This window comes from Roseovarius marisflavi (genome assembly GCF_900142625.1).
Taxonomy (GTDB): Bacteria; Pseudomonadota; Alphaproteobacteria; order Rhodobacterales; family Rhodobacteraceae; genus Roseovarius; species Roseovarius marisflavi.
The window spans coordinates 1-54,470 of the sequence record NZ_FRBN01000018.1; the positions used below are offsets into that span (position 1 = coordinate 1).

Genomic DNA, 54,470 nt, shown 5'->3' on the forward strand with positions numbered 1-54,470 from the left:
TCAGGCGAATGGTTCTTTCGTTTCTTCATTGCGGATCACTTCTTTCTTCATGCGATCCATCTTAACGACTGGCCCAAATTTCCGCGACCACCTCTTGGTGCATTGGAGGGGGTCAACCCGCGCGACCTCGGCAACATCGGCTGGGTCGACGGGGTCAATCATCCCACCGACAGCTAACTTCTTCTTGGCATAAATACTCAAACAAGAAAATTCGGCGAATTTTCCTGGCCTGCCTCAGCTGCGGATTACACCGGCGAACTTGTCGAAGATCGCCTCGTTGGCACAGATCACCTCACCATCGGCAAGAATATCTCCGCCTTTGCGGAGCGGCTCGATGAATCCACCGGCCTCGCGCACGATCACGATGCCCGCCGCCATGTCCCAGGCATTCAGACGACGCTCCCAGAAGCCATCATACCGCCCGGCCGCAACATAGGCCATGTCGAGCGCCGCAGAGCCCCAGCGGCGCACGCCTGCACAGGTCGGCATGATCCGCGCCAGATCCTGAAGCGTTTCCGGAAGATCGGCGCGCCCGCCAAACGGCAGGCCCGTGGCAAAGATCGACTCGATCATCTTGGAGCGGCCCGAGACCCGCAGTCGGCTTTCATTCAACCAGGCACCGGCGCCTTTTTCGGCATAAAACGCCTCGTCCTTGGCCGCATCATAGATCACGCCGGCAACAATCTCGCCCTTGTGCTCAAGCGCGATCGAGACCGCCCAATGCGGCAGGCCATGCAGGAAGTTCGTGGTCCCATCCAGCGGGTCGACGATCCAGCGCCGCGTCGGGTCTGTGCCGTCTTCGCCACCGCCCTCTTCGGCCAGCCAGCCATAGGTCGGGCGCGCGCCCATCAGCTCGGTCTTGATGATCTTCTCGGCGGCAATATCGGCGCGGCTGACGAAGTCGCCGGCACCTTTCATCGACACCTGAAGGTTTTCGACCTCGCGGAAATCCTTGGCCAGTGCCCGCCCCGCTTTGCGCGCGGCTTTCAGCATGACGTTGAGATTGGCACTACCTACCATTGCGACGGCTCCTTTTGGGTCAGGCCGCGCGTATACGCCGCAAGAGCGTGCCACACAAGGGGGCGGCGGCCCAAACCGATCAAAGCGCGCGCCGTTTACTCTAATAGGGCATCGGGTGCTCTTTATGCGCGGTCTCGATCTCCTCAAGCACCTCACCGCTGAGCGTGATATCCCCTGCCCCAAGCGCGATCTCAAGCTGGTCCGGCGTGGTCGCTCCGAAGATCGCAGAGCACATGAACGGCCGCGTCAGACACCAGGCAAGCGCCATCTGCGAGGGATCAAGCCCGTGCTTTCGCGCAATGCCAAGATAGGCCTCGACCGCACCAAAGGCGCGCCCGGTCTTGCGCCCGCCCAGATCGCCGTTGATCGCCATCCGCGACCCACCGGGCACCGCGCCGCCCTGATACTTACCCGTGAGAAACCCCGCCGCCAGCGGCGAGAATGCCAAAAGCCCGACATCCTCATTAACGCTCAGCTCGGCCAGATCGGTATCATACAGCCGACACATCAGCGAATATTCGTTCTGGATCGTGGCCGCCCTCGGCCCATGTCCGGCCCCGGCCAGACGCAGCCATTGCGCCGTGCCCCAGGCGCTTTCGTTGGACAGGCCAAAATGCCGGATCGTGCCGCGCTCGACCTCGCTCTGCAACGCCTCAAGCGCCTCTTGCATATGTGCGAGGGTCTCTTCGCGGTTCTGCCCCGAGGGATCAAACCGCCAGTTCTTGCGAAACATATAGCTGCCCCGGTTGGGCCAGTGAAACTGGTAGAGATCAATGCAATCGGTCTTGAGCCGCCGCAACGACCCCTCAATCGCCTGCGGAATCGTCTTGGCCGAGATCGGCGCACCGTCACGGGCGTGCTTGAACCCCGCGCCGGAATGCTTGGTGGCAAGGATCACGTCATCGCGCCGCCCGGCTTTCGCAAACCAGTCGCCGATGATCTCTTCGGTCCGCCCGGTGGTTTCTCCCGAAATCGGGGTGGTCGGATACATCTCGGCGGTGTCGATGAAATTCACCCCCCGCTCCAGCGCGCGCTCGATCTGGGCATGCCCCTCTTGCAGGGTATTTTGCGTCCCCCAGGTCATCGAGCCAAGGCAAAGCGCGCTGACGTTAAGGCCGGTGCGGCCAAGCGGTTTCATCTTCATCACAGATCCCCTGTCCTTTGCCGCGCCACCCTAGCCACCCCGCCCACAAGTGCAATGCTTTCCCTTGCCTCGGGCGATCACACCGGGCAGGCTCAACCCATAAGAGTGAGGTATCGCGTGGGTCGCGACAAATCTGAACGCTCCCGGGTCTGGGTCTCAAACCCACTGAGCCTTGAAAAAGGTCATGCCTTGGCCTTGGCCTTGGCCGAGACCCTGATCATGACCGCCCTGGCGCCTTTCCTCTGGCACCGGGCTGGCTGGTGCCATTGCTACTCAGCAGCCTTGTCATGGCCGTGCTCACCATGCTGCGCAGCCCACGCTCGATCCGGTTGGGCCGGGTGATGTGATGGACCTATGAGAAGAACCGGATGTCTGATCGTCCGCTGACCGGCTGGCACGTGGCTCTGACAATGATCGTGGCGACGGCCCTCTGCGGTGGCCTCACCTACGTCTTGGCCAGCCATTGACTTGTCGGGTTAACGGGCTGGCCGCTGTTCTGGCGCAGCGCATTGCTCGGCCTGCTGGCTCTGAATTCATCTATCTCGGCAGCAGGAGCGGTCGCGGCACCCTGAATTGGCGGGTCGATGTGCGCGGGGTGGAGCATCCCGGGCATGTACGGCTCAAGTTGCTTTACGGTTTGGGCAAGCTGCGCAGCGCCTGCACCTATGCCACGATTGCGCTGATCCTTGTGGTGACGATGGGCCTGTTCCATGACACCTGTCGCCTGCCGCCCGCCCTGTCGGTCGGGATGGCGCATATCTTTGGCGCGGCCCCCACCTGCCCGCGCTCAGGATCGCGCCACGAAGGATTGAGAACAAATGACGAACATGCTAGTCTTGAGCCTATGACAACCGCCCTTCTCAACCGCCAATCCCATCGCCCACCCCCGGCCCTGACGGTGCTGGGCGACCTGACCCTGACACTGGCGCGGCTGCATGAGGGGTGTGGCCCGGCGCGGTATACCTTTGCGATGCTGGTGGCGGCGGCCAGCGAGGGGTTGGTCCTGTGGATCGCGCCCACATGGCAGGGTGATCAGCCAAACCCCGATGGCATGTGCCCGCTGGTCGGGCCAGAGCGGTTCTTGTTCGCGGCCCCGCAGCGGCGCGAGGATCTGTTGTGGTGCATGGAAGAGGCCCTGCGCAGCGGCGCGGTGCCGCTTGTGGTGGCCGACCTGCCGCAGCCCCCCGGCCTGACGGCAGTGCGCCGTCTGCACCTTGCCGCCGAGGCCGGAGCCGCGCGCGGCAACACCCGGCCGCTTGGCCTTATCCTGACGCCAGAGGACGGCGGCGCGCCGGGGGTGGAAACCCGCTGGTTCATGGCCCCGGCCCATAGCGCCAACAGCACCGCATGGCGGCTTGAACGGCGCCGCGCCCGCGCCGCGCCCCCCGCCAGTTGGCGGCTAACCGGGGCGCCGGGCGCATGGCAAGTGACGCAAACGTGACATCCATTGCATCTCCGCAGGCGTATACTTTTGAGGATGTATCGCATTGCCCTTTTATTGTGCCTGATTGCCGGTCTCGCAACAGCCGCCCCGCAAACCTATCGGCTGAACATCGCCCGCTCGACGGTGGGCTTTACCTATGGGTTTGGCGAAACCGTCAAGACAGGCCGGATGCCGGTCAAATCTGCCAATATGCAGATCGACCTCAAGAATGTTTCGGCCAGCCATATCGACGTCGACCTTGACGCCAGCGGCGCCACGGCCGGATTTTTCTTTGCCACGCTGGCGATGAAAGGCCCCGAAGTTCTCGACACGGCCCATTTTCCCACCATCCGGTTCAAATCGACCAGGATCACCGGCAGCCTGCTCAAGGCCACCATCACCGGCGATCTGACGGTGCGCGGGGTCACCCGGCCCGTGACACTCAACGCCGCCCTCTATCGACAACGCGGCACCGACCCTGATGACCTTGATAATCTGACCGTTTTTCTGACCGGATCAATTAGCCGCTCGGCCTTTGGCGCCAACGGGTTTTCAAACTATGTCGGCGACAAGATCGGATTGCGCATCATCGCGCGGATCGAAAAGTAACCCGGCTCGCCGAAAACGACGCCAAACTGTCGAAAAAGGCCGAGGCCCGCGCGAGGCGGGCTGACATGGTGAAGGCGTAATGCGCGTCATAATCTCCTTTGCGGCCCTCTTTTTGTCGGTCATCCTGCTTCAGCTGTCCACCGGGGGCGTTGGCCCGCTGGATGCGCTGTCGGGCCTCACGCTTGATTTCACCACCGCCCATATCGGCATGCTGGGATCGGCGCATTTTGTCGGCTTCTTCATCGGCTGCTGGTTCGCGCCGCGCCTGATGGGAAGCATCGGCCATTCGCGCGCCTTTGCCGCCTTTACCTCGGCCGGGGCAATCGGGCTTTTGGCGCATATGCTGGTGATTGATCCCTATGCCTGGGCGCTGATGCGGGTGGCTTCTGGGCTATGCGTGGCGGGGTGTTACACGGTGATTGAGGCCTGGCTTCAGGCCAAGGTCACAAACGAGACGCGCGGGCGCACCATGGGCATTTACCGGGTGGCCGATATGGGGGCGTCGCTGATGGCACAGCTGTTGATCAGCGTGCTCGCGCCCGCCTCTTACGTGTCCTACAATTTACTGGCGATGCTGTGTTGCGCGGCCCTCCTGCCCCTGACCCTCAGCCGTCTGCGCGAGCCCGAAACGCCAGACGCCCCGCGCCTGCGCCCGATGCTGTTGATCGCCTGTTCGCCGCTGGCCGCCGCCGGCGTGCTGGTCGCGGCGCTCTCAAGTGCGTCGTTCCGGATGATCGGCCCGCTTTACGGCCAGCAGGTCGGCCTTGCCGTGGATCAGATCGCGGGCTTTCTGGCGGTCTTCGTCCTGGGCGGGGCCGTGGCGCAATACCCGGTCGGCTGGCTGGCGGATCGCTATGACCGCCGCTGGGTTCTGATCGGCCTGTCGCTTGCCGCCATCCTCAGCAGCGTGATGACCGCCGCCACCCATGACCTTGACACCACCGGCATCCTGTTGACCGCCTTCTTCTTTGGCATGACCACCTTTCCGATCTATTCGGTGAGCGCCGCGCATGCCCATGATTTCGCCGAAGCCCATGAACGGGTCGAGCTTTCTGCCGCGCTGATGTTCTTTTTCGCCCTTGGGGCCATCGCAGCCCCGCTCATGGCCTCGACCCTGATTGATCATTATGGCCCGCCCGCGATGTTCGTCATGATTGCCGCAGGGCATGGTGGTCTGGTGGTCTTTGGCCTGATCCGGATGCGGATGCGCCCCGGCGCTGAAAGCCGCACGCCTTATATCTGGTCGCCGCGCACCTCTTTCCTGATTGGTCGCCTGACAGGGCGCAGCCGCGACAAACCTGCGAACCGGCGCTAGAACTGCCTGCAAAGACGCGCTAAAGGGGGCGCAAACCTTCAAAGGGCGAATAATATGGCACGGCATCTGATCACATCGGCGATTCCCTATATCAACGGGATCAAACACCTTGGCAATCTGGTCGGAAGCCAGCTTCCGGCCGATCTATTTGCCCGCTTTCAGCGCAGCCGCGGCAATGAGGTGCTGTTTCTCTGCGCCACCGACGAGCATGGCACCCCGGCCGAATTGGCCGCTGCCAAGGCGGGCAAGCCGGTGGCAGACTATTGCGCCGAAATGCATGCCGTTCAGGCCGAGATCGCCAAGGGCTTTGGCCTTAGCTTTGACCACTTTGGCCGCTCGTCCAGCCCGCAGAACCACGCCCTGACCCAGCATCTTGCCGGCAAACTCTACGAGGCGGGGTTGATCGAGGAGGTGACCGAAAAGCAGGTCTATTCCAACGCCGACAAACGCTTTTTGCCGGATCGCTATATCGAGGGCACCTGCCCCAATTGCGGGTACGACAAGGCGCGCGGCGATCAATGCGAGAATTGCACCAAACAGCTTGATCCGACCGACCTTATCGACCCGCGTTCGGCGATTTCCGGCTCGACCGATCTTGAGGTGCGCGAAACCAAGCACCTGTTCCTGCGCCAGAGCCAGATGCGCGAGCGCCTGAGCGCCTGGATCGACACCAAGACCGACTGGCCGATCCTGACCACCTCGATTGCGCGCAAATGGCTGAACGATGGCGACGGGCTTCAGGATCGCGGCATCACCCGCGATCTGGATTGGGGCATTCCGGTCAAACGCGGCACCGAGGACTGGCCGGGGATGGAGGGCAAGGTGTTCTACGTCTGGTTCGACGCGCCGATCGAATATATCGCCTGCGCCGGCGAATGGGCCGAGGCCAACGGCTTGGATGACGCCGCATGGGAACGCTGGTGGCGCACCGAGCGCGGCGCCGACGACGTGCGCTATACCCAGTTCATGGGCAAGGACAACGTGCCGTTCCACACCCTTGGGTTTCCCGCCACGATCATGGGCTCGGGCGAGGATTGGAAGCTTGTTGATTACATCAAGAGCTTCAACTATCTCAACTATGACGGCGGCCAGTTTTCGACCTCGCAGGGGCGCGGCGTGTTCATGGATCAGGCGCTTGAAATCCTGCCCGCCGATTACTGGCGCTGGTGGCTTTTGTCCCATGCGCCCGAAAGCTCGGACAGCGAATTCACCTGGGAAAACTTTCAGGCCTCGGTCAACAAGGACCTCGCCGATGTGCTTGGCAACTTCGTCAGTCGCGTCACCAAGTTCTGTCGCTCGAAGTTCGGCGAAGAGGTGCCCGCCGGGGGCGCCTATGGCCCTGATGAGGCCGCCCTGATCGAGCGGCTGAACACGCGGGTGCGCGAATACGAGGGCCATATGGACGCGATGGAGGTGCGCAAATCCGCCGCCGCCCTGCGTGCGATCTGGGTTGAGGGCAATGAGTATCTGCAAAACGCCGCGCCCTGGTCGACCTTCAAGGACAATCCCGAACAGGCGGCGATGCAAATCCGCCTCGCGCTCAACCTGATCCGGCTTTACGCGGTGCTGAGCGCGCCGTTCATTCCCGATGCCGCCGCCAGCATGCTGGGTGCGATGCACACCGAGGATGATCGCTGGCCCGACGACATCGGCGCGGCGCTTGAGACCTTTGCGCCGGGCCACGGCTTTAGCGTGCCCGAGGTTCTGTTTTCCAAGATCACCGACGAAGCGCGCGAAGACTGGCAAAGCCGGTTTTCCGGTCAGCGCACCTAAATGCAACAACCCTCAGAGGGCGGCAAGCACTCTCTGGCCGGTCATCTCCCCGGCTGAAAACGCGCCTTCGATCAGGCCGGGGCTTTGCTCGGCACTCTCGGACACGGCAAACCACAACCGCCCGTCCAGATGCCCGGCGCGCAGGGTCTCGGGGCCGACGTCGGGATGCTCTGGCGGCGTTGCGAGATCAAGCGCGCTGCAAATCAGCGGCTCTTGCGCCCAATCCTTGATCACAAGCTGTGTCGGCGTGCCCGCCTCTGGCCCAAAGCAGCGCGCAAGCTGATCCAGAATGGCGCAGCGAAGAGCCTCAGGGTCACTGGCGCGCTCCGTCACGCCAATCCCGACAAAGCCGAACAACGCCCCCGCGGAACAAGACGCAGGCGTATGGTCATGCACCTCGGCCAATGGCCCGCTGCGGCTGGCCACCCGCCCCGACAATCCCGCCTCGCGCCAGAAGGGGCGCGGATAAATCGCGACCGCCTTGGCCTGTTGCGCCATCCATGTCGGCGCGGCGCGCATCGCACGTTCAAGTGGCGGCGCGAGGCCCGCAATCGCAATCCTCTCAAGCGTGCCGCGCAATGGGGTGGCAAGCACCACCCGAGCCGCGCTCTGGCTCTGACCCGTGGCGGTGATCACCCGCAAAGCGCCATCGTCGGCCTCAACGCGCACCACCGTTGCACCGGTCTGAACGGTGCCCGGCCGCAGCTTTGCGGCCAATGCATCGACAATCGCAGAGGGCCCGCCCTCAATGCGCGAAATCCCGTCCTGCCCGATCAGCGGATGACGACGCGGCTCCCCGCCAAAGCCTTCAAGAATACCGTCGCCCGCGTCGTGCTGTGCGAAGGGCACAAGCGCCAGGCGATCCATCCAGCGCGCGACCACCGGCTGCCAGCGGGGCCAGACCCATGTCGGCCCGAGATCGCCAAGCACCGCGCCATCATCGCCGCGCATACCCTGAACGCGCCCGCCAATCCCGGCGCTGCCCTCAAGCACCATCACCCGTACGCCGCCCTCTTGCAGACAAAGCGCCGCCGTCAGCCCGGCAATGCCTGCGCCGATCACCAGAACGTCGATGTCACGATCCTTGGCCATGCTGCCTCTCCTGCCCCCATGCCCGTCACGGGCCTTTGGTTTAGACCGGGGCGGGGCGAAAATGACAAGCCATGACGCGCGGGCAATCGGCGGATGTAAAACGGTGAACAGCGCCGCCCGCGGCCTTGACACCGCAATGCGCCTTGTTTCTCTGACCGATCACCTTTCTCACGTGTCGCCTGACAAGGGCGTGAGCGGCGCCCTCAATCCATTGACTCAAGGCCGGGTTTTGCTCCCTAGTGAAGGGAGGGTTAAACGCGAGGCCGCACCATGAAACTCGACTCAAAAGCGTTTACTGCACCGTCGATTTCGGCACTGCTCATGGCGCTGTCCCTGCCCGCTGTTGCCGGTGACGTTAGCCGCGGCAAGACCCTGTTCAACGATTGCCGCGCCTGCCATTCAGTGATCGACGAAACCGAAAGCGTGATCATTCGCGGCGGACGCACCGGCCCGAATCTCTATGGGGTGATCGGGCGCCATGCCGGCAGCGTTCCGGGATTTTACTATTCCACGTCGATGGTGGCGGCGGGCCGGGAGGGGCTGCGCTGGAACGAAGAAGATTTCGTGGTTTACGTGAAGGACGCTACGGCGTTTCTGCGCGACTACCTCGACGATCCCACCGCCCGCGGAAAAATGGCGTATAAGCTGCGCGATACCAAAAAGGCCCGCGATGTCTGGGCTTATCTCGAAAGCGTCACCAAAGCCCACTGATAATCGCCGTTAAATCGCATCCCAATACCGATTGATCCGCCGCACCTCGTCATGCCAGAGCGCGATGAACGACTCGGCCAGTTTCGAGGGCGGGCGATGCGCCGGGGTAAGCGTGGCAAACGCCAGCGTGATCCCGGGACGGAAGGGCCGGAACACGACACGATCCTGATCCGCACCCCGATAATGCAGATAGCTTTCCGCGCTCAGCGTGTCGATGATCGCACAGGCCAGACCGTCTTCGACAAAGGTCAGAAGCGGCAGGTAATATTGCGTCTCGAAGCGCACATCCAAGTGGCACCCGGCCACTGAAAACGCCTTGTGAAGCTCCTTATGGCTGTGATGATCCGCATGCAGCGCCGCCAGCGGTCTGCCATCAAGATCGGCCGGCGTCAGCACCGGTTTTTGCGCAAGCGGATCACCGGCGGGCAGCGCGCAGATGCAATCGCTGGCAAAGGGTTCAGAGCGCACCAATTGGGTGTTCACCCCGAATTCGACCCCAAGATCGGCAATCCCGAGGTCATAGCTCTGGGTTGACATCAATTGATGCACCTGCGGCGAACTGCGCGTGAGCACGGTGACCTTGATCCCTGCATGAACCTCGGTGATGCGGCTTATCATCCGCGGCAACAGGAACACCGAGGGCCCCGGCATCGCCACGATCCGCAGGCTGCCGCTTTCAAGGTTGCGCAGGTTTTGCATGTTGCGCTGTGCCGAGGTCATCCGGTCAAGAATTTCCGTCGCCTCGGCCAAAAGGTAATGCGCCTCGGGCACCGGCGACAATCGCTTGCCCTTGCGTTCAAACAGGCAAAAGCCAAGCTCGCTTTCAAGCTGGGCAATCGTGCTTGAAATGGCCGGCTGGGTGCGGTGCAGATTGCGCGCCGCCTGGCTGACCGAGCCGGCGAGCATCACTTCGCGAAACACCGTGAGTTGCAGCAGGTTCATGGTCGCTCCCTATATAAGGTATATTTATATTAACCCAATAATTTGCGATTTGTATTTATGTTTTTTCTGCGCCACGATGCGAGTCACCGGGGGGCGCGGCCCAACGCCATTGGGCGTTGTCTATCGGCCAACTCACGACCCACCCGCAACGAAAACAACAGTGGAGAAATAAAAATGACATTTATGAAGCGATTTTCGGCGACGCTTATGGTCGGCGCGCTCTTGGCCGGGCCCGCACTGGCGCAAGATATGACGTTTTTCCGCATCGGCACCGGCGGTGCCGGCGGCACCTATTTCCCGATTGGCGGCATCATTGCCAACGCCATTTCAAACCCGCCCGGCTCGCGTGCCTGCGACGAGGGTGGCAACTGTGGCGTGCCGGGTCTTGTGGCGATGGCGCAATCGACCAACGCCTCGGCGCATAACGTCAACGCGGTACAGGCGGGCCAGATGGAGGCCGGTTTGACCGGGGCCGCGACGCTTCACTTTGCCTATAACGGCGTGGGCGTGTTCGAGGGCAACAAGAAACCCGACGTGCGCGTGATTGCCAATCTCTTCCCGGAGGATCTGCATCTTGTGCTGCCCAAGGGCGCGACGCTCAACGGTCTGGCCGACCTCAAGGGCAAACGCGTCGGCATCGCGCAGGCCGGCTCTGGCACGCAGATCGCGGTCGAGCTGATCCTTGCGGCGCACGGCATCACCCGCGATAACATCGAAGAGGCCGAGCTTAACAACACCCAAAGCGCCGAACGTCTGGCTGATGGTCAGCTTGACGCCTATTTCTATGCCGCCGGCACGCCGGTTGCGGCGATGATCCAGCTCGACAACACCAAGGGCATGGAACTTTATGACTGGTCCGAAGAAGAACTGGTCACCGGCAATACCGCCGTGCCCTATTACATCAAGTCGCTGATCCCGGCCGGGACCTATCCCGGCGTCGATTACGACGTTGATACGCTGGCCGTTTCGGGGATGCTGATCACCAACGCCAATCAGCCCGAAGAGTTGATCTATGAGATCACCAAGGCGCTTTGGACCTCGACCGCGCGCAAGCTTTTGGACAACGGCCACCCCAAAGGCAAGGCGATCACTGTTGAGACCGCGCTTGAAGGGGTCGAAGGGATCGGCGTGCCGCTGCATCCCGGTGCCGAGAAATACTATCGCGAAATCGGCATGCTGAAGTAAATCAGCGCGCCTATCGGGGGCGGGATCATCTGACACCCGCCCCCATTTCAGCCCCCCAATTGCCCCCCCCCGACAGGAGAGTTTCGCCATGAGCACCGAGCACACGCTGGATGCCAAGGCTCTGGAAGAGCTTGAGAAAAAGTACGATTCCGCGCTCAATACGCGCGACAACGGGCCCCTGCTCAAGAAAATCGGGTATTGGGCGACAATCGTCTTTGCGCTTTATCACATCTGGACCGCAGGCTTTGGCACGCCGGTCGATCATGTGCATATGGGCATTCACCTGGCCGGTCTTTATTTCTTTATCTTCATCAGCTTTCCGCTGATCCGCACGGCAAGCAGCCTGCATTACAAGGGCCCAAGCATGATGGCGCCGGGCAATGTGCCGCTTTATGACTGGGCGCTGATTGTCCTGAGCATGTTGGCCGCGCTGTTTCTCTGGATAAGCTGGCGGGGCTTTACCGGCTTTGGTCTTGATATCCCCGAACAAACCCTGCGCCAGGGCAATCCGACCACCACCGATGTTGTTCTTGGCACGATCTTGGTGATCTCGACGCTGGAAATCGCCCGCCGGACGATTGGCTTTGTTCTGCCGATGATCATCCTGGTGTTCATGATCTACGCGCTGTTCGGTCCGCAAATGCCCGCCCAGATCCTGCGCCATCCGGGCGTCGACTGGCGGCAGTTCGTCAACAACATGTATTTCCCGTCCGAGGGCATCTTTGGCATCACCCTTTGGGTGGTCTCGACGGTGGTGTTCCACTTTGTGCTGTTTGGCGTCGTCGCCCAGCGCATGGGCCTTGGCCAGTTTTTCATCGACAACGCGATGATGCTGGCGGGGCGCTATACCGGCGGGCCTGCCAAGGTGTCGGTCGTCTCCTCGGCGTTTTTCGGCACCATCTCCGGCTCGTCGATTGCCAACACCGTCTCCACCGGCTCGCTTACCATCCCGAACATGAAAAAGATGGGATACCCCGGCCATTTCGCCGCCGGGGTCGAGGCCGCATCTTCGGCCGGTGGCCAGATCACCCCGCCGATCATGGGCGCGGCCAGCTTCCTTATGGCCGAGTATCTCGAGGTGCCCTATACCACCATCGTGATCGCCGCCATCGTACCCGCCTTGATGCATTATATCGGCGTGATTTCGATCGTGCATTTCACTGCCCGCCGCCTTGGCCTTACGGCCTATGCCAAAGAGGATCTGCCCCGCTTTCTGGCGGTCTGGCGCGAGGGCTGGGTCACGATCGTGCCGCTGATCGCGCTCTTGATGGTGCTGTTTTCCGGCTATTCCCCAAATATGGCGGCCTTCATGGGGTTGATGCTCTGTATCATCGTTGGGTTCTGCGGCATCGACAAACCCGCGACCCTGATCATCCCGCTTGGGCTCTTGGGCTTTATCTTCTGGAAGGCCTCGCCGATGAGCGGCGCCGGTTTTTCGCCGACAATCGCCGGTGTGCTTGGCGCGCTCACGCTGATCGGATCGCTGCACCGCAACAAACGCCAGGATTTCGGCGATCTTCTGGATAGCTTTCACGTCGGCGTGCAATACGCGCTTGCGGTCGGGGCGGCCTCGGCGGCGGTGGGCATCGTAGTCGGTGTGATCAACACCACCGGTGTTGGCTTTCGCATGGGGTTCATGGTCACCAACGGCGCCTCGGATCTGTCGATGATGATCGCGCCCATGCTCGACTGGATGCCGATCGAGGCCTTTAGCCAACCCTCGTTGCAACAGTTCATCTCGCTGGTGCTGATCGCGATGGCCTGTATCCTGATGGGGGCCGGCCTTCCGACGACGGCGCTTTATATCATGCTCGTCGCGGTCGCCACCCCGGCGCTGAGCCAGCTTGGCGTGCCACCGCTCGCGACGCATATGTTCGTGCTTTACTACGGTGTCATATCCGAGATCACGCCGCCGGTCTGTGCCTCGGCCTATGCGGCGGCGGGGATTGCCAATGCCAACCCGTTCCGCACCGGGATGACCGCATTCACGCTTGGCCTTGGTAAGCTGATGGTACCGATGGTGTTTGTCTATGCGCCGACGATCCTGATCGTTTTGCCCGAGTATTTCACACTTGGCTCATTCCTTCAGGTCTCGATCACCTGCGGCTTTGGCATCTTCTGCGTCGGTGCGGCGGTTGCGGGCTTTCTGCTGGCGCCCCTGCGCGGGCTCTGGCGGTTCAGCTTTGTGGTCGGCGGCGTGCTTTTGGTCGCGCCCAGCCTCGGCAGCGACATCGCCGCCCTTATTGTCATGGCGCCCGCCATCGCGATGCAGGTGATCGCAAGCCGGGCGGCGGCGGTTCCGGCGCAGAGCGCATGAGCACGCCGCAGCCCACCGCCGTGATCGGCGGCGGCATCGTCGGGATTTGCACCGCCATTGCCCTGGCCGAGCGGGGCGCGCCGGTGTGCCTGATTGATCGTGATGCCCCAGGCCAGGGGGCCTCGATGGGCAATGCCGGGGTGATTTCGCCGTTTTCGGTGGTGCCGCAATCGCTTCCGGGGTTGTGGCGCGATATCCCGCGTTGGGTTCTTGACCCGTCGGGGCCGGTGCATCTGCGCCCGCGCCATATACCGCGGTTTTTGCCCTGGGCGCTCAGGTTTCTGCGCGCGGGGCAACGTGACCGCGTTGAGGCCACTGCGGCGGCGATGCATGCGCTAAACCACGACAATGTCATGCTCTACCGCCAGCTTTTAACCGGCACCGGGCACGAGGACCTCATAAAAGACAGCTATTACGTGATGGCCAGTCGCGCAGCCACCCCCGCCCGGCTTGACAGTTTCACCAATCAGCTGCGCCTGAAATATGGTGCCGAGCTTGAAGCGATTGATGCCGCCGCCTTGCGCGATCTTGAACCGGCCCTGTCGCCTGCTTTCGAATCCGCGCTCTTGATCAAGGCACAGGCGCGCGCGCTATCGCCGGGGCGTATCTGTGAAGTATTGGCCGATAAGCTGCGCGGGATGGGCGGCACGGTGGTTCAGGCCAGTGTCACCGGGCTTTTGCGCACCGACGAGGATTGGCAGATCAATACCGACAGCGGCCCGATCCGCGCCGCCAATGTTGTGCTGGCTGCCGGGGCATGGTCGGCGCGGCTCTTGACGCCGCTTGGCATTGATGTGCCGCTTGAGGCCGAGCGCGGCTATCACCTTGCGTTTCCCGACACCCCGGTAACGCTAAACAATTCGGTCATGGACACCGACATGAAGCTTGTCGCGAGCAGCATGGAGGGCGCCCTGCGGGTCGCGGGCACCGCAGAATTCGGCGGACTTGAGACCGAGGCAAGCCCCGCGCGGGCACAGGCGCTTGCCAAGGTGGCGCGCAAGCTTTGCCCGGATCTCGCAGAGGCGCAGTATGAAACCTGGTCGGGCCTGCGCCCGTCGTTTCCCGACAGCCTGCCGGCGATCGGGCCGATTGAAGGGCAACCCGGCCTTATCGCCGCCTTTGGCCATAGCCACTGGGGGTTTATGATGGGACCGAAAACCGGGCGGCTGGCCGCTGGTCTTGCCATGGGCGAGCGGCCCAACATTGACCTGTCGCGATATGATCCAGCGCGGTTCTAAGGCGTGTGGGGGCCCTAGCCGATGCCGCGCAGCGGGGCATCGTCACGCAAGGCGGGTTCGTATATCACATGACACCCACGTCCCCGCGCCTTGGCGGCGTAAAGCGCGAGATCGGAATCCGCCATCATCCGCGCCACATCGGGGGCCTCGTAGGCACAGCTTAGCGTCGCGCCGATGCTTCCTGAGACCCGACATTCCTGACCGCTATACATGATCGGCTCTTCGAGGCGCATAATCAGACGCGCGGCAATCTCGGTCAGCCGCTCACGCCCGGTCAACCCGGCAAAGATCAGCACGAATTCATCCCCGCCGGTGCGCGCGACAAGGTCGTCCGCGCGGGTCTCCGCCAAAATGCGCCGGGCCACATCCTGCAACACCTGATCTCCGGCGGCATGGCCCATCGTGTCATTCACCTGTTTGAAAAAATCCAGATCAAGGTGCATCAAGGCAAAGTCCTGTTCGGCCTGCATCAACCGCTCAAGCACATGATCCATCGCGCGGCGGTTCTTGAGGCCGGTCAGCGTGTCGGTATAGGCCTGCTCCTCGGCGGCAATGCGCGCCCCCTGAAGCCGCAGGTTAAGTTTGCGCGACGCCTCCATCGCGGCGGATTTCGCCTCGATCAGATAAAGCATCTCGGTGGTCAGGTCGGTCGCCGGAAAATCCCCGGCATTGAGGCTGAAGTCGCGCACCGCATCGACCACGGAAATGCCAAAGGACAGGTTGATGATCGCCCCCCCCGGCGGCCCAAGCGACGGCCCGTCTTGCGACAGGGCAATCAGCACGCCTTTCATCCCGGTGCGCAGACTGTCGCGCAATCGCAAATGCAACCGCGCGCCATGGCAGCCCCGCAGCCCCTCCATGGTATCGGCCACATGCGGACGGCGCAGTTCGACCCGCTCAAGGAACCGGGCGCCGATCAAAGGCTTATCCGCAAATACCTTGTGAAGGGTCGGCCCGGCATGAACCACATGCCCGGTTTCATTCAGCACCGCATGCATCGGGCACAAAATATCCAGCAGGTCGTAAGAGGAATACATTTCGTCGTTCATCCGGCGAGCCCCCCTACCCCAAGTTCAAAGCTCCGGCCGCTGGCAAATGCCGTTTCAAGCAGGCGAATCAGGATCACCTCCCGCCCCGCGCTTGCGCCTCTGTGTTCAAGAAACACCAAGGCACCGTAATCATCCGCCATCGCGCGCAGAACCCCCATCACCACATGACCCAGCCGCAGGTCGTGATGTTCGGACAGGCCAACATTCAGGCTATAACTGCCCTCGCCATGATCGCGCAGTTCAAGCAGCGGCAGATCAAGGTCAGCCACAGCAAGGCGCGCGCGCTCAGGCAGATCATCCAAGGAATGCAGAAAATCCACGAAATCCACACCTCCAAAGCGCAAAAGCCGTCTGGGCGCCTCGATATTGGGATGGGAAATCATATAAGTGCCGATATCTTCAAGCAGCTCCGGAACCGCCTTATCAAGACGCTGTCCCAGGGCCGTAAGGACCTTTTTGGTCACTTGCGGCTCATAGGTCATCATCGCCTCGAACTCGGTATACCCCAGATCAAGCCGCCCTATCGTTTCAATCCAGACATCGCGCCCATAGGTGTCGCGAACAAATCTTTCTATGGCGCGGTTAACCAGCCCGTGCATCGCATTCTCCACTCATACCACGCAACTTTGCCATGCTCAGGTTAACAAGCATTGAACGCCTAAAATTCAGGCGATTTTTCGCAAAGGTCGGCCAAGGCTTGCCATGGCAGAGGGGCGTTGCTACATCTTTCATATCCGTTGGGGTGCCCGTTTTGGGCTGAGAGGTAGCAATACCAACCCACCGAACCTGATCCGGCTCGCACCGGCGGAGGGAACGGAAACCGCGCCTCACCCCGGCGCCCTTCCTGCCTTTTGCCATGCGTCAAACAGAGGAAGGCCACCGATGCGCCCAATACCGCCCGACCTTGTGATCGAGGGCAGCGCCCGAATTGGCGACACGCCGATTTTCGGGCCGTTGCGCCTCGTCATGCCTGCCGGGCGCTGGACCTGCCTTCTGGGGCCGTCCGGTGTTGGGAAAACCACGCTTTTGCGGCTTTTGGCCGGGGTTGACGACGTGACCGACTTCACCGGCACGATCACCGCCTCGGACGGTCTGGCCTTGCCGGGGCGGATGGCCCTGATGGCGCAGGGGGATTTGCTGATGCCCTGGCTTGACGTGCTGGGCAATGTCACGCTTGGCGCGCGCCTGCGTGGTGCGCCGCGCGACAAAGAGCGCGCGCTTGCCATGCTGGAGCGCGTCGGTCTGGCCGATCATGCCCGCAAGACGCCAGATGCTCTTTCAGGCGGGCAACGCCAGCGTGTGGCGCTTGCGCGCACCTTGATGGAGGACCGCCCCATCGTCTTGCTGGACGAGCCATTTTCGGCGCTTGATGCGCGCACCCGCGCCCAGATGCAGGACCTGAGCGCCGAGCATCTTTTGGGCCGCACCGTTTTGATGGTCACCCATGACCCGGCCGAGGCCGCCCGTCTTGGCGATGCAATCCATATCCTGTCCGAAACCGGATTGACCGACTTCGCACCGCCCAGGGGCGGGCCGCCACGCCCGGTCGATGACACGGAAACGCTAGCCGCACAGGGCCGTCTTCTGGCTCTGCTGCGCGCGCCCGCCTGAGCACATGCAAAAGGAGCCTGCAATGCGCCCCACCGATCACCTCAAGTCGCTGTGCCAGTCTGACTGGACTGCGGCCACCAGCCATGCCTTTACCAACGATCTGGTCGCGGGCACCCTGGCGCAGGACAAGATGCTGGCCTATCTGCGGCAGGATTACCTGTTCATCGACGGCTTCGTGCGGCTGTTGGCCTCGGCCATCGCACAGGCCCCAAGCCTTGGCGATGCGATCCCGGCGGCACAGTTTCTGGGGCTGATCTCGGGGCGCGAGAACACCTACTTCCTGCGCGCCATCCCCGCCCTTGGCGGCACACCCGAGCCACCAGCGCCCGCCCATCCGGTGACACAAGAGTTTCAGGCGTTGATGGCAAAGGCCGCCCGGTCGGGGCGGTACGAACAGATGCTTGCGGTGCTGGTCGTCGCGGAATGGTCCTATCTGAGCTGGGCCAGCCCGCATGCCGACAAGGCCGGGGACCTGCCGTTCTGGTTCGGCGAATGGATCACCTTGCATAGCGGTGCAGGGTTCGAAGGCGTGGTCACCTATCTGCGGGACCAGCTTGATCGCGCATGGGACGGGCTTGGCCCCGAGGACAGGCGCGCCGTGGAAGAGACATTCATCACCGCAACCCGCCTTGAGCGGGCGTTCTTTGATGCGGCCAGCATAGGGTATAAAACCGCATGATAGCGCGCGTCGCCACCATCGCCGCCTCGGCCACCCTCGCGCTTGTCCTCTGGCAGGCTCTAGTGACGCTGGCCGATCTGCCGCCCTTTATCTTGCCGGGGCCGGGGCGGGTGTTTGAAACCCTCTGGAAAAGCCGCGCATTGATCGCCCATCATGCCACCATCACCGGGGCCGAGGTCTTGCTTGGGCTGGCGTTGGGGGCGATCCTTGGCGGATTTTCAGCGATCGGGCTTGCCGCCTCGCCGATGGCGCGCCGGTTGATCCGTCCGATGATGGTGTTCAGCCAGTCGATCCCGGTCTTTGCCCTCGCACCGATTCTGACGCTCTGGCTGGGCTATGGGCTTTGGTCCAAAGTGGCGATGGCGCTTTTGATCATCTATTTTCCTGTTACGTCGGCGTTTTTTGACGCGTTGATGCGCACGCCCCAGCACTGGCTTGATCTGGGGCGGATCATGGGGGCGAATCGACACCGCCTTATGTGGCATATCCGGGTGCCTGCTGCCCTGCCCGGCTTTGCCTCGGGGTTGCGGCTGGCGGCGGTCTATGCCCCGATCGGGGCGATCATCGGCGAATGGGTCGGGGCCTCAAAGGGCCTTGGCTACCTCATGCTTCTGGCGAACGGGCGCGCCAAGATTGACCTCATGTTCGCGGCGCTGATCGTGCTGGCGGTTCTGACGCTCCTGCTGCATGCCGGGGTGGACCGGGCCTGTCGCAAATGGCTCGATGGCAAGGCTGCAAAGCATGGTCATGCCTAAGGCATGTGCAGCGCTGTGCAAGCCTTCTGCCCCATGATATGCACGCCCTGAAAGCGAGGGCACATGTCCAGACACCACGACCACACCACCAGCTTTGAGGGAATATCCGCCGATTACAAACGGCGGCTGTGGATCGTGATTGCCCTGAATGCAGCGATGTTTCTGGTCGAGATGAGCGCCGGGCACCTGGCGCAATCCCAGGCGCTTCAGGCCGACGCGCTTGATTTTCTCGGCGATGCTCTGACCTATGGCATCTCGCTTGCGGTGATTGGTAAAGCCGCCCGTGTTCGCAGCACCGTCGCCCTCGCCAAGGGCATAAGCCTTGCCCTCATGGGGGCGTGGGTGTTCGGCTCGACCCTCTACCGGGTGTTTTACCTCGGCCTGCCTGAGGCCTCGATCATGGGCAGTGTAGGGGTCTTGGCGCTCGCCACAAATGTTGCGAGTGTGCTTTTGCTGCTGCGCTACAAGGATGGGGATGCCAATGTGCGCTCGGTCTGGCTTTGCTCGCGTAATGACGCGATCGGCAATGTCGCGGTGATCATCGCCGCCCTCGCCGTCTGGGGCACGACAACAGGCTGGCCCGATGTGATCGTGGCGGCAGTGATGGCTGGGCTATTTCTGTCGTCTGCCTTTCAGATCGTCACCCAGGCCTGGCACGAACGTCGCCACGAAGCGTAACGCAGAAAATTCGACGAAAATATCGCCACTGCGTCGCAAGGCCACCTTTGAAATCTCGAAGGGCGCAATCACGCCGAAGCAGCGCGTTCCGCCAAGCCCTCACGAAGCGCCGCCGCCTCTGCCGTAAAATGACACCCGGTTGGCGCACACTCCGTGATCCGGTCGATCCGGAAATGCCTGAAATCCAGCCGCAGGGTGCACCAGGCAATCAGAATCACCACATCAATATAATAAATCAACGCCAAGGGTTGGATCGCCCTGCGACTTTGACGCTCTTCCAGATCGAGATAGGCAATTTCAATCTCGGCCTCATCGCGGATATATCGACGCAACTGCTCGGCATCGGCCCCATCCTGCGATATCCGGTTCCAGCCCGAAACATGCAGGGGCACCTGCGGCGCCTTGCCCGGCATCGCACTGGCGATCTTTTCCCCGGCCCGCCGCGCCGCGCGTTCAAGACCGGCATCCCCGGTACGATGCAACAAGGCCATGCCCACATAAAGCGCCTCAAGTTCCTCGGCGGCAAACATGAGCGGCGGCAAATCAAATCCCGCTCGCAGAACATAGCCGACACCGGCCTCCCCCTCGACGGGCACGCGCATCGCCTGAAGCGCGGCCACATCACGATAGATCGTGCGCGGAGTTACTTCCAGTTCATCAGCCAGCGCACGCGCTGTCACCGCTCCGCGCGCCGAGCGGAGAATCTGAATGATATCGAACATGCGGATCGAACGGGTCATGTCACCACCCTAGCACATCTGCTGACAGGATGCTGTCAGCATGGGGTCGCTATCCTGAAACCACATAAACAGGAGCTTCGGATGCTTGAAAACCACAACGCCAGAACCGGCCGCCTCCTCCCGGTCTGGACCATCGAAATCCAGACCCTTGCCGAAGATACCGACCGGCTTCTGGATGCGGTGAAGCAGGTCCACCCCCTGGGATATGGCCGCTATCAACGCAACGCGTCCATCTCGGCCGTCGGACGAGAAACCACCCAGCCCGAGCCCCGCTCCACCACAGCCAAGCATAAGGCCGGGTTTCGCGCGGGAACAACGGAAACCTACCCGATGGTCGAGCTGAAAATCTCGATCGAACGCAATCTGAAAGCGCTGGAACAGGTCATGGATGCCCTGATCGACGCCCATCACTACGAAGAACCCGTGATCTTTGTGCGGCAAGACTGGGCCAGCCGCGCCGCCTATGATCCCAACAGGAGCAATCCAAACCGCTGGTGGAACAATGGCCGCGGCCTGCCCAGCCCCCTGACATGAGAGAACCGCAACATGATCAAATACTACTATCCCAACGGCGACACCTGCTATCGTGCCCTGCACACGGCCCATGCGGTCTATCACAGCAAGGATGGCCGCCTGATCGCGCGCGCCATGCGGCCCGACAATTCCGAGCTTTACGAATTTGAAATCACCGCGTTCGAACTGGTCGAGCCCGGCGTTCGCTGTTTCTGAGCGGGAGACCCATCATGGTCATCAGCGGTAAACTCAACAAAAGCTTCACTGCCTTTATCACCCGCCAAACGATGTTCTTCGTCGCCACCGCCGATCACGATGGGCGCGTCAATCTATCGCCCAAGGGGATGGACAGGTTGAAAATTCACCGGCCCAACCGGATCACCTGGCTCAATCTCAGCGGGTCCGGCAATGAAACTGCGGCACATGTGGCGGCCACGGGACGGATGACGCTGATGTTCTGCGCCTTTGACGGCGATCCGCTGATCCTGCGAGTCTATGGTCAGGCCCGAGTCATCCACCCGCACGATCCTGACTGGCCGACCCTCGCCGAACCCTTCCCCGTGCTCCCCGGCAGCCGCCAGATCTTCGACCTTGGCATCGACCTGGTGCAGCCGTCCTGCGGCACCGGAGTTCCGGTGATGACATTCCAACGCTCGCGCGGCGAGACCGACCTGCTTCCATTTTATGACGAGATGGGCGAGGACGGCCTGCGCGCCTACCGGACCCGCAAGAATGCGCAGAGCATAGACGGCAAACCCACCGGGATCCTCGGGTAAAAAGGCCCGTCTTTCAAACAGGCCGGTCTTTCACCTTTCCCGAAATACTCCCGCCGGAGGCATCCCTGGCTGACCACCCGCAACTCGCCAGCCCTTATAGACCCCGCCCCTTTTGCGGGCGCGGGGTAGGCGGGCGGCACCAGCCTCAGAAATCCGTCGGTGCGCCACCTTCGGCCTTGCGCCGCTCGACAAAGGCCGCAAGCTCCTCGCGGATGCTCTCCTGCATTGGCGGCGCCTCAAAACTCGCGATGATTTCGAGATAGATCTGATGCGCCCGTGCCGGGGTCCAGACCGCCCCGGCGGCCTCCCATGCCTCATAGTTGCGCCAGTCGCTCAGGAAGGGCTGATAAAACGCGGTGGTATAGCGGTCCTGGGTGTGCTGAATGCCAAAGAAATGCCCCTGATCGCCCACTTCGCGAATGGCATCAATGGCAATGTCGTCGACACCTGTGGCAGTCAGCATCGGGTCCATATAGCGCTGGATATGCTGCAATATCTCGCAATCCATCACGAATTTCTCGGGGCTGGCGATCAAGCCGCCCTCAAGCCATCCGGCCGCGTGATAGACCATATGCGCGCCCGACTGCACCGCCGACCACAGGCTGTTCGAGGTCTCCCATATCGCCTGACCGTCGGGCACGTTGGCGGCGCAAACACCGCTTGCGCGCATCGGCAGCTTGTAGAATCGCGCCATCTGCCCGGTCATCTGGGTGGCGCGCATATATTCGGGGGTGCCAAAGGCGGGCGCACCTGATTTCATGTCGACATTGCTGGTGAACGTCCCGATGGCACAGGCCGCGCCGGGACGGATCAGCTGCGCCAGCACAACCGCGCAGAGCGCCTCGGCCAGCGATTGCGCAACCGCGCCCGCCATGGTGACCGGAGCCATCGCGCCGGCAAGGGTAAACGGCGTCACCACAAGCCCCTGATTGCGCCGCGCCATCCGCATCCAGCCATCGAGCATCGGAAAGTCATGCTTGAGCGGCGAGGTCGAGTTGATGTTGGTATACATCCGCGGTTTTTCTTCGAATTCCTCATGGCTGAGACCGCCCGCGATGCGCACCATTTCCATCACATCCTCGACCCGTTCCTTGCCAAGGCAATAGGCATGCGCCACCTTGTCAGTCAGCGTCAGCTTGTCATAAAGCACGTCCAGATGGCGGACACTGGCATGGATATCCTGAGGCTCGACCGGATAGCCGCCGACGAAATGCACACAGTTGAAATACTGGCTCAGCATCAGAAGGTGCTGACACATCTCGCGGGTGCCGGTCACCTTGCGGCCAATCTTCATGTCCCAATAACTGGGTGGCGAGGACACGTTGCCAAAGTTGAGGTGCCGCCCGCCAATGGTCAGGGTGTGATCGGGATTGCGCGGCGTGATCGTCCATTGCTCGGGGGCCAGGGCGATCGTCTCCATCACGAAATCGCGCCCCATCCGGACGTTTTCACCCTCGATGGTGCACCCGCCCGAGGCACGCAGGATCTCGACCGCTTCGGGATTGAGAAAGGTGATGCCGATCTCTTCGAGAATCCGCATCGCGCCGTTGTGAATGGCCTCTACCCCTGCCGGATCCAGAGGCTCTGTCGGGCGGTCGGTATTGATTGGTGGGTTCCAGGGCATCTGTTCGATGACCGCGCTGCCGCGCCGGGCCACACTGCCCGCGCGCCCGCCGCTGCGTGTTCTGCGTTTGAGATCTTCCGCCATGTCATGCTCTCCGCGTGCTCGTCTGATTTAACGAAACACCGCTCTTGCGGGGGCTACATGCCGCTTTGCGACTTATCCTGTCGTTTTTGCTGTTCGCGATCCCCTGCCGGTCACTCCGCCGCCCTCGCGGCCGCCCGCCGCCCGCTGAACCAGAGGTAAATGGCAAGGCTCACCACCACCACGGCACCCCCCAAAAGCATAAGCGGCGTCGGTGCCTCGCCGATCCCAAGCCAGACCCAAAGCGGCCCCAGAACCGTTTCAAGCAACAGCATAAGGCTGACATTCGAGGCATGGGTATAGCGCGAGGCCAGCGAGAGCGAAAAGAACGACACCGGCAAAATCACCAGACCGCAGATCGCAATCGCCCAGACCTGGCCCTGCATCATCGCGCCGCTTCCGGTGATTGTCGCGCCCGTGGCACCAGCAATCAGCGCACCAAGACCGATCACCAACAGGATCGGTATCTGTGGCTGGGCGCGCAGGATGACAAAGTTCATCGCCAGAACCATCGCCACGCCCAGGCCCGCCAAGGCCCCCAAAAGCGCCGCGCGATCAAGGCCGACGCGCGCACCCTCGCCGCCAAAAACCGCAAGGGCGATGCCCGCCATCACCACCGCAATCGTGACCCATGTGGCCGGGCGCGTCGGTTCCTTGATGATCAGGCGGGCAAAAAGCGCGGCAAAGACCGGCACCGTTGCCACCGAAAAGAGCACGATCGAGACCGGCGCATGGGCGATGCCAAGGCTGAACAGTGTCGCGTTGAGATACTGGCACACGAGGATCAGGGCGCCATAGCCGCTTGCCAGCACCGCAAGATCGCGCCGCCGCGTCTGGCTTGTCAGCGCCCAAAGCACAAGCATGACCGTGCCCATCAAAAGGCCGCGCCAGGCGACCATCTGATAGCCGCCCATCTCTGACAATCGCATGAACAACGCATCCGGCGTCAGGGTCAGCGCGCCAAACATGGCCAGAGCCAGACCAAACAGCGGGTGGCGCGTCATGCCCCAAGCCAGCCGGGGATATGTCCGATATCGGGAAAAACCACATCCGCCAACGGGGCAAGATCGGCCTCTTGGGCAGGGCCGGTCAGCACGCCAATGGTCTGCATGCCCGCGGCGCGCCCGGCCATGAGGTCATGGGTGCTGTCTCCGACCATGGCGATGCGGGCCGGATCAAGCGCCATCGCGTGCGCAAAGGCCAAAAGCGGCGCGGGCGAGGGTTTTGCCCCATGGCCGGAATCAAACCCGGCAATGAAATGGAAATGCCCGGCCACGCCCGCCGCCCCAAGATGCGCGCGCGCGCCGTGTTCGGTGTCGTTCGTCATCACACCAAGCCGCAGACCGGTCAGGGCCAGCCCCTCAAGAAAGGGGGCCAGCGGCACGGCGGGGGCCAGCGGCGCAAGGGCCGCAGATTGCATCAGATAGGTCTCGATCTCGTCCACCGTGCGCCGCAGCACGGCGCGCGCCAGACATTCCGCCGCCTCGCGATTGGTGCCTGCAATGATCGGGCTGGTCGGGCGAAACCGGCGCAGCGCAAGGTCGTAGTCGGCCGCATCGGCAATCCGCTGCATCAGGGGCGCGTCGCCCTCGGCAAGGTCAAGGATCACGCTATGGGCCCAGACACTCCAGGTGGCGTGAAAATCAAACAGCGTGCCATCCTTGTCAAACAGGATGCCATCGACCCGACGGGTTGACGCGGTGGCACTCATGTCCAGTTGATCTGTTCTGCGCCGGGCAAAACCACCCGTGCCATCATCGGGGTTTCATAGCTCAGGCCCTGCGTGTCGCAGAATTCCACAACCCAGGCATCGTCCATCATTAAGAAGTCTAAAACCGCGCCAAGGAATTCCGGCTCGGTGGCGCGCGCCCGCAAATCGGTCTCTGACGCGCCGCTTGCCCCTAAAAACACCGGCAAAAGCTCGTCATGCCCGGCCAGCCAGGCCAAAGCCTGCAATGCGATCGTCTCGGCGGATTCTTGCTTCATGTTCAACCAGGTTAATTCCGTGAAAGGTTTTCTTAACTTCTGACATGGATAGTCGAGCAAGCAAAAAGGGCAAGTCAGAAAGGCGCTGTGCCATGTCAGATAAAATTCTGATTGTCGATGATCTGGCCACCAACAGGATTGTCCTAAAGGTCAAACTGTCGGCGCCCCATTACGAGGTGGTCCAGGCCAGTTCGGCAACTGAGGCGTTGGCAATGGCCGCCAGCACCCGGCCCGACCTGATTCTGGCCAGTGCCCATCTGTCGGGCATGGCCGCCGCAGACTTCGTGATCGCTCTGCGCAAGATCAAAGACCTGACCACCACGCCGATCATCCTGTTGCAGACCCATTCCTGTGTGCATGAACGCCATGCGGTTCTGCGCGCGGGGGCCGATGACATTCTGACAAAACCGGTGCAAGAGCCGCTTTTGCTGGCGCGGCTGCGCAACCTTTTGCGCCAGCATCACAACAATCACGACCTGACCATGCAATCGGGCGCGCCCCATGTGCTTGGCTTTGCCGAGGCGCGGCGCGAATTTCAAAGACCGGGCCGTATCGCCATCGTTGCGCGCTCCAAGCCGGAGGCGCTCGCGCTTCAGGGGATGATGACCCAGGATTCGCCCCATCAGTTCAGCGCTTACGGGACCGAACAGGCCATGCCGATTGCCCCGGATCAGCAAATCCCGGATGTCTATCTTTTGCGGATCGGGCTTGCCGATGCCGAAGAGGGCTTGCGCCTTCTGGCCGAGCTCAAGGCCGCGCAGCGTACCCATTGCTGTCCGGTGATCGCGCTTTTGGATGGCGACACAAGCCCGCTTGCCGTCACCCTGCTGGATATGGGGGCGAATGACGTGATCATCGGTCTGGCGGACCGCGATGAACTTGCGCTTCGGATGGACAATCAGCTTTGCCACAAACGCTGGAGCAAGCAAATGCGCACACAGCTTTTGCTGGGCCTTCAGGCGGCTGTGGTCGATCCGCTGACCGGCGCCTATAACCGGCGCTATGCCCTGCCATTTCTGAACCGCCTGATTGAGGAAACGCGCCAGACCGAGGGCAGCTTTGCCGTCATGGTGGCCGACCTCGATTTCTTCAAACAGGTCAATGACCGCTATGGTCATGCCGCCGGCGACAGTGTTCTTTGCGCCGTGACCAATCAGCTTCGCGCGCATCTGCGCGAGGGCGACATGCTGGCGCGGATCGGCGGCGAGGAGTTTCTGATCGTGACCCCCGGCAGCAACCGCTTTCGCGCCCAGCAGACCGCCGACCGGCTCTGTCACGTGATCCGCCAGACACCAATCACCGTGCCGGGCCAGAGCGAGCCCCTGCACGTGACCATCAGCATCGGCGTGACAATGGCAACGCCCAGCGCTGCCTATGTCGCCCCGACCGTTGATCTTCTGCTTGATGAGGCCGATCGCGCGCTTTACCTGGCCAAGGCGCAGGGGCGCAACAAGGTAACCTTTTGCGCCCGCTCGGCGGCCTGAGGCGGGCAATCAACCGGTTTTTTCCTGACGAAAGGCGCGCGGCGACTGGCCCCATACCTCGATGAAGGCGCGGGTAAAGGCGCTGCGGCTGGTAAAGCCCACCATCTGTGCGATGCGTTTCACCGGCTCGCGGCGCTCGGTCAAAAGCTGCGCGGCGCGCGCAAGGCGAAGGGCGCGCAAAAACCCCATCGGCGCACGGCCGTAAGACATCTGAAACCGCTCGGCAAAGCGGGATCTGCTCATGCCCGCGACCTCGGCAAGCCCTTCCAGAGAATGCGCGGCGCCCGGATCATCCAGCATCGCGCGCAGGCTGCGCCACAGGCCCGGATCGGCCAGCGCGCCAAGCCAGAGAACCGCCGGGTCACCCGCATCCAGACGCTGGCGCAGCATCTCGATCACGCATTGCAACAACAGCACCCGGATCATCGCCCGCCGCCCGGTGCGCGGCTGCGTCACCTCGCCGACAAGGGCGTTGATCGCCTGCGCCGCCCCCGGCGCATCGCCAAGGTCAAGCGTCAGCGGCACACGCATCAGATCGACAAGCCCGTGGGTGTCGCGCAGGCCAAGCCGAACCGTCGAGCAGAGCACCACCATATTTCCACCGCCCTCGCCGCGCGCGACATGCTGTTCAAGATCAAGACCCGCAGGCTGGCAGACCGGCAATCCGACCTGACCACCGCCATGGTTGCGCAGCGAATGATGCAGACTTGAAGGCACAAGCACCAACCGCCCCGGCACCAGATCAATCGGCGGCAAGGATTGAAAGCTTAGCCGCCCCTGCCCGCCCAGCACATAATGCAAGGTCGCCCCCGGCGCACGCCCAAGGCCAAGCGTACAGGCCCCTTCAAGCGCGCAGATGGCAAAGGGATCGGCCTCGATGTCCAACTCGGTCAGGACACGGTCATGCGGGTCAGGGTTTGGATGGGTCATATGCATGGGAATATTTTGTCATGCCTTGGCAGGACTGGCACCAAAACTAATCGTGAAGCCACGTATTCAGGACGAAAAGGCACATCGGACCTGCCAGCTTAAGGCATGCGAAACCACGATTCAAAAAGGATGCCAAAATGTGCAATTGCAACGACCACGATCATGGACATGACCCAAGGTTCACCCGCCGCCAGGCCCTGACCGGCACCGCAGCGCTTGGTGCGGCCACCGCCGCCACCCTCGCCGCAGGCACCGCCGAGGCACAGGCCACAGACCCCTATGCGCCCCCCGCCGAACCGGCCCTGCCGCCAAGTGACATGGTGCTTGATCTGTCGCGCACGGCGCTTGTGGTCACCGACCCGCAGGTCGATTTCCTGTCGCCCGACGGGGTCACCTGGGGCGTGGTCGGCGAAAGCGTGACGCGCAACAAAACGGTTGAAAACATCGGCCGCCTGTTTCGCGCGGCCAAGGCCAAGGGCCTAACCGTGGCGATCTCGCCGCATTACTATTACCCCACTGATCACGGCTGGAAATTCGAAGGCGCGCTTGAAAAGCTGATGCACAAGATCGGCATGTTTGATCGTGCGGGGCCGCTGTCGCTCGACGGGTTCGAGGGATCTGGCGCCGACTATATGCCTGAATATAAAGAGTATATTCATGACGGCAAAACCATCATCTGTTCGCCGCACAAGGTGTATGGCCCCGAAACCAATGAGATGGTCCTGCAACTGCGCAAGCGCGGCATTGATCAGGTGATCCTTGCGGGCATGTCGGCCAATCTGTGCACCGAAAGCCATATGCGCGAGTTGCTTGAGCAGGGGTTCGAGGTGGCCGTGGTCTCAGATGGGACCGCCGCCGCGATGTTGCCCGAGGGCGACGGATATCTCGCCGCCCTGATCAACTTTCGCTACATGGCCAACGCCGTCTGGAGCACGGACGAGGTTGTCGAAAATCTGGGCTAACCTCTGCCCGGCCCGGCGCGCCCGTCTTCGGGGATGAGGGCGGCGCGCGCCTTGCCTGCACCTTCACCGGTGCAGGCATTTTCATTTGACCCAAACAGTCGTAACAGTTTGTCAAACACTCCATTTTGCAGGGATTTCACATGACTGACACGATGATCGGCGTAATCGGCGGCTCTGGCCTATACGAGATTGACGGGCTCGCGGATGCCACCTGGCAGGCCATTGAAACCCCGTGGGGGGCGCCTTCGGACCAAATCCTGACCGGCACGCTTGAGGGTGTCAAAATGGCGTTTTTGCCGCGCCATGGACGCGGTCATGTGCACTCGCCGACCACCGTGCCCTATCGTGCCAATATCGACGCGCTCAAGCGGCTTGGCGTCACCGATGTGATCAGCGTGTCGGCCTCTGGCTCGTTTCGCGAAGACATGGCGCCGGGCGATTTCGTCATCGTGGATCAGTTCATCGACCGCACCGTCGCGCGGGAAAGCTCATTCTTTGGCACCGGCTGCGTCGCCCATGTCAGCGTTGCGCATCCGACCTGTCCGCGCCTTGGTGCGGCCTGCGAAGAGGCGGCGCGCGCGGCAGGTGTCACCGTGCACACGGGCGGCACCTATCTGGCGATGGAAGGCCCGCAGTTTTCCACGCTGGCGGAATCGAAAATGTACCGCGAGGTCTGGGGCTGCGACGTGATCGGCATGACCAATATGCCCGAGGCGAAACTCGCCCGCGAGGCCGAGCTTTGCTATGCAAGCGTCGCGATGATCACCGATTACGATAGCTGGCACCCCGATCACGGCGAGGTCGATGTGACCGCCATCATCGCCACGCTTATGGGCAATGCCGACAAGGGCCGCGATATGGTGCGCCGCCTGCCGTCGCTTTTGGGCGCGGATCGCGCGCCCTGTCCGCATGGCTGTGACCGGGCGCTTGAATTCGCCATTCTCACCGCCCCCGAGGCCCGCGATGCGGCCCTCATGGCCAAGCTTGATGCGGTTGCGGGCCGTGTTCTGTAAAAAAAAGGGGAGTCTATCATGTCGCTTGATCTCTGGCTGACCTTCGTTGCCGCCTCGACCGCGCTTTTGCTCATTCCCGGCCCAACTGTTCTGTTGGTTCTAAGCTATGCCCTGTCACAGGGCCGACGGGTCGCGCTTGCCTCGGCCACGGGCGTGGCCCTGGGCGATCTGATCGCGATGACCGCCTCGCTTTTGGGGCTTGGCGCGTTGGTGCTGGCCTCGGCGACGCTTTTTACGCTGCTCAAATGGATTGGCGCGGCCTATCTGATCTGGATGGGGCTCAAGTTGCTGCGCACGCCGCGCATCGACGGGCTTGAGGCTGTAGCCACGCCCGACAGCACCCCGCGCAAGGTTCTGGCCCATGCCGCCGCCGTGACCGCGCTCAACCCCAAATCCATCGGGTTTTTCATCGCCTTCGTCCCGCAGTTCGTCACTCTTGATGCCCCGCTTGCCCCGCAATTCGCGATCCTGATCGCCACCTTCGTCGCGCTTGCCGCGCTCAATGCGCTTGCCTATGCCCTCTTGGCCGATCGCCTGCGCGCCACGATCAAGTGGCCCTCGGTGATCACATGGCTCACACGCTCGGGCGGCATGGCCTTGATCGGGATGGGGGTCATGACCGCAACCCTGCGCCGCGCCGGCTGACATCACCAAATCCGGTCACATCTTCGCGCGCGTAAGGCAATACAGGCCGCCAGGGCTATACCGGGTGGGGCAATGCATGCTCTGATAGCCCCATGAGCAATATTTTGCATCGCCTGAGTGACCCGAACCAGCGCCACAAGATGGGCCGCCGCTTTGAGGCCTTCACCGACGAGGTGTTTCAGGTCATTCGCTGGATTCTGCTGGTCGGCCTGGCCAGTTATCTGGCGCAAACCTATGATCCGCTGATTTTCGACGTGACCTATTGGTGCCTCGCGGCACTTCTCTTTGCCTATCTGGCCTCGCGCTTTCTGTTGCGCCCTGAAATTCCGTTTTTCGCCAATCCCACCACCCGCGTACAACGGCGTTTGCAAACGCTGCTGAATTTCATGGTCTGCGTGGTGATCTTCGCCCTTGTGCTTTGGGGCGTCAGCGCCCTCACGGAAGGTATCGCAGATTACCGTCGCGCGCTCTGAGGCCTTGCGCTTGCGCCCGCCTTGCGCCTAAACCCCGTCGCGACGCCACAATTCCGAAAGCCCCGCCAATGCCCAACACCAAAACCGTCAAGGATTACATTCGCACGATCAGGGATTTCCCCCACGAGGGGATCATGTTTCGCGATGTGACCACGCTTTTTGCCGATGCGCGCGGGTTCCGGATCGCCATTGACCAGATGCTGCAACCCTATGTCGGACAGCGGATCGACAAGGTCGTCGGCCTCGAGGCGCGCGGCTTTATCCTTGGCGGGGCCATCGCCCATCAGCTTTCCGTCGGCTTTGTTCCGATCCGAAAAAAGGGCAAGCTGCCCGCTGCGGTGATTTCCGAGGAGTACACGCTCGAATATGGCGAGGCGACCGTCGAGATTCACGATGACGCCATTCAGCCGGGCGAGAAGATCCTCGTGGTTGACGATCTTCTGGCCACCGGCGGCACCGCAGCGGCGGGCATTCGCCTGATCGAGAGGCTGGGCGGCGAAATCCTGAGCTGTGCCTTCATCATCGACCTGCCTGATCTTGGCGGGCGCGCCCGGCTGGAAACCATGGGCATGGATGTTCACGCACTCTGCGCGTTCGACGGGTTTTAGGCGTCTTTCATTGTTCCAGAAAAATACTCGAAATCCGGTGCTTATCCCGCCGCGCGGCCGCTGACCTTTTCAAGATGCGCCCGCATCTGTTCGGCCTCATAGCGCGCCTCGCGCAACCCGTCCATCGTGGCGGCAAGCTCGGCTTCGGTCTGGCTGAGCTGATTGGTCAGCTCGGCCTCGCGCTGTTGCAGATAGGTGATCGCCTGATCGCGGGTTTCCTCGGCCTCGTGAAGCTCCTGCGCCATACGCTCCAGCTCGCCCACATCAGAGCCCGCCACGCGGATGAAACGGTGGATCAGCCAATTCGCGAACCAGCCCATGCAAAACGCCACGAACAAGACGATGGCGGTGGCAATGATAAACTCAGTTCTGTTCATCGGTCGTGTCTTCCTAGTCCTGCACTTCGCTTCCTTCTTCCACCGGTTCTTCTAGGCTTTCAAGGCCTGTTTGCTCTTCCGGCACCGGCTCGGGGCGGATCAGGCGGAATTCGATCCGCCGGTTGGTCTCGCGCCCGTCCTCGGTGGCATTATCGGCAATCGGTTTGCTTTCGCCGTACCCCTTGGCGTCGATCGAGGATGTCAGAACCCGGCGCAGGCGCAATTCGTTCAGGACGGCGCGCGCGCGTTGCTCACTGAGCTGTTCGTTCATCTCTTCGCGGCCCTGGCTGTCGGTATGGCCGCCGATTTCCATGCGAATTTCGCCACAGCGCTTCAGGATCTCCGCGATATCATCCATGATCGCCGCGCCCGCGCTGTCGATCGTGGCCGAGCCCGGCTCGAAGTTGATCTTGCGGCCGGTTTGCACCTCGGCAATTTCGGCCTCGCATTCGTCGGCCGTGGGCAGGCCCGCCACCGGATCAAGCGCCGCCTTATAAGTCACGTCGATCGAAAACTGTTCTGAACCGCCAAGTTTTTCCGACAGGAATTGCGAAATCTGCGCGCTTGCGGTCTTGCGCCCGGTATTGCCCTGCACCGCAAGGGTATCCGGCGTCACCGTCACCGCCCCGTTCGACAGGTAAGAAAGGGCTTCAAGCGCCGTCAGAGCCCGCAACGGCCAGCTCTTCGGCAGGCCCTCGGCCACCCGCGCGGTGACATGCACCGCATCGGATGAAAACCGCGCCTTGGCAAAGCTGTCCACGGTGTCGCGTGTGGCCTCGCTGTTCACCCGCCCGCGGATCAGAACCTGCCCCTCGGGCGACAGCGTGGCGATGAATTCAGGCACCACCGGCGCGTCGGCATTCGGCGGCGGCGGCAGTGTCGCCTGCAAGGCAAAGACCTCGGGCAAATCGGCCTCAAGCTGGCCGACCACATCGTCAAACTCTCCCTGCGGCGTGCCTTGTGGCGCCCAGAGCGCGATATCGGCATCCGAGAAGGTCACGCTGCCGCCCTCAAGCTTGCCAACAGCGGCAATCGCCAATTCGGCCGCATGCGCCCATTGTGGCGAGGGCACGCCCATGCCGATCACGCAATCGGCCTTGGTCTGAAGACCGGCCTGCCCTGCAGCGCGCAAAATCTGCTCGCGCGCCTCTTCGGTATCGGCCGAGCAGGCATCAAACCGCGCGCGCCCGTCTTCGATCAAAAAGCGCAGGGTGAACGGCGTGATCACCGGACGCGGCGCCGAGATAGCGAGCGCAAGGCGCACACCATCCGGCGCGCCACGCGCCAGATCGGTTTCGACCCGGCGTTGTGCCTCGGGGCTGTCGACCATGGCGGTGATTTCAACCCGCTCGGCGCTGACCGAAATCTTGGTGCGCAGCAGCTTGCCAAGCGAGCGCACCGCATAGTCAAGCGCATCGGGCCATGTCTCGGGATAGGGATAATCCGCCACATCCAGCAGATCGGCCACCGGGGCCCCATCCGTGGCCTTGGCAATACCGGCCAAAAGCTCGTTGCGGTCCGTGGCGCTTGGCACCAGCCCGATCAGGGAAATGCCCCGGTCGTTGCGCAATATCTCGATCGAGAACCGCGGCGGCGCGATATCGGCGGCATCCTGAACCAGCATCTGGTCAATCACCCGCGCGGCATCAACAATCGTGCCCGCCACCGACAGCGCCTTGAAGCGCGCGGCTTCGGTCGGGGCCGTGCCCGCCAGAAACACCTGAAGCCCGTCGGTATCGACCTCGGCCCAGACCATGTCTTGCAGATCGAGCGTATCACGCACCGCGCGGCGCGATCCGTCTTCGATGGCGCTGACCGCGAATCCGGCGGCAACCACACATAAAACGGCCGCTCCGAAAAACGCTGCGGCAATCGTGAAAACTGAGGATAAACGCATGAGGTTCTGGCCGGTCCTTGTTCCCTGGGCTTTGTCTTTAGGCCGCTGCCCGCACAAGATCAATCACAGCAGCAGGGCGACGGCGAAAAACGGCACAGGCAAAAGCCCCGCATCCCGGTTCGAGCGGAACAACATCAAAAGCCGCGATGTGTCATCAAGCTTGAGCTGGCGCATCTGCCATTGCATGTGCCAGCCCATCGCCCAGGGCCCGCAGAGCGCCACCAAAAGCGCGAGTGGTCGCCCATCTGGCACCGCCAAGATGACCGCAACCGCCATGATCGACACCGAGATAACGAGAAACCACCGCAACCAGCGCGGCGAATTTTCCCCAAACAGCCGCGCCGTCGATTTCACCCCGATCAAGGCATCATCCTCGGCGTCCTGATGGGCATAGATCGTGTCATAAAACAACGTCCAGGCGATCCCGGCGAGGTACAGCAACACCGCCGGCGCTTCTAGCCGACCGGTGTGTGCGGTCCAGGCCAGCAACGCGCCCCAGTTGAACGCCAGCCCCAGAAACACCTGCGGCCACCAGGTAAACCGCTTGGCAAAGGGATAGACCGCAACCGGCAAAAGCGACAAAACGCCAAGCGCAATGGCGGCCAGATTAAAGGTCAAAAGGATGCCAAACGCCACCAGCGCCTGCGCGGCGAGCCATACCAAAGCGCCCCTGACGCTGACCTGACCCGACGGGATAGGCCGCGATGCGGTGCGCGCCACCGAGCCGTCGATATGGCGGTCGGTGATGTCGTTCCACGTGCAACCCGCCCCGCGCATCAGGAAGGCCCCAATCGCGCAGCCCGCAAAAATCCAGAGATCATGCCAGCCCGCGCGCCCGTCGCTCAGCATCGCAAGCATCAGCCCCCACCAGCACGGCAACAGCAAAAGCCAGGTCCCGATTGGCCGGTCCGCCCGCGCCAGGCGGAGATAGGGGCGCGTCGCGGCGGGGGCAAGACGGTCCACCCAATTGCCGCGATAGGCATCGGCCACCTGTCCGGCATTCTCGCCCACGGCCTCTGGCGTCTGGTTGTTTCCGGTCATATGTTGGCCTCATGAAAACGGCTAAGATCAGACTTTATGTAGAGCACCCTTTGGGGCAAGGGCAAACGGTTCCTCTGGACCGCGACCAGGCGCACTACCTTTTCGGGGTGATGCGACAGGGCGCGGGGGATCCGGTTTTGCTGTTCAACGGCACCGATGGCGAATGGCGCGCCACCGTGGCCGAGGCCGGTAAGCGCGGCGGCCTGCTCAGGGCCGAAGAGCAGACCCGCGCACAACGCGATCCGCCCGATCTCTGGCTGCTGTTTGCGCCGATCAAAAAGGCGCGCACCGATTTCATCGTCGAAAAGGCCGCCGAGATGGGCGCGGCGCGCATCCTGCCGGTGCAGACCGAATTCACCAATTCCGAACGCATCCGACAGGATCGCCTTCAGGCCCATGCTCTCGAGGCCGCCGAGCAATGCGGCGGCACCTTTGTGCCCGAGGTTTGCGGGTTGCAGAAACTCGACCGGCTGATCGCGGACTGGCCCGCCGGGCGACAGCTGATGTTTTGCGACGAGGCGCTTGCGGGCGGCTCTTCCGCCCTGACAGGCGGCCTCGCAAAGGGCGCGCCCTGGGCCATCCTCATCGGGCCGGAGGGCGGGTTTTCCGAGGCCGAACGCACCCGCCTTCATGCCCTGCACTTTGCCCATGCCATTGCCCTTGGCCCGCGCATCCTGCGCGCTGACACCGCCGCCGTCGCCGCCATGACCCTCTGGCAACAGGCTTTGGGGGATTGGGCATGAATATGGTCCCGACCATCAAGCTGCACCTGTTTTTCGCGCGCGACAACAGCCGCGCCGTGATCTTGCGACAGGGACCGAGCAAGCGCTATCGCATGATCCTGTGGGACCGCCAGACCAACCGCTTTGAGGACGGTCAGTGGCTTGACCACAAAGTATACGTTGAACGCTGCAACCTCTCGCCCGATGGAAAACATTTCATTTACTTCGCCCTCGACGGCCGATGGAGGAGCGAAGGCAAGGGCAGTTACAGCGCCATCTCGCGCCCGCCCTATTTCACCGCTCTGGCCCTTTTTCCACAGGGGCACACCTGGGGCGGCGGAGGCTCATTCATTGATAACGCTCACTATATCGTCGCGGGCGAGGGTGACATCATCGGTCGGGCCTCGGGCCTGAAACGCATCCGGGAATACGATGACAGGCTTCGGCAATCTGAAAAAGCAGAGCAGACCACGCCGTCGGACCGCTTTGAAAACGACCTTTATCATACCGAACAGGGCCGCCTGTACCTGCGCAAGGCGCAGGAGCTTACCCTGATCCGCGACTTCACGGATATGGCGTTCACGCCGATCCGCGCGCCCTATGACTGGCGCGAGGCGGATCACCCCATCCCGTCACAGTCACCACGGCAATTGTGCGACGGGGATCGATCATGAGCTTCATGCGCCCCGAAGCGCGCGCCGCCCTCTGGCGCTGGCGCGAGGTTCTGGTGGGCGTTGCAACCCTCGCCATCGGCCTGTGGTGGGCACTCACCACCATCGGCCTCTTGCAGTGGCTTGGCTATGTCGTTCTTGTCCTCGCCGCCGCCATCCTTGCCGCAGGCCTGCAACGCGCCCGCTTTCGCGCCGGGTCTGGCGGGCCGGGCGTGGTGCGCGTTGATGAGGGCCAGGTGGCCTATTTCGGCCCGCTGACCGGCGGGGTTGTGGCGATGGGCGATCTGAGCACCCTCAAGCTTGATCCGCGTTCGCGCCCCGCCCATTGGCTCCTGAGCCAGCCGGGCCAGCCCGAGCTTGCCATCCCGCTGACTGCTGAAGGCGCCGAGGCGCTGTTTGACGCCTTTGCCACCCTGCCCGGCATTCGCACCGAACATATGCTCGCCCAGATGCGCCGCCCTTCCGATCAAGTGGTCGTGATCTGGCAAAAGCCTCAAACCGCCGCCTCACACCTAAGGCTGCATTGACACTCTGCGCGCAAAAGGCCACTTGTGTTTCCCAACCCTAGGTGACCCGATCAGGAGGCCCGATCATGTCCATTCCACAATCCGGCGGCGGGCCGATTGAACATCACGACCAGCTTGCCGAGTATATGGCGAGCGGCTGCAAGCCCAAAGACGACTGGCGCATCGGCACCGAGCACGAGAAATTCGGCTATTGCAAGGACACGCTCAAACCGATCCCCTACGAGGGAGAGCGCAGCATTCTCGCGGTGCTTGAGGGGTTGCGCGACGGCCACGGCTGGGCGCCGGTGGAAGAGGGCGGCAAGCTTATCGGGCTTGAAAAAGACGGCGCCAATGTCTCGCTTGAACCGGGCGGTCAGCTTGAGCTTTCGGGCGCGCCGGTCGAAACCATCCACGAGACCTGCGACGAGGTGAACGCCCACCTGCGCGACGTCAAGGATATCGCCGACAAGGTCGGCGTCGGCTTTATCGGCCTTGGCGCCGCCCCGGTCTGGACCCACGAGCAGATGCCGCTGATGCCCAAGGGCCGCTACAAGCTGATGGACAGCTACATGCAGACCGTCGGCACCATGGGCCAGACGATGATGCGCCGCACCTGCACCGTTCAGGTCAACCTCGATTTCAGCTCCGAAGCCGACATGGTCCAGAAATTCCGCGTCGCCCTTGCGTTGCAACCGGTGGCCACCGCCCTGTTTGCCAATTCGCCGTTCTTCGAGGGCAAACCCAACGGCCATAAATCATGGCGCGCGCGGGTCTGGCGCGATCTTGATCCGGCACGTACCGGCATGTTGCCTTTTGTCTTTGACGAGGGCTTCGGATTTGAACAATACGCCGATTACGCGCTCGATGTGCCGATGTATTTCGTCTATCGTGACGGCAAATACATCAACGCTCTCGGCCAATCCTTCCGCGATTTCCTGCGCGGCGAATTGCCCGCCCTGCCGGGTGAAAAACCCACGCTCTCGGATTGGGCCGATCACCTGACCACGATCTTCCCCGAGGCGCGGATCAAGAAATTCATGGAAATGCGCGGCGCCGATGGCGGCCCCTGGCGTCGGCTTTGCGCCCTGCCGGCCTTCTGGGTCGGGCTGATGTATGACCAATCTTCGCTCGATGCGGCCTGGGATATTTGCAAATCATGGGACGCCGAAACCCGCAAGGGCCTGCGCGTCGCCGCAAGCGTCGATGGTCTTCAGGCCAAGGTCAACGGCATCGGCCTGCACGACATCGCCCGCGAGGCCGTAGCAATCTCGAATGCCGGCCTCAAGGCGCGCGCGCGCTCGGGCGGCGGCGGCATGATCCCGGACGAGACCCACTTCCTCAATGCCCTGAATGAAAGCATAGAGACCGGCAAAACCCCGGCCGACGAACTGCTCGAGCATTTCCACGGCGACTGGAACGGTAACCTTGACCGTATCTACGCCGAATACAGCTACTGAACGGGGCTTCTTCTTGCCGGAAAATATCCCGGGGAGTGTGAGGGGCAGCGCCCCTCGCGCCGCACTTACCCCTTTCGGCCAATCTTCGGCTCTGTGCCGGCCTTGATCCGCGCCATATTGCTGCGATGGCGCCAAAACACCAGAAGGGTCAGCACAAACACCAGAATGACAACCGGCCCATAGCCAAGCACAATCGCCCAGCCCGTCGACAGCGCCGCCGCCATGATTGCCGCCATCGACGACATCCGGCTGATCAGCGCCGCAACCAGCCAGGTCAGACAACAGGCAACCCCCACCGGCCAGGCCAGCGCCAGCAGAATGCCGAGAAAGGTCGCAACCCCCTTGCCGCCGCGAAACCCAAGCCAGACCGGATAGCAATGGCCGATAAAGGCCATCAGCGCCGCAAGCTGCACCGCGTCCTCCCCGGCAAAGACCCGCGCCAAAAGCACGGCAACCGCGCCCTTGCCCCCGTCGAGCAAAAGCGTCAGCGCCGCCGCCTTCTTGTTGCCGGTGCGCAGCACATTGGTCGCGCCGATATTGCCCGATCCGATCTCGCGCAGATTGCCAAGCCCCATGATCCGCGCCAGCACCATGCCAAAGGGGATCGACCCAAGCCCATAGCCAATGAGGGCCCAGAGGATCAGGCCAGCAGTCGTGGTTTCAAAAAGTGGCATCAATCGGCCTCATAAACAGGGATTCCGGCAACAAAGGTCGCCAGCACCTTACCCTGCAGGCGCGCGCCGTCAAAGGGTGTGTTCTTGGATTTCGAGCGCAGCGCGAAACGGTCCAGAACGAACGGCTTATGCGGATCAAACAGCACAAGATCCGCCGGCGCCCCGACCGCAAGCCGCCCCGCCGCCAGCCCAAGCCGCTTCGCCGGATTAAGCGACATCGCCCGAAACAGCGTCGGCAGGTCAAGCGCCTCGGCGTGATAGAGCCGCAAGGCGGCCGGCAGCAAAGTCTCAAGCGCGACGGCGCCGCTGGCGGCTTCTTCAAACGGCAGACGCTTGCTTTCCTCGTCCTGCGGCGTGTGCATCGAGCTGATGATATCAATCAACCCCGAGCGCAGCGCCTCGATCACCGCCTGCCGGTCCTCTTCCGAGCGCAGCGGCGGCTTGACCTTGAAAAAGGTGCGATAGTCGGACACGTCCAGCTCGTTGAGTGTGAGGTGATGAATGCTTGTGCCTGCGGTGATATCAAGCCCGTTGCGCTTGGCCCGCTCAAGGGCCGGAAGGGCGCGCGCGGTGGTGATCTGATCGGCGTGATACTTGGCGCCGGTCATTTCCAGCAGAGCGATATCGCGGTCCAACCCCATCCGCTCGGCCATCGGCGACACCGCCGGCAGACCGCGCAGGCTGGCAAACTTGCCGCTGGTGGCGGCGGCGCCCGCGCTCAAACCGGGGTCTTGCGGATGACAGATGACAAGCGCGCCAAGGCTGCGCGCATAGGTCAACGCACGGCTCAGAACCTTGTTGTCGCTCACCACGTGATCGCAATCGGTAAAGGCCACCGCGCCGGCATCCATCAAAAAGCCGATCTCGGTCATCTCACGCCCGTCGCGCCCCTTGGTCAGGGCCGCCATCACCAGCACATTGACCGGCGCGGCCTCATTGGCGCGCCGGGCCACAAATTCAAGCACCTCGGGGCTGTCGATTGCGGGCAGAGTATCGGGCCGCGTCGCCATGGTCGTGACGCCCCCCGCCGCCGCCGCAAGCCCCGCCGAGCGATAGCTTTCCTTGTGCCGCTCACCGGGTTCGCAGACCTTGACCCCGATATCGACGATCCCCGGCGCAAGGCACTGCCCCGCACAATCGAGCCGCTCGTCCGCCCCTGGCGCGTCGGCCTCGCCCCCCATCGCCGTGATCCTGCCGCCCTCGACCAAGAGCCAGCCAAGGCCATCGGTGCCCGCCTCAGGATCGATCAGCCGGGCATTTGTGAAAAGGGTTTTGGTCATTCAGATCATCCCTGCGATTTGCGGATCAAGTTTTCGGACCTCTGCGTGAAACACCCGATGCAGATCATCCATCTTTCGGGCGAGCCATTCATGCTGCTCCGGCGAGGTTTCTCGATCAGATATGTTCGGATACGTCTTGGAAAGGTATATACGACGATCACTTTTCGCCTCGTCATACCAGGTCAAAGATTCTCCCAACTCATCCTCGATTTCAGCACGATCACTCTTAAACCAGTTGAAATAATCGTCAGCGCTTTTTCCTGTCAGATAGATTTCAGCCCGCACCCAGTTTTCCTGTAGGTTCCATGATGCGTTCAGGGTCACACCAGATTTTCCGATACTGTGCACCAACCAATTCTGGGCCAATGGCTTGACCGGACGCACGCGCTTGCTGAACTCCGGCAAACGCGCCTCAAATTCTGCCCAATATTCCCGCTGCATCTGCCGAGTGGGTGACAGGTCGCCTTCCGCAACCGCCTTTTTGGCGTCCGATGTACTGCGCGACCAATCGTTCGGCTTGCTCAACACATTGAACTTGGGGGCGGCGGGGCTATCGCCGATGCGCCACAGTTCCACCTCAAGAGCGAAGAACCGCACCTCGCTATCGGTTATCTCATTGAGCCAATCCATCGCCGCGCGATGTTCATCCGCGACACGCGCCGCGATCCACACGATTGTGACCGCATCCAGCCCCGCAGCATAGGTCATGCGCTGGCCAAGATGGGTGTGGTCCGTCCGCTCAAGCTGATTTTCGACAAGAACCCAGAGATCGCTCAGCGTATCCTTGCACAGGATATCGGCGCGAAACGGCCCGACATTCTGTTCGACCGCCTCTAGTTCAAGGTCAATTCCCAAGGTCTCGCCCAACAGCGTCAGATTATCCTCACGCGCAAGCCAGGGGGTAAAGTCCTGCGCCTCGGATTGCCAGGTATCGCGAAGCTCGACACGGCGCAGGCGTCCAAGCTCACTCATCCCGCCACCCAGATCATCAACCCGGTGAGGGCGAAAATCACCAGCAGGGCGATCATCGCGATCCGGCCTGACATCCTTGGGTCTTTCGGTTCCTGCATGGCGTTCTCCCTATGTAACGGCGATCGCGGCCCTGATCCGGGCAATCGTGTCGGCGCGGTCGGGCTGATATTTCAACAGATGCTTGTCGCCGGTCCTGGTGATCACCTGCACCGCGCTGCCAAGACTGCGCAGGGTCGCGATCTGGGCCAGCGGCACGGCGCGGGTCTGCGGACCAAGCAGACGGAGATCCGTCAAATCCCACCGCACCTGCATCTCGTCCGAGGCCACGTAAAACGCCCGCACCGCCACCGCAGCAAGGCCACCAACCGCCCCGGTCCAGACATGCGGATTGCCCGCAATCCACAGCGCCAGCATGCCAAGCGCCATAGCCGCCGCCGCAAGCCAGGCATGATCGCGCCAATAGGTCGCGCGATCCGGGGCAAAGCTGTGAACCACCCTCTCACCCGCCAAAAGCGGCGTCGTCGGCACCATCGAATAGATCAGCCCCTCGCCGTTCATGGCAGCACCGCAAGGCTGATCACAAGCGCCAGAACCAGCGCCATGACCGCAAAAAAGCCAAGCGCCAGCCAGTGTGCCGCCCGCTGTCGACCCGACGTTTTATCCGCCTTCAGGGGGATCGCGCCCTGCGCCCCACCCGCAGGCAGCGGCGCAAAACTCACGGGGGCCACCTCTTCACTAAAGCGCCCGATCATCCGAAGTGGCGCGCGTGGCCGCATTTCCTGGGCGCGCCCGTCAAAGGCCCGCGAGGGCAACAACAACACCCGCCCTCTCAGGCCATTGAGCTGCGCGCGCATCGGCTCAAGCTGATTGCCCGCGATGCCATGCCCCTCGGCCAGGTAATCCGCCAGCGTCATATCCTGGAGATCGTCCAGATCGAACAGCTCGATCTCGGCGGTCTTGATCTCTTCGGCGCCCAGCGCTTCCAGAACGGCCTGATCCTCAACCGGCGCATCGGGCGCCTCGTCGACGGCAAACACCCGCAGCACATGCGCCTCATGCGCCGGAATGCGCAACAGCGTGGTCATGCGCCCTCAACCGCCTCGGCGCGCCGTGCCCGCAGGTTGCGCGCCAGAAGATCCATCGCGGCCATCCGCACCGCAACGCCCATCTCGACCTGATCCTGAATGACCGAGCGGTTGATATCATCGGCGATCTCGCCATCAATCTCGACGCCCCGGTTCATCGGCCCCGGATGCATCACGATCGCGTCTTCCTTGGCATAGGCCAGCTTTTCGCCATCAAGCCCGTAGCGGTGATAATATTCGCGCTCCGACGGGATAAACCCGCCATCCATCCGCTCTTTCTGAAGGCGCAGCATCATCACCACATCGACATCCTTGAGCCCCTCTCGCATGTCGTCATAAACCTCGACGCCAAAGTCCTGCATCTGCGCAGGCATAAGCGTCGGCGGCCCGATAAGACGCACCCGGTTTTCCATCTTGCCCAGCAACAGAAGGTTCGACCGCGCCACCCGGCTATGGGCGATATCGCCGCAAATCGCGATATTGAGGCGATGAAGCCGCCCCTTGGCGCGCCGGATCGTCAGCGCATCCAAAAGCGCCTGGGTCGGATGCTCGTGCCGCCCGTCGCCGGCGTTCAATACCGCACAGCGCACCTTTTGCGCCAGCAAATCCACCGCTCCCGAATGCGGATGCCGCACCACAAGCAAATCCGGATGCATCGCATTAAGCGTCATCGCCGTATCAATCAGCGTTTCACCCTTCTTGATGCTGCTGGCCTGCATCGCCATGTTCATCACATCCGCCCCAAGCCGCTTGCCCGCCAGTTCGAAACTGGCCTGCGTGCGGGTCGAATTCTCAAAGAACATGTTGATCTGGGTTAGCCCCTTCAGGGCATCGGCATGCTTCACATCACGCCGGTTGAGCGCCACATACTCATCCGCCAGATCCAGAATGGCGGTAATATCGGCTGGCGCCAGTGGCTCGATCCCAAGCAGGTGCGCGTGTGAAAAGGTCATGCCGCCTCCAATCCGATTTGCCCTGCTTATAAAAACCGCATGCCTCAGGGGCAAGGCGGGGCTTTCATCTTTCCATAAATACTCAAATTCCGCCGGTTTCAGCCACACCGCTTTCGCGGCTTTCACGCGACGCCCGCCCGAGGGAGCTTGCAGGCATGCACCCGGGTTTTTGATATCAGAGGCCGGCGCAGCACCTTAAAGCGGCACCTGTTTGACCGAACGATAGGAGAGCCGCGGCAAAAACGCGACACCTGTTCGGGTTTGTCGAAGCCTGAAACTGACCCGTCAAGGGCAGCAGGGATCAAGGCCCTGCCTCGGAGCCCTGACTTCAGGCCGCCTCATAGGCAAGAATTGCCGCCTCTGACCCGTTCAGGCAGCGCCGTGCAAAGCCGCCATAAAGGTGCGGTTCAAATTCCAGATTGGGGTTAAGCGCAAGCAACCGCCCGCGATCCGCATCCGACAGGGTTGAAAGCGCGGCACTGGCGGGGTGAAAGCTCTCGGTTTCCACGCCATTGGCCCAGATGATCTGATGGCAGGGCAGAAGCAGGTGAATATAGGTCACCTCGCGCGATGCCAGATCGACCGTCACCGTGTCATTATTGATAAGATCGCGCGCCGTCACCAGAACCTCGGTTGTGTTGAACAACGCCCGCGCCACATCGCCTTGCACCAAAAGCCGGTGTTCGGGCGAAACAAGCAATTCCGCGTCCGGCCGATCAATCCCAAGCGCCCCGGCCCGCAGGCGAACAGGCCGCAGCCTGGGCATTGCAAACAGGCGGGCACCGGTCATGCGGCGGCTGCCGATCCATTGGATTTCCTCGGCGCCGTTATCCTTGGTCTGCACCCGGTCGCCTTCGCGCAGCTCTTCCACAAGGCGCGGCCCATCGGGGGTTTCGATCCGCGTGCCGGGGGTGAAACAGATCACCCCGCCGCTCGCAGGCCCGGTCGAGGCCCCGCGCATGCCCTCCAGAGAGTGATGTACCACCCACATTTCGCGCCCGACCGGCGGGATATCGTCGTGGAACATCAACAGCGGGGCGCCGCCACCGCCGACCTCGATGATGGTCACCGTATAGCTGCGCGTTCCGTCAGTCACGACGAACCCGATATCCATAAGGGGGTCTGCCACCTCGACCCGATCCAGATCGCGTGTATTGTTCACTGCCGCACCCACAAGGCGCCGCACCATACGTGCCGCACGTTTGCGGTTCACGGCTTCGCCATCCGACATCTCGAGTCGCAGCAGTTCATTCGGCCCATCCACCCGCACAGTATCGCCATGCCAGGACCAGGTGACCCCGACAGAAAGCGACTGCACCGGTGCAGCTCTCAGACCATCCAACTTCGTTTGCGACCAGGAGATGACGAACGTGCCACGAAAGCCCGTTCCCATAACCCTACTGTCTGCCTCATCGTTTTTTATTATTACCAAAAGCTTAACAAAGACGAATCAGTCTGAAAAGCCCTAACGGGAATTTTTGTCAGAAACGCAACCTAAACTGCACAGAGCCCACGACCTGCCCCCGTGTTGCTGGTCGAATTCCTCGCCAAGCCAGGTCACGCCGTAAAACAGCGACCCGCCCCTCGGCCCTTCCCAGTGCGCCCCGCCGCGCAGGCGGGTGCGATCCCTGCGCACGGTGATACCGCTGCGCGCCGGAAGGTAATCGCTGCTGTCCACATAGGCGATATCGCCGCCCAGAATAAAGGCCAGGCCCGGCTTGTCCGCGCGCACCACGCGATAGCGATGGCCGGTCACTGGCTCGCGGACAAGCAACTCGCCCTGCATCAGCGACCCGATGGTGATATCGGCCCCCGCACGCACAAGGTTTTCGACCCCGCCCCGCGCCTCGGCAAAGGGACGGATACGTGCGCGCCCGATCTCGAAAGAGCGCCCAGCCTCGAGCACCCCAGCGGGGCGAAAAGCGTTGTCCACCTGGTCGCGGCGCACTGCGCGCGATATGTTTCGCTCGCCCACGATGTCATGGATGTAATCCTGAAAATCATCGAGCCCGGTCTGTGCGCCTGTGACAATAAGATCGGCCCCCACGGCAAATTCGACATGCGCCGGTTTGAAATGCGTATGCAATCCAAAGCTCAGGGCGCCGACGAAAGGCCGGTCCTGCGCGGCGGGGCGCGACAGGCTTTCCGGCGCGATCACCTCGCCATTGAACCGAAATTCCAGCAGATCGCCAAACCCCTCAGGCGCCACCCCGGTCCAGCCATCGGCCCAGACCCGGCTCGAGGCTACAGACCCTGTGCGCCACCGGTCTTTGGTGTCGCCGATAAGATCATTGGTAAACAGCACGCCATAGCCGATCCGTTCGCGGCCTTCGGCCATGGCGGTCGAGGAAAATCCGGCACAAAGGCACAGGGCAAAGGCGAAAAGACGCGTCATATGGCACGCTCCTGATTTGTTGCCCCCCGGCCAATCGCAACTACCAAGCCCCTGTGGCCATTTGCCAGCAAAACTTCGTAAATTTTACGAAAAGTGGCACAATTCCCATAAGTTTCAGAGCGCGCGCATCCAGAATTGCAGCGCATGCTCACTCTCTTCGTCCCGGTCGATGTCTTTCCAGCGAAACGTCGCAACCGCGCCCGCAAGCGGCGCATAGCCCCGTTTGCGCCAGAACCCGTCAAGCGGGCGGTATCCCTCGGGGCGCAGCGGATGATCGGCAGGGCGCACCACCCCGCAAAAGGCAGAGTGGCTGCGCCCAAGCGTGCGGGCGTGATCCTCGCGCGCCTCAAAGAACCGATGCCCGATCCCATGCCCCCGATACTCGGGCAACAGCACGCTTTCGGCGCAATAAAAGATGTCGCTTAACGCGATGCCCTGCCCTTTGAAGGCCGCGGCGAAATCGCGGGCGTGATCCTCCATCGGGGTACCGGTCGCGGCCCCGACAAGGCGCGTGCCATCGTAGGCGCCGACCAGAATGGCATCGCCGCTCTGGCGATAGGTCTGAAGGTACTGCTCTTCATAGGCGAGGTCGCCGTCATAGAGATAGGGAAAGTCGCGAAACACCGCGATCCGAAGCGCCGCCACATCCGGCAAGGCCGCGCCAAGCGCCGCCCCGGTCAGCCGCGCAACCCGGATCAAGACACCTGTGCCGTCCAATCGGCAAGATTGTAATAGGTCACAACCCGCGTGATCAGCCCGTCCTTGAGGGTAAAAAACGACCCAGCCGGCAACCGATAGGTCTGGCCTTTCGCCTCGGGCAGGCCCTCGTCGGTTTCAAGATAGGTGCCGTTGACGATATATTCCGCCGCCGCGCGGGTGCCGCCTTCGGCATCAAAAATCACCATATCGGTCAGCTCTTCGCGATAGCAGCGGCTCATATGTTTGCAAAAGTCGCGGAACACGTCCTTGCCGGTGCGCACCTTGCCCTCGTTGACATAATGGGCAACGTCATCGGACAAACAGGCCAGCATGGCGGGCACATCACCGCGATTGAAGGCATCGAAATAGGCTTTGACTGTGCTGTTCATGTCTCTTCTCCGGGCGGGCCCCACCGCTCTTGCAAGTGGCCAATGATCTGATCGCGGGTCTTTCGATAGGCCTCTAGCCGGGCCTCGCGGGTCTGGGCAAGGCCGGTTGGGTCCATGATCGGCCAATAAACGACATCCAGATGAAAAAACCGCGTCAGCTCCAGCGCGCGCCGCTGGCTTGCGGGGCTCAGGGAAACGACGACATCGAACGACGAAAGATCATCGCCCCATTGTTCCATCTCGTCAAAGCTGCGGGTGCGATGGCGGTCAAGCTCGACCCCGATTTCGCGGCACACCGCGATGCTGAACCCGTCGATGTCCATGTCACTTTTGACACCCGCCGATTGCACATAAGTGCCGGTGCCATAGAATTTCTTCATGATGCCCTCGGCCATGGGCGAGCGGACAGCATTGTGATCGCAGCAAAACAGAACCGATTGCGGCAGCGGCTCGGGCATGCCCTCAGCCCCCGAAATGCAGCACGCAGATCAGCGTGAACAAACGGCGCGCGGTGTCATTGTCAACCTCGGCCTTGCCCTCAAGACGTTCGCCGAGAACGCGCGCGCCCTCGTTGTGAATTCCGCGACGGGCCATGTCGATGGTCTCTATCTGGCTTGGCGGCATGTTCTTGACTGCATCGAAATAGCTCTCGCAGATCGACCAGTAATCCTTGACCACCTGGCGAAACGGGCTCAGCGAGAGGTGGAATTCGGCCGCGAGTTCCTCGGCCTCGGTACGGATATCGAACACCAGCCGCTTGTCGCGGATCGACAAGGCCACACGGTACGGGCCATCCGGCACCGCGCGCCCATCGCGCGCAGGCAGATCAAAGCGGTTCTCCTCAATGAGGTCATACATTGCCACTTTGCGCTCTTGCTCGATTTCGGGCGTGGGCGGCGGCAGGTTGGCATCATCCAGTTCAATATGACAAATACGGCTCATGGGACTTCTCTGGCACGGGGCGTTATACTGTGCCTAGCGCAGCCCGCCCGCCGGGGCAATCGCACCCTCGCAAGCGGGCGCGGTAAATCCACTGGCGTCACCCTTGGGCAACGCTTCGGGGGAATGCCTGCACTTTTTTCCGCTAGTGGCATAAAATCGCCGCGTTTCGTTGGCATGATACAGAAGGATCGGCCATAATGCGTGCAAAACGCAACTAAGCCATCGTTAATAAAACCCCGCTAGAACGGGGGAGCAGTGTGAAACCGGGGCGACTTGATGCTCGAGTTCGAAAATGTAAGCAAGTCCTTTTGGACGGGCACCCAGCACAAGGTGATCCTTGACCGGGTGTCGTTTCGCGTCGAGCTTGGCCGCAGCCTTGGCATTCTGGCCCCCAACGGCACCGGCAAGACCACGCTGATCAACATGATGGCCGGTCTGGAAAAGCCCGATGAGGGCGAAATCCGGCGCGGGTGCCGCATTTCCTTTCCTCTGGGGTTCATGGGCGGGGTGGTCAACCGCCTGTCGGCGCTTGAGAATTCGCGTTACATTGCACGGCTCTACGGGCTTGATCCCGACTATATCGAATCGTTCTGTCGCTGGATGTGCAATCTTGGCGAATATTTCGACCAGCCGCTTGGCACCTATTCTTCGGGCATGCGGGCGCGGTTCACATTTTCGCTGATGTTGGCGCTGGATTTCGATATATACCTGATCGACGAGGGCATGCCCGGCTCGACCGATGTTGAATTCAACCGCAAAGCCGGCGAAATCCTGAAAGAGCGCTTGCGCACCACAACCGTGATCATCGTATCGCACCAGCCCGAGACGCTTGAAAAATTCGCCCGTTCCGCTGCGGTTCTGATGGGCGGGCAACTTTATATGTTTGATACCTTGGAAGAGGCGAAGCACCTTTATGACTACGAAACCCAAGGCTAGAAAATTCCGCATCCGTCGCAGCGCCACGGCGCAGCAGGCCGGAACCGGAGCGTCGCAAACGGCGCCGGGCAATGCCGCCTTGGCGCCCGATGCCACACCCTCGCCCCAGGGCAAACAAACCGATACGGCCGACGCTCCGCAGGGCGAAACGCCCCCCGAAGGCGCGCGCATCGGCCAGGTCGCGTCTGCACGCGAAACCGGCAGCGCCCAGACGGTTGACGATATCCGCAAAGAGGGGCTGACCGGTCGCCAGCTGCGCATGGCGCGGCGGATGGCGCAAAAGCACGGACTTGCCCCGACCTCTGATTTTGATGCGGTGCGCCTGCTGCGGGTACGCGGCATTGATCCGTTCCAGCGCGCCAATATCCTTGAATTGGTGGCCACCGATGGCCGTGCCGAGACCAACCCGGCCGAGTCGGCCGACGCGGCCCAGAGCCAGCGGATACAGCTTCCGCAAACCATGCCGATTGCGCGCCAGACCCTGCCCAGCACCGACATAAGCCCAGCCGATCGGCGCGCCGAAGAGATCATGGCGATTCAGCGCGATATCGGTCGTCGCCGCCGTCGCAAGCTTTTGCTTTTGATGTCGCGGTTGATGGCCTTCGTGATGCTGCCGACAATTGTCGTGGGCTATTACTTCTATGCCATCGCCACGCCGATGTATTCGACCAAATCCGCCTTTCTGATCCTGTCGGCCGACGGCGGCAGCAGCGGCGGCGGCCTTGGCGGCCTGTTGCCAAGCCAGTTCGCCACCGGCCAGGATGCGATTGCCACGCAGGAATATCTGCAATCCAAGGACGCTATGCTGCGCCTTGACGGCGATGTCGGCTTTCGCGCGCATTTCAGCCAGCCCTGGATCGATCCGCTGCAACGTCTCGAAGCGGATGCAAGCAATGAATCCGCCTACAGCCTGTACAAAAAATACGTGAAACTGGGCTATGATCCGACCGAAGGCGTGATCCGTATGGAGGTCTCCACCGCCGACCCGGCGGTCAGCGCCGCGTTTTCCGAGCATCTGATCACCTATGCCGAAGAACGCGTTGACGAGCTCAGCCAGGAAAAGCGTCAGGATGCGGTCAAAACCGCCATCGAAAGCCTTGATCAGGCCAAGGCCGACCGCCGCAGCGCCCAACAGATGCTCGTGTCCTTGCAGGAGGGCAGCATCCTTGACCCCGAAGGCGAGATCGCCGGCATCCGCAGCCTGATCAGCACGGTCGAGTTGCAAATGCAGGAAAAGCAACTGGCCCTTAACATCCAGCTTAACAACGCGCGTCCGAACCGCGCAAGGGTTGAGGCGCTTGAAAGCGAGATTGATATCCTTCAGGCCGAGCTTACGCGACAAAAGTCGCGCCTGACACAGGCGACCGAGGGTGAAAGCTCGCTGGCCTCCAAAACCGCCGCGATCCAGATGGCGCAAGCCGATCTTTCGACCTCTGATCTGGTGCTACAATCCGCGCTTGAGGCCAAGCGACAATCCGAAATCGAGGCCAATAAACAGGTCCGTTATCTGACGGTGAGTGTGCGCCCCCTGCCCTCGCAGGATGCGTCCTATCCACGGTCCTTTGAAAACACGATACTGGCCTTCCTGATCTTTTCTGGTATCTACCTGATGATCTCACTCACCGCCTCTGTGCTGCGCGAACAGGTATCGTCATAAAGATGAATAAAATTGACCTAAACGGCCTTTCCATTGCCAATGATCAGCCTCTGACGTTGATTTCCGGCCCCTGCCAGCTTGAATCGGCGGATCACGCCCAGATGATCGCGGGCACCCTGCAAGAGGCCTGCGCCGCCTTCAGCGCGCAGCTGATCTTCAAGGGCAGCTTTGACAAGGCCAACCGCACCTCTCTCTCGGGCAAACGCGGGCTTGGCGTTGACGAGGGGCTCAAGGTGTTGCAATCGGTCAAGGATGCGCTTGGCATACCGGTGCTGACCGACGTTCACCTGCCCGATCAATGCGCCCCCGTGGCCGAGGTGGTGGACGTATTGCAAATCCCGGCGTTTCTGTGTCGCCAGACCGATCTTTTGATCGCAGCGGGCGAAACCGGCGCGGTGATTAATGTCAAGAAGGGCCAGTTTCTCGCCCCCTGGGACATGCCCAATGTCGTGTCCAAGATCGAAAGCACCGGCAACACCCGGATCATGCTCACTGAACGCGGCACATCGTTTGGCTACAACACGCTTGTCACCGATATGCGCGGGTTGCCGCAAATGGCCGCCACCGGCTATCCGGTGGTGATGGATGCGACCCATTCGGTGCAGCAACCCGGCGGTAAAGGCAACAGTTCGGGTGGACAGCGCGAATTTGCCCCGGTCATGGCGCGCGCCGCCGTCTCGCTTGGCATCTCTGCGGTCTTTATCGAAACCCACGAAGACCCCGATACCGCGCCCTCGGATGGGCCCAACATGATCCCGCTGGCGCAGATGCCCGCGCTGATCAGCACCTTGATGCAGTTTGACCGTCTGGCCAAGACCAATCCAATTCACCTTTGACAAACAGAGAGATTGCCGTGACCAGACCAAGGCCCGACGTTACCCCCAATACCTGGGATTTCCTTCGTGATGCGATGATTGTGCCGACGGGATTTCGCGAATATGACGCCCGCTGGAAATACCCCGACCAGATCAACCTCCCCGGCATCACCGCGCTTGGCCTTGGCCTTGGCACCCAGATGCACGCGCGCGGCATCGCCCCGGTCATCGCGGTCGCCAACGACTATCGCGACTATTCTCTGTCGATCAAGAACGCGCTGATGCTCGGCCTGATGCAGGCCGGGATTGCCGTCAAGGATATCGGCCCCGCGGTTAGCCCGATGGCCTATTTCTCGCAGTTCCACCTTGATGTGCCCGCCGTCGCCATGGTCACCGCAAGCCATAACCCCAACGGCTGGACCGGGGTGAAGATGGGCTTTGAGCGCCCTCTGACCCATGGCCCCGACGAGATGTCGGAGTTGCGCGATATTGTCCTTGAAGGTCGCAGCGTGCCCCGTCCGGGTGGCGCCTATGAATTTGTTGACGGGGTGCGCGAGGCCTATCTTGACGACCTCGTTGGCGATTTCCGCATGACCCGCAAACTGCGCGTCGTCTGCGCCACCGGCAATGGCACCGCTTCGGCCTTTGCGCCGGAGCTGTTCGAGCGGATCGGCGTCGAGGTGATTGCGAGCCATAACAGGCTGGATTACACCTTTCCGCATTACAACCCGAACCCCGAAGCCATGGAAATGCTGCACGACATGGCCGATAGCGTGCGCGCCACAGGTGCCGATTTCGCGCTTGGCTTTGATGGTGACGGCGACCGCTGCGGCGTGGTCGATGATGAGGGCGAGGAAATCTTCGCCGATAAGGTGGGCGTGATCATGGCCCGTGACCTCAGCAAGATTTATCCCGGCGCCACCTTCGTGGCCGATGTCAAATCCACCGGGCTGTTCGCCTCTGACCCCGTGTTGATCAAGAACGGCGTCAGGGCGGATTACTGGAAAACCGGCCACAGCCATATGAAACGCCGGGTCAAGGAACTTGGCGCTCTGGCAGGGTTCGAGAAATCCGGCCACTACTTTCTGGCCGAGCCGATTGGCCGGGGCTATGACTGCGGCCTGCGCGTCGCGGTGGAAATCTGCAAACTGATGGATCGCAATCCGGGATTGTCGATGTCCGACCTGCGCCGCGCCCTGCCGCAAACCTGGGCCACGCCCACCATGTCGCCCTATTGTGCCGATACCGAAAAATACGCGGTGCTTGATCGTTTGGTCGCCAAACTGGTCGCCAAGCACAAGGCCGGTGAACCGCTCGCCGGGTGCCCGATCAAAGAGGTGGTTACGGTCAACGGCGCCCGCGTGATCCTCGACAACGGAAGCTGGGGATTGGTGCGCGCCTCGTCCAACACCCCCAATCTCGTGGTCGTCTGCGAAAGCGCGCAATCCGAGGCCGAAATGCGCGCCATCTTCGCCGATATCGACGCAGTCATCCGCACCGAACCGCTCGTCGGAGACTACGATCAGACGATCTGACCTTCTTCTTGGTCCAAATACTCCGGGGGGCGTGGGGGCAGCGCCCCCCACCGGATCGGGTCGCCAAAGGCGATCCGAAACACAGCCCGAGAACTCTAGGCCGCCAGCCCACGCCCCTTCAAAAGCGCCTCGACCCCCGGAAGCCGCCCACGGAACGCACAGTAAAGCGCCTCGGCATCCTCTGACCCACCGCGCGACAGGATATGCGCCTCAAGGGCGCGGGCGCGCTCGGGATCGAACGGGCCACCGGCCTCTTCAAAGGCGGCAAAGGCATCGGCATCCATCACCTCGGACCACATATAGCTGTAATACCCGCTGGAATATCCATCGCCTGAAAACACATGCGCGAAATGCGGGCTGGCATGGCGCATGGTGATCGCCTGCGGCATGCCGATTTCGGCCAGAACCTCGGCCTGACGCGCCATAAGGTCCTCGGGCGGCACGCCCTCGTGAAACGCCAGGTCGACCAAGGCCGAGGCGACATATTCGACCGTCTGAAACCCCATGTCAAAATTCGCTGCCTTGAGCATCTTGTCGAGAAGATCACGCGGCATCGCCGCGCCGGTCTCCACATGGGTGGCGTATTGCTCAAGCACCTCGGGCACCTCAAGCCAGTGTTCATAAAGCTGGCTTGGCAGTTCAACAAAATCGCGCGCCACCGATGTGCCCGACACGCTTTCATAGGTTACATCCGATAGCACCTGATGCAGTGCATGCCCGAATTCATGAAACAAAGTCCGCGCATCGTCATAGGACAAAAGCGCCGGATCGCCCTTGGCGAAATTGCACACATTGATCACCACCGGCCCCTGAACCTTGGGCCATTTCGCCTGCCCGCGCATGGCCGAACACCAGGCCCCGGACCGCTTTGATCCGCGCGCGAAATAGTCACCGATGAACACCGCCACATGCTCGCCGCCGCGCGTCACCTCCCAGGCCCGACAATCGGGGTGGTAAAGCGGCACGTCCAACGCCTTGAACTCAAGCCCGAACAACCGGTTGGCGCAACCGAACGCCGCCTCGATCATCCGCTCCAGCGAGAGGTAGGGCTTAAGCGCGGTTTCCTGCAGATCATGCTCGGCCTGGCGCCGCTTTTCCGCGTAATAGCGCCAATCCCACGGCTCCAGCGTGCCATTGATCCCGTCGCCCTGCAACATCGCGGTCAACACCTCCGCATCGGCCTCGGCCTGCGCCTTGGCCGGCACCCAGACCGCCAACAACAAATCGCGCACCGCCTCCGGCGTTTTGGCCATCTCGGTTTCGAGCTTGAAGGCGGCAAAGCTGTCATAGCCAAGCAGCTTTGCCCGCTCGGCCCGCAGCGCAAGGGTTTCCTCGGCCACCGCGCGATTGTCGGCCTCGCCGCCATTGGCCCCGCGCGCGGCCCAGGCCTGAAACGCCCGTTTGCGCAGATCGCGGCGCGGCGAGAATTGCAAGAACGGCGTGATCAGCGACCGCGACAGCGTGATCACCGGCCCCTCAAGGCCCTTTTCCCGCCCCGCCGCGCGCGCCGTATCCACCACGAACTCCGGCAGCCCCTCAAGGTCGGCCTCGGACAATTCCATGTGCCACCCGGCCTCATCGGCCAAAAGGTTTTGGGTAAACGCCGTCCCGAGCACCGAAAGCCGCGACATGATCTCGCGCATGCGCGTGTCCTCTGCCCCGTTAAGCCCCGCGCCCGCACGGCGAAAGCCACGGTGGCTCAGCATCAAAACCCGCGCCTGCTCTGGCGTCAGATCAAGTGTGTCGCGTGCCTGCCAAAGCGCCTCGATCCGGGCAAACAGCGCCTTGTTGCCATAAACCGCCGAAGAATGCGCCGCCAGTTTCGGGCCAAAATCGCGCTGCAATTCCTGTCGTCTGGGGTTGCTATCGGCCCCGGCCAGCGTGAAGAAGACCGACAAAACACGGTCAAGGTCCTTGCCCGACGCCTCAAGCGCCTCGATCGTATTGGCAAACGTCGGGGCCTCGGGATTGTCGACAATCGCCTCGATCTCGGCACGCGCCGAGCCTAGCGCGGTCTCGAACGCGGGCGCGAAATCTTCGTCACCAATCGCCGCGAAGGGTGCCAGGTCAAACGGTGTCTTCCACTCGGCC

At 62.0% G+C, this 54,470-nt stretch carries 58 protein-coding genes and 1 riboswitch (2 of these 59 only partly in view); of the genes, 29 read left to right on the forward strand and 29 right to left on the reverse strand.

Translation table 11 applies throughout. The annotated features are described in order from the left end of the window. Positions 1-234: 234 nt before the first annotated feature. The gene (locus BUB78_RS14350) at positions 235-1,020 is read right to left on the reverse strand and encodes an inositol monophosphatase family protein (RefSeq protein WP_073199131.1); all 786 of its coding nucleotides are present in this window, start codon (positions 1,018-1,020) and stop codon (positions 235-237) included. 100 nt (positions 1,021-1,120) lie between these two features. Then, positions 1,121-2,164, reverse strand: coding sequence for an aldo/keto reductase (locus BUB78_RS14355; RefSeq protein WP_073199133.1), 1,044 nt, complete (start codon positions 2,162-2,164; stop codon positions 1,121-1,123). A gap of 463 nt (positions 2,165-2,627) precedes the next feature. Between BUB78_RS14355 and BUB78_RS21210 the strand changes: the two genes are divergently transcribed. The 4 genes from BUB78_RS21210 to metG all read left to right on the forward strand — a co-directional run bounded on the left by BUB78_RS21210 (position 2,628) and on the right by metG (position 7,284). After that, complete coding sequence (locus BUB78_RS21210; RefSeq protein ID WP_245813495.1) at positions 2,628-3,605, forward strand: ImuA family protein; 978 nt, start codon at positions 2,628-2,630, stop codon at positions 3,603-3,605. 36 nt (positions 3,606-3,641) lie between these two features. Continuing rightward, entirely contained in the window at positions 3,642-4,196 is a 555-nt protein-coding gene (locus BUB78_RS14365; protein ID WP_073199135.1) for a YceI family protein, read from the forward strand. 79 nt (positions 4,197-4,275) lie between these two features. Continuing rightward, on the forward strand, positions 4,276-5,511 hold the full coding sequence (locus tag BUB78_RS14370; protein WP_073199137.1) for an MFS transporter: 1,236 nt from the start codon (positions 4,276-4,278) through the stop codon (positions 5,509-5,511). A 54-nt stretch (positions 5,512-5,565) separates the two neighbouring features. Further along, complete coding sequence (metG, locus tag BUB78_RS14375; protein WP_073199138.1) at positions 5,566-7,284, forward strand: methionine--tRNA ligase; 1,719 nt, start codon at positions 5,566-5,568, stop codon at positions 7,282-7,284. 12 nt (positions 7,285-7,296) lie between these two features. Here metG and BUB78_RS14380 read toward each other — a convergent pair whose 3' ends face one another. Further along, on the reverse strand, positions 7,297-8,376 hold the full coding sequence (locus tag BUB78_RS14380) for a flavin monoamine oxidase family protein (RefSeq protein WP_073199140.1): 1,080 nt from the start codon (positions 8,374-8,376) through the stop codon (positions 7,297-7,299). 270 nt (positions 8,377-8,646) lie between these two features. Between BUB78_RS14380 and BUB78_RS14385 the strand changes: the two genes are divergently transcribed. Beyond that, positions 8,647-9,087 carry a c-type cytochrome gene (locus BUB78_RS14385; protein WP_073199142.1) on the forward strand — a complete coding sequence of 147 codons (441 nt, stop codon included), beginning with the start codon at positions 8,647-8,649 and terminating at the stop codon, positions 9,085-9,087. A gap of 9 nt (positions 9,088-9,096) precedes the next feature. Here the strand turns inward: BUB78_RS14385 and BUB78_RS14390 are convergent, their stop codons facing one another. Continuing rightward, positions 9,097-10,029, reverse strand: a complete 933-nt coding sequence (locus BUB78_RS14390) for a LysR family transcriptional regulator (RefSeq protein WP_073199144.1) — start codon at positions 10,027-10,029, stop codon at positions 9,097-9,099. 174 nt (positions 10,030-10,203) lie between these two features. On the opposite strand from BUB78_RS14390, the gene BUB78_RS14395 reads away from it, so the two are divergent. The 3 genes from BUB78_RS14395 to BUB78_RS14405 all read left to right on the forward strand — a co-directional run bounded on the left by BUB78_RS14395 (position 10,204) and on the right by BUB78_RS14405 (position 14,769). After that, the gene (locus BUB78_RS14395) at positions 10,204-11,214 is read left to right on the forward strand and encodes a TAXI family TRAP transporter solute-binding subunit (protein ID WP_073199263.1); all 1,011 of its coding nucleotides are present in this window, start codon (positions 10,204-10,206) and stop codon (positions 11,212-11,214) included. Between the two features lie 88 nt (positions 11,215-11,302). Then, positions 11,303-13,531 (forward strand): TRAP transporter permease, encoded by a 2,229-nt coding sequence (locus BUB78_RS14400; RefSeq protein ID WP_073199146.1) that lies wholly within the window; start codon positions 11,303-11,305, stop codon positions 13,529-13,531. Then, positions 13,528-14,769 (forward strand): NAD(P)/FAD-dependent oxidoreductase, encoded by a 1,242-nt coding sequence (locus BUB78_RS14405; protein ID WP_073199148.1) that lies wholly within the window; start codon positions 13,528-13,530, stop codon positions 14,767-14,769. Before BUB78_RS14400 ends, BUB78_RS14405 begins: the two co-directional genes overlap by 4 nt. Positions 14,770-14,783: 14 nt before the next feature. Here BUB78_RS14405 and BUB78_RS14410 read toward each other — a convergent pair whose 3' ends face one another. Beyond that, the gene (locus tag BUB78_RS14410; protein WP_245813496.1) at positions 14,784-15,818 is read right to left on the reverse strand and encodes a GGDEF domain-containing protein; all 1,035 of its coding nucleotides are present in this window, start codon (positions 15,816-15,818) and stop codon (positions 14,784-14,786) included. Then, a complete protein-coding gene (locus BUB78_RS14415; protein WP_073199150.1) occupies positions 15,815-16,417 on the reverse strand; it encodes a heme NO-binding domain-containing protein in 603 nt (200 codons plus the stop codon). Before BUB78_RS14415 ends, BUB78_RS14410 begins: the two co-directional genes overlap by 4 nt. A 129-nt stretch (positions 16,418-16,546) precedes the next feature. Next, a riboswitch (TPP riboswitch) is annotated at positions 16,547-16,648 on the forward strand. Positions 16,649-16,700: 52 nt separating this feature from the next. On the opposite strand from BUB78_RS14415, the gene BUB78_RS14420 reads away from it, so the two are divergent. The 4 genes from BUB78_RS14420 (at position 16,701) to BUB78_RS14435 (ending at position 19,541) form a co-directional block, all read left to right on the forward strand. Next, positions 16,701-17,429: an ABC transporter ATP-binding protein gene (locus tag BUB78_RS14420; protein ID WP_073199152.1), complete on the forward strand. Its 729-nt coding sequence runs from the start codon at positions 16,701-16,703 to the stop codon at positions 17,427-17,429. Positions 17,430-17,451: 22 nt separating this feature from the next. Further along, on the forward strand, positions 17,452-18,108 hold the full coding sequence (locus tag BUB78_RS14425; protein WP_073199154.1) for a TenA family protein: 657 nt from the start codon (positions 17,452-17,454) through the stop codon (positions 18,106-18,108). Next, positions 18,105-18,863 carry an ABC transporter permease gene (locus BUB78_RS14430; RefSeq protein ID WP_073199155.1) on the forward strand — a complete coding sequence of 253 codons (759 nt, stop codon included), beginning with the start codon at positions 18,105-18,107 and terminating at the stop codon, positions 18,861-18,863. The genes BUB78_RS14425 and BUB78_RS14430 overlap by 4 nt, the downstream gene beginning before the upstream one ends. Positions 18,864-18,926: 63 nt before the next feature. Next, positions 18,927-19,541, forward strand: a complete 615-nt coding sequence (locus BUB78_RS14435; protein ID WP_073199157.1) for a cation efflux transmembrane domain-containing protein — start codon at positions 18,927-18,929, stop codon at positions 19,539-19,541. A 68-nt stretch (positions 19,542-19,609) separates the two neighbouring features. Here the strand turns inward: BUB78_RS14435 and BUB78_RS14440 are convergent, their stop codons facing one another. Next, a complete protein-coding gene (locus BUB78_RS14440) occupies positions 19,610-20,281 on the reverse strand; it encodes a helix-turn-helix transcriptional regulator (protein WP_073199159.1) in 672 nt (223 codons plus the stop codon). Positions 20,282-20,362: 81 nt separating this feature from the next. Between BUB78_RS14440 and BUB78_RS14445 the strand changes: the two genes are divergently transcribed. Genes BUB78_RS14445 through BUB78_RS14455 form a run of 3 tightly spaced genes read left to right on the forward strand, consistent with a single transcriptional unit; the run spans position 20,363 to position 21,570 of the window. After that, the gene (locus BUB78_RS14445) at positions 20,363-20,815 is read left to right on the forward strand and encodes a YqfO family protein (protein WP_220084013.1); all 453 of its coding nucleotides are present in this window, start codon (positions 20,363-20,365) and stop codon (positions 20,813-20,815) included. Between the two features lie 12 nt (positions 20,816-20,827). Beyond that, the gene (locus BUB78_RS14450; RefSeq protein ID WP_073199161.1) at positions 20,828-21,010 is read left to right on the forward strand and encodes a hypothetical protein; all 183 of its coding nucleotides are present in this window, start codon (positions 20,828-20,830) and stop codon (positions 21,008-21,010) included. A gap of 14 nt (positions 21,011-21,024) precedes the next feature. Continuing rightward, positions 21,025-21,570, forward strand: a complete 546-nt coding sequence (locus BUB78_RS14455) for a pyridoxamine 5'-phosphate oxidase family protein (RefSeq protein WP_073199163.1) — start codon at positions 21,025-21,027, stop codon at positions 21,568-21,570. A gap of 145 nt (positions 21,571-21,715) precedes the next feature. Here BUB78_RS14455 and BUB78_RS14460 read toward each other — a convergent pair whose 3' ends face one another. From BUB78_RS14460 to BUB78_RS14475, 4 genes are all read right to left on the reverse strand, one after another. Continuing rightward, positions 21,716-23,278 carry a trimethylamine methyltransferase family protein gene (locus BUB78_RS14460; protein WP_073199165.1) on the reverse strand — a complete coding sequence of 521 codons (1,563 nt, stop codon included), beginning with the start codon at positions 23,276-23,278 and terminating at the stop codon, positions 21,716-21,718. Positions 23,279-23,388: 110 nt separating this feature from the next. Beyond that, complete coding sequence (locus tag BUB78_RS14465; protein ID WP_073199167.1) at positions 23,389-24,279, reverse strand: DMT family transporter; 891 nt, start codon at positions 24,277-24,279, stop codon at positions 23,389-23,391. Further along, positions 24,276-24,986, reverse strand: coding sequence for an HAD family hydrolase (locus BUB78_RS14470; RefSeq protein WP_073199169.1), 711 nt, complete (start codon positions 24,984-24,986; stop codon positions 24,276-24,278). The genes BUB78_RS14465 and BUB78_RS14470 overlap by 4 nt, the downstream gene beginning before the upstream one ends. Next, positions 24,983-25,261, reverse strand: coding sequence for a DUF3572 domain-containing protein (locus BUB78_RS14475; RefSeq protein ID WP_139279360.1), 279 nt, complete (start codon positions 25,259-25,261; stop codon positions 24,983-24,985). Before BUB78_RS14475 ends, BUB78_RS14470 begins: the two co-directional genes overlap by 4 nt. A gap of 92 nt (positions 25,262-25,353) precedes the next feature. On the opposite strand from BUB78_RS14475, the gene BUB78_RS14480 reads away from it, so the two are divergent. Continuing rightward, on the forward strand, positions 25,354-26,745 hold the full coding sequence (locus tag BUB78_RS14480; protein WP_245813497.1) for a diguanylate cyclase: 1,392 nt from the start codon (positions 25,354-25,356) through the stop codon (positions 26,743-26,745). A gap of 9 nt (positions 26,746-26,754) precedes the next feature. Here the strand turns inward: BUB78_RS14480 and BUB78_RS14485 are convergent, their stop codons facing one another. Further along, positions 26,755-27,675: a helix-turn-helix domain-containing protein gene (locus BUB78_RS14485; RefSeq protein WP_245813498.1), complete on the reverse strand. Its 921-nt coding sequence runs from the start codon at positions 27,673-27,675 to the stop codon at positions 26,755-26,757. A gap of 137 nt (positions 27,676-27,812) precedes the next feature. Here BUB78_RS14485 and BUB78_RS14490 point away from each other — a divergent pair, with 137 nt between their 5' ends. The 5 genes from BUB78_RS14490 to BUB78_RS14510 all read left to right on the forward strand — a co-directional run bounded on the left by BUB78_RS14490 (position 27,813) and on the right by BUB78_RS14510 (position 31,376). Then, positions 27,813-28,637, forward strand: coding sequence for a cysteine hydrolase family protein (locus BUB78_RS14490; protein WP_073199177.1), 825 nt, complete (start codon positions 27,813-27,815; stop codon positions 28,635-28,637). A gap of 140 nt (positions 28,638-28,777) precedes the next feature. Further along, positions 28,778-29,650 carry an S-methyl-5'-thioadenosine phosphorylase gene (locus BUB78_RS14495; protein WP_073199179.1) on the forward strand — a complete coding sequence of 291 codons (873 nt, stop codon included), beginning with the start codon at positions 28,778-28,780 and terminating at the stop codon, positions 29,648-29,650. An 18-nt stretch (positions 29,651-29,668) separates the two neighbouring features. Beyond that, positions 29,669-30,295 (forward strand): LysE family translocator, encoded by a 627-nt coding sequence (locus BUB78_RS14500; protein ID WP_073199181.1) that lies wholly within the window; start codon positions 29,669-29,671, stop codon positions 30,293-30,295. 92 nt (positions 30,296-30,387) lie between these two features. Then, a complete protein-coding gene (locus tag BUB78_RS14505) occupies positions 30,388-30,768 on the forward strand; it encodes a hypothetical protein (RefSeq protein WP_073199184.1) in 381 nt (126 codons plus the stop codon). Between the two features lie 68 nt (positions 30,769-30,836). After that, a complete protein-coding gene (locus BUB78_RS14510) occupies positions 30,837-31,376 on the forward strand; it encodes an adenine phosphoribosyltransferase (RefSeq protein WP_073199186.1) in 540 nt (179 codons plus the stop codon). 41 nt (positions 31,377-31,417) lie between these two features. Here the strand turns inward: BUB78_RS14510 and BUB78_RS14515 are convergent, their stop codons facing one another. The 3 genes from BUB78_RS14515 to ubiA all read right to left on the reverse strand — a co-directional run bounded on the left by BUB78_RS14515 (position 31,418) and on the right by ubiA (position 34,691). Further along, entirely contained in the window at positions 31,418-31,753 is a 336-nt protein-coding gene (locus tag BUB78_RS14515) for a hypothetical protein (protein ID WP_073199188.1), read from the reverse strand. A gap of 13 nt (positions 31,754-31,766) precedes the next feature. Further along, positions 31,767-33,650 carry an OmpA family protein gene (locus BUB78_RS14520; RefSeq protein WP_073199190.1) on the reverse strand — a complete coding sequence of 628 codons (1,884 nt, stop codon included), beginning with the start codon at positions 33,648-33,650 and terminating at the stop codon, positions 31,767-31,769. A gap of 63 nt (positions 33,651-33,713) precedes the next feature. Then, complete coding sequence (ubiA, locus tag BUB78_RS14525; RefSeq protein WP_073199192.1) at positions 33,714-34,691, reverse strand: 4-hydroxybenzoate octaprenyltransferase; 978 nt, start codon at positions 34,689-34,691, stop codon at positions 33,714-33,716. An 11-nt stretch (positions 34,692-34,702) separates the two neighbouring features. Between ubiA and BUB78_RS14530 the strand changes: the two genes are divergently transcribed. The 4 genes from BUB78_RS14530 (at position 34,703) to BUB78_RS14545 (ending at position 38,047) form a co-directional block, all read left to right on the forward strand. Next, complete coding sequence (locus BUB78_RS14530) at positions 34,703-35,434, forward strand: 16S rRNA (uracil(1498)-N(3))-methyltransferase (protein WP_073199194.1); 732 nt, start codon at positions 34,703-34,705, stop codon at positions 35,432-35,434. Further along, positions 35,431-36,087, forward strand: coding sequence for a hypothetical protein (locus tag BUB78_RS14535; RefSeq protein WP_073199196.1), 657 nt, complete (start codon positions 35,431-35,433; stop codon positions 36,085-36,087). Before BUB78_RS14530 ends, BUB78_RS14535 begins: the two co-directional genes overlap by 4 nt. Then, positions 36,084-36,611 (forward strand): hypothetical protein, encoded by a 528-nt coding sequence (locus BUB78_RS14540; protein WP_073199198.1) that lies wholly within the window; start codon positions 36,084-36,086, stop codon positions 36,609-36,611. Before BUB78_RS14535 ends, BUB78_RS14540 begins: the two co-directional genes overlap by 4 nt. 65 nt (positions 36,612-36,676) lie before the next feature. Next, on the forward strand, positions 36,677-38,047 hold the full coding sequence (locus BUB78_RS14545; protein ID WP_073199200.1) for a glutamate--cysteine ligase: 1,371 nt from the start codon (positions 36,677-36,679) through the stop codon (positions 38,045-38,047). A gap of 65 nt (positions 38,048-38,112) precedes the next feature. Here BUB78_RS14545 and plsY read toward each other — a convergent pair whose 3' ends face one another. From plsY to BUB78_RS14605, 12 genes are all read right to left on the reverse strand, one after another. Then, positions 38,113-38,721 (reverse strand): glycerol-3-phosphate 1-O-acyltransferase PlsY, encoded by a 609-nt coding sequence (gene plsY / locus BUB78_RS14550; RefSeq protein ID WP_073199202.1) that lies wholly within the window; start codon positions 38,719-38,721, stop codon positions 38,113-38,115. Next, complete coding sequence (pyrC, locus tag BUB78_RS14555) at positions 38,721-40,001, reverse strand: dihydroorotase (protein ID WP_073199205.1); 1,281 nt, start codon at positions 39,999-40,001, stop codon at positions 38,721-38,723. The genes plsY and pyrC overlap by 1 nt, the downstream gene beginning before the upstream one ends. Continuing rightward, positions 40,002-40,973, reverse strand: coding sequence for a DUF4268 domain-containing protein (locus BUB78_RS14560; RefSeq protein ID WP_073199207.1), 972 nt, complete (start codon positions 40,971-40,973; stop codon positions 40,002-40,004). It abuts the gene before it with no gap. A gap of 108 nt (positions 40,974-41,081) precedes the next feature. Beyond that, positions 41,082-41,531 (reverse strand): hypothetical protein, encoded by a 450-nt coding sequence (locus tag BUB78_RS14565; protein WP_084732885.1) that lies wholly within the window; start codon positions 41,529-41,531, stop codon positions 41,082-41,084. Beyond that, positions 41,528-42,058, reverse strand: coding sequence for a hypothetical protein (locus tag BUB78_RS14570; protein ID WP_073199209.1), 531 nt, complete (start codon positions 42,056-42,058; stop codon positions 41,528-41,530). The genes BUB78_RS14565 and BUB78_RS14570 overlap by 4 nt, the downstream gene beginning before the upstream one ends. After that, positions 42,055-43,011 (reverse strand): aspartate carbamoyltransferase catalytic subunit, encoded by a 957-nt coding sequence (locus BUB78_RS14575; RefSeq protein WP_073199212.1) that lies wholly within the window; start codon positions 43,009-43,011, stop codon positions 42,055-42,057. Before BUB78_RS14575 ends, BUB78_RS14570 begins: the two co-directional genes overlap by 4 nt. Positions 43,012-43,339: 328 nt before the next feature. Beyond that, the gene (locus BUB78_RS14580) at positions 43,340-44,404 is read right to left on the reverse strand and encodes a Hint domain-containing protein (protein ID WP_073199214.1); all 1,065 of its coding nucleotides are present in this window, start codon (positions 44,402-44,404) and stop codon (positions 43,340-43,342) included. A gap of 72 nt (positions 44,405-44,476) precedes the next feature. After that, positions 44,477-45,406: a lipid A-modifier LpxR family protein gene (locus tag BUB78_RS14585; RefSeq protein ID WP_245813500.1), complete on the reverse strand. Its 930-nt coding sequence runs from the start codon at positions 45,404-45,406 to the stop codon at positions 44,477-44,479. Between the two features lie 114 nt (positions 45,407-45,520). Next, positions 45,521-46,105 (reverse strand): GNAT family N-acetyltransferase, encoded by a 585-nt coding sequence (locus tag BUB78_RS14590; protein ID WP_073199215.1) that lies wholly within the window; start codon positions 46,103-46,105, stop codon positions 45,521-45,523. Further along, the gene (locus tag BUB78_RS14595) at positions 46,102-46,494 is read right to left on the reverse strand and encodes a ketosteroid isomerase-related protein (protein WP_073199217.1); all 393 of its coding nucleotides are present in this window, start codon (positions 46,492-46,494) and stop codon (positions 46,102-46,104) included. The genes BUB78_RS14590 and BUB78_RS14595 overlap by 4 nt, the downstream gene beginning before the upstream one ends. After that, on the reverse strand, positions 46,491-46,952 hold the full coding sequence (locus tag BUB78_RS14600; protein WP_073199220.1) for an arsenate-mycothiol transferase ArsC: 462 nt from the start codon (positions 46,950-46,952) through the stop codon (positions 46,491-46,493). The genes BUB78_RS14595 and BUB78_RS14600 overlap by 4 nt, the downstream gene beginning before the upstream one ends. Before the next feature lie 4 nt (positions 46,953-46,956). Beyond that, on the reverse strand, positions 46,957-47,436 hold the full coding sequence (locus BUB78_RS14605) for a UPF0262 family protein (protein WP_073199222.1): 480 nt from the start codon (positions 47,434-47,436) through the stop codon (positions 46,957-46,959). A gap of 276 nt (positions 47,437-47,712) precedes the next feature. On the opposite strand from BUB78_RS14605, the gene BUB78_RS14610 reads away from it, so the two are divergent. The 4 genes from BUB78_RS14610 (at position 47,713) to BUB78_RS14625 (ending at position 52,379) form a co-directional block, all read left to right on the forward strand. Next, complete coding sequence (locus BUB78_RS14610; protein ID WP_073199224.1) at positions 47,713-48,372, forward strand: ABC transporter ATP-binding protein; 660 nt, start codon at positions 47,713-47,715, stop codon at positions 48,370-48,372. Then, positions 48,350-50,029 (forward strand): KpsE/RkpR family capsule polysaccharide export protein, encoded by a 1,680-nt coding sequence (locus tag BUB78_RS14615; RefSeq protein ID WP_073199226.1) that lies wholly within the window; start codon positions 48,350-48,352, stop codon positions 50,027-50,029. Before BUB78_RS14610 ends, BUB78_RS14615 begins: the two co-directional genes overlap by 23 nt. 2 nt (positions 50,030-50,031) lie before the next feature. Then, positions 50,032-50,865: a 3-deoxy-8-phosphooctulonate synthase gene (kdsA, locus tag BUB78_RS14620; protein ID WP_073199229.1), complete on the forward strand. Its 834-nt coding sequence runs from the start codon at positions 50,032-50,034 to the stop codon at positions 50,863-50,865. Positions 50,866-50,939: 74 nt separating this feature from the next. Beyond that, on the forward strand, positions 50,940-52,379 hold the full coding sequence (locus BUB78_RS14625) for a phosphomannomutase/phosphoglucomutase (RefSeq protein ID WP_425442194.1): 1,440 nt from the start codon (positions 50,940-50,942) through the stop codon (positions 52,377-52,379). A 95-nt stretch (positions 52,380-52,474) separates the two neighbouring features. Here the strand turns inward: BUB78_RS14625 and BUB78_RS14630 are convergent, their stop codons facing one another. Then, positions 52,475-54,470 carry the 3' portion of a M3 family metallopeptidase gene (locus BUB78_RS14630; RefSeq protein ID WP_073199231.1) on the reverse strand. The gene runs 17 nt beyond the window's last position, so the window shows 1,996 of its 2,013 coding nt (coding positions 18-2,013); the start codon falls outside the window, past its right edge; it ends in the stop codon at positions 52,475-52,477. Further along, positions 54,447-54,470, reverse strand: partial view of a HesA/MoeB/ThiF family protein gene (locus BUB78_RS14635; RefSeq protein WP_073199233.1) — the 3' portion only. 1,080 nt of this gene lie beyond the right edge of the window; only the last 24 of its 1,104 coding nucleotides appear in the window; its start codon lies beyond the right edge, outside the window; the stop codon is at positions 54,447-54,449. Before BUB78_RS14635 ends, BUB78_RS14630 begins: the two co-directional genes overlap by 41 nt.

What these genes read in the sequence shown, in the direction of transcription:
- BUB78_RS14365 (WP_073199135.1), top strand. Translation starts at nt 3,642, where the DNA reads ATGTATCGCATTGCCCTTTTATTGTGCCTGATTGCCGGTCTCGCAACA.
- plsY (WP_073199202.1), bottom strand. Translation starts at nt 38,721, where the DNA reads ATGCCACTTTTTGAAACCACGACTGCTGGCCTGATCCTCTGGGCCCTC.
- BUB78_RS14605 (WP_073199222.1), bottom strand. Translation starts at nt 47,436, where the DNA reads ATGAGCCGTATTTGTCATATTGAACTGGATGATGCCAACCTGCCGCCG.
- BUB78_RS14380 (WP_073199140.1), bottom strand. Translation starts at nt 8,376, where the DNA reads ATGGCCAAGGATCGTGACATCGACGTTCTGGTGATCGGCGCAGGCATT.
- BUB78_RS14545 (WP_073199200.1), top strand. Translation starts at nt 36,677, where the DNA reads ATGTCCATTCCACAATCCGGCGGCGGGCCGATTGAACATCACGACCAG.
- BUB78_RS14355 (WP_073199133.1), bottom strand. Translation starts at nt 2,164, where the DNA reads ATGAAGATGAAACCGCTTGGCCGCACCGGCCTTAACGTCAGCGCGCTT.
- BUB78_RS14595 (WP_073199217.1), bottom strand. Translation starts at nt 46,494, where the DNA reads ATGAACAGCACAGTCAAAGCCTATTTCGATGCCTTCAATCGCGGTGAT.
- BUB78_RS14490 (WP_073199177.1), top strand. Translation starts at nt 27,813, where the DNA reads ATGTGCAATTGCAACGACCACGATCATGGACATGACCCAAGGTTCACC.
- BUB78_RS14385 (WP_073199142.1), top strand. Translation starts at nt 8,647, where the DNA reads ATGAAACTCGACTCAAAAGCGTTTACTGCACCGTCGATTTCGGCACTG.
- kdsA (WP_073199229.1), top strand. Translation starts at nt 50,032, where the DNA reads ATGAATAAAATTGACCTAAACGGCCTTTCCATTGCCAATGATCAGCCT.
- BUB78_RS14510 (WP_073199186.1), top strand. Translation starts at nt 30,837, where the DNA reads ATGCCCAACACCAAAACCGTCAAGGATTACATTCGCACGATCAGGGAT.
- BUB78_RS14560 (WP_073199207.1), bottom strand. Translation starts at nt 40,973, where the DNA reads ATGAGTGAGCTTGGACGCCTGCGCCGTGTCGAGCTTCGCGATACCTGG.
- BUB78_RS14390 (WP_073199144.1), bottom strand. Translation starts at nt 10,029, where the DNA reads ATGAACCTGCTGCAACTCACGGTGTTTCGCGAAGTGATGCTCGCCGGC.
- BUB78_RS14415 (WP_073199150.1), bottom strand. Translation starts at nt 16,417, where the DNA reads ATGCACGGGCTGGTTAACCGCGCCATAGAAAGATTTGTTCGCGACACC.
- BUB78_RS14530 (WP_073199194.1), top strand. Translation starts at nt 34,703, where the DNA reads ATGAAAACGGCTAAGATCAGACTTTATGTAGAGCACCCTTTGGGGCAA.
- BUB78_RS14495 (WP_073199179.1), top strand. Translation starts at nt 28,778, where the DNA reads ATGACTGACACGATGATCGGCGTAATCGGCGGCTCTGGCCTATACGAG.
- metG (WP_073199138.1), top strand. Translation starts at nt 5,566, where the DNA reads ATGGCACGGCATCTGATCACATCGGCGATTCCCTATATCAACGGGATC.
- BUB78_RS14485 (WP_245813498.1), bottom strand. Translation starts at nt 27,675, where the DNA reads ATGACCCATCCAAACCCTGACCCGCATGACCGTGTCCTGACCGAGTTG.
- BUB78_RS14475 (WP_139279360.1), bottom strand. Translation starts at nt 25,261, where the DNA reads ATGAAGCAAGAATCCGCCGAGACGATCGCATTGCAGGCTTTGGCCTGG.
- BUB78_RS14505 (WP_073199184.1), top strand. Translation starts at nt 30,388, where the DNA reads ATGAGCAATATTTTGCATCGCCTGAGTGACCCGAACCAGCGCCACAAG.
- BUB78_RS14615 (WP_073199226.1), top strand. Translation starts at nt 48,350, where the DNA reads ATGACTACGAAACCCAAGGCTAGAAAATTCCGCATCCGTCGCAGCGCC.
- BUB78_RS14500 (WP_073199181.1), top strand. Translation starts at nt 29,669, where the DNA reads ATGTCGCTTGATCTCTGGCTGACCTTCGTTGCCGCCTCGACCGCGCTT.
- BUB78_RS14610 (WP_073199224.1), top strand. Translation starts at nt 47,713, where the DNA reads ATGCTCGAGTTCGAAAATGTAAGCAAGTCCTTTTGGACGGGCACCCAG.
- BUB78_RS14580 (WP_073199214.1), bottom strand. Translation starts at nt 44,404, where the DNA reads ATGGGAACGGGCTTTCGTGGCACGTTCGTCATCTCCTGGTCGCAAACG.
- BUB78_RS14465 (WP_073199167.1), bottom strand. Translation starts at nt 24,279, where the DNA reads ATGACGCGCCACCCGCTGTTTGGTCTGGCTCTGGCCATGTTTGGCGCG.
- BUB78_RS14585 (WP_245813500.1), bottom strand. Translation starts at nt 45,406, where the DNA reads ATGACGCGTCTTTTCGCCTTTGCCCTGTGCCTTTGTGCCGGATTTTCC.
- BUB78_RS14540 (WP_073199198.1), top strand. Translation starts at nt 36,084, where the DNA reads ATGAGCTTCATGCGCCCCGAAGCGCGCGCCGCCCTCTGGCGCTGGCGC.
- BUB78_RS14455 (WP_073199163.1), top strand. Translation starts at nt 21,025, where the DNA reads ATGGTCATCAGCGGTAAACTCAACAAAAGCTTCACTGCCTTTATCACC.
- pyrC (WP_073199205.1), bottom strand. Translation starts at nt 40,001, where the DNA reads ATGACCAAAACCCTTTTCACAAATGCCCGGCTGATCGATCCTGAGGCG.
- ubiA (WP_073199192.1), bottom strand. Translation starts at nt 34,691, where the DNA reads ATGACCGGAAACAACCAGACGCCAGAGGCCGTGGGCGAGAATGCCGGA.
- BUB78_RS14440 (WP_073199159.1), bottom strand. Translation starts at nt 20,281, where the DNA reads ATGACCCGTTCGATCCGCATGTTCGATATCATTCAGATTCTCCGCTCG.
- BUB78_RS14600 (WP_073199220.1), bottom strand. Translation starts at nt 46,952, where the DNA reads ATGCCCGAGCCGCTGCCGCAATCGGTTCTGTTTTGCTGCGATCACAAT.
- BUB78_RS14625 (WP_425442194.1), top strand. Translation starts at nt 50,940, where the DNA reads ATGATTGTGCCGACGGGATTTCGCGAATATGACGCCCGCTGGAAATAC.
- BUB78_RS14470 (WP_073199169.1), bottom strand. Translation starts at nt 24,986, where the DNA reads ATGAGTGCCACCGCGTCAACCCGTCGGGTCGATGGCATCCTGTTTGAC.
- BUB78_RS14480 (WP_245813497.1), top strand. Translation starts at nt 25,354, where the DNA reads ATGTCAGATAAAATTCTGATTGTCGATGATCTGGCCACCAACAGGATT.
- BUB78_RS14570 (WP_073199209.1), bottom strand. Translation starts at nt 42,058, where the DNA reads ATGACCACGCTGTTGCGCATTCCGGCGCATGAGGCGCATGTGCTGCGG.
- BUB78_RS14575 (WP_073199212.1), bottom strand. Translation starts at nt 43,011, where the DNA reads ATGACCTTTTCACACGCGCACCTGCTTGGGATCGAGCCACTGGCGCCA.
- BUB78_RS14395 (WP_073199263.1), top strand. Translation starts at nt 10,204, where the DNA reads ATGACATTTATGAAGCGATTTTCGGCGACGCTTATGGTCGGCGCGCTC.
- BUB78_RS14420 (WP_073199152.1), top strand. Translation starts at nt 16,701, where the DNA reads ATGCGCCCAATACCGCCCGACCTTGTGATCGAGGGCAGCGCCCGAATT.
- BUB78_RS14405 (WP_073199148.1), top strand. Translation starts at nt 13,528, where the DNA reads ATGAGCACGCCGCAGCCCACCGCCGTGATCGGCGGCGGCATCGTCGGG.
- BUB78_RS14400 (WP_073199146.1), top strand. Translation starts at nt 11,303, where the DNA reads ATGAGCACCGAGCACACGCTGGATGCCAAGGCTCTGGAAGAGCTTGAG.
- BUB78_RS14370 (WP_073199137.1), top strand. Translation starts at nt 4,276, where the DNA reads ATGCGCGTCATAATCTCCTTTGCGGCCCTCTTTTTGTCGGTCATCCTG.
- BUB78_RS14435 (WP_073199157.1), top strand. Translation starts at nt 18,927, where the DNA reads ATGTCCAGACACCACGACCACACCACCAGCTTTGAGGGAATATCCGCC.
- BUB78_RS14565 (WP_084732885.1), bottom strand. Translation starts at nt 41,531, where the DNA reads ATGAACGGCGAGGGGCTGATCTATTCGATGGTGCCGACGACGCCGCTT.
- BUB78_RS14445 (WP_220084013.1), top strand. Translation starts at nt 20,363, where the DNA reads ATGCTTGAAAACCACAACGCCAGAACCGGCCGCCTCCTCCCGGTCTGG.
- BUB78_RS14520 (WP_073199190.1), bottom strand. Translation starts at nt 33,650, where the DNA reads ATGCGTTTATCCTCAGTTTTCACGATTGCCGCAGCGTTTTTCGGAGCG.
- BUB78_RS14350 (WP_073199131.1), bottom strand. Translation starts at nt 1,020, where the DNA reads ATGGTAGGTAGTGCCAATCTCAACGTCATGCTGAAAGCCGCGCGCAAA.
- BUB78_RS14430 (WP_073199155.1), top strand. Translation starts at nt 18,105, where the DNA reads ATGATAGCGCGCGTCGCCACCATCGCCGCCTCGGCCACCCTCGCGCTT.
- BUB78_RS14515 (WP_073199188.1), bottom strand. Translation starts at nt 31,753, where the DNA reads ATGAACAGAACTGAGTTTATCATTGCCACCGCCATCGTCTTGTTCGTG.
- BUB78_RS14535 (WP_073199196.1), top strand. Translation starts at nt 35,431, where the DNA reads ATGAATATGGTCCCGACCATCAAGCTGCACCTGTTTTTCGCGCGCGAC.
- BUB78_RS14460 (WP_073199165.1), bottom strand. Translation starts at nt 23,278, where the DNA reads ATGGCGGAAGATCTCAAACGCAGAACACGCAGCGGCGGGCGCGCGGGC.
- BUB78_RS14425 (WP_073199154.1), top strand. Translation starts at nt 17,452, where the DNA reads ATGCGCCCCACCGATCACCTCAAGTCGCTGTGCCAGTCTGACTGGACT.
- BUB78_RS14410 (WP_245813496.1), bottom strand. Translation starts at nt 15,818, where the DNA reads ATGAACGACGAAATGTATTCCTCTTACGACCTGCTGGATATTTTGTGC.
- BUB78_RS14450 (WP_073199161.1), top strand. Translation starts at nt 20,828, where the DNA reads ATGATCAAATACTACTATCCCAACGGCGACACCTGCTATCGTGCCCTG.